The following is a 57,009-nucleotide window of genomic DNA, read 5'->3' as shown; positions in this document are numbered from 1 at the left end:
AAGCTGGGCGTGGAGGGGCTGCGCGCGCTCACGGGCGTGCAGGGCCGGCCGCTGCTGCTCAACATGATCAAGCCGTGCGCGGGCCTCACGCCCGAGGCCGCACGCGACATCTTCCGCGAGACGGCGCTCGGCGGCATCGACCTCATCAAGGACGACGAGCTCATCGCCAACCCGCCCTACTCCCCCGTCGTCGAGCGCGTGCGCCTCTTCACGGCGGCGGCGAAGGAGGCGGCCGGCGAGACCGGCATCGAGACCGTCTACGTGCCCAACGTCACCGATCGCCCCGATCGCATGCTCGACACGGCCAGGCGCGCGGTGGATGCGGGCGCCCGTGCCGTCATGGTGACGTACGCCACGGCGGGCTACGGCTCGCTCGAGGCGCTCGCCGACGCCGTCGACGTGCCCGTGCTCGGCCACTTCGCCGGCGCCGCGCCGTTCTTCGAGGGACCGGCGACCGGCATGTCCGCGCCCATCGCCATGGGGCTGCTGCCGCGCATGGCCGGCGCCGACATGGCGCTCGTGCAGACGCCCTACGGCGGCGGCTCCATCCGCAGGCTCTCGTACGTGCGCACGGCGCATCAGATGCTGCTGCCGCGCCCCGGGCTGCGACCCACGATGCCGATCATCGGCGGCGGCGTGCACCCCGGCACGGTCGACCGCTACGTCACCGACCTGGGCGTCGACACGATCCTCGGCGCCGGCGGCGCCATCCAGGGCCACCCCGGCGGCGCTGCCGCGGGCGTGCGCGCGATGCGACAGGCGATCGACGCGCGCGTCGCGGGCGTGCCGCTGGCGGATGCCGTCGCCGAGCACGAGGAGCTGCGACAGGCGATCGACGCGTGGGGTGCGCTCGACTGACCGAGGCCCTCGGGACGCGATCCCCGCCCAGCTGGCCGAGGAGCGCGTCCCGAGACGTAGCCGGGCGGTCAGCCCGCCGTCGCCTCGCGCACCTCGGCGACCGCCGCGAGGAAGCCCCGCGGGTCGACGCCCGCGCGGCCCAGGAACACGCCGTCGGGGATGCCGTCCGGGCGGCCGACCTCGCGACCGTGCGCCGCGATCGCTGCGAAGGTGCCGGGGCCGGCGCTGCCGCCGTAGAGCACGCGAGACTCCCCTGCACGCTCGGCGAGCATGCCGCGGATCCGCTCGACGACGTCGACCACGTGCGACGGCGGTGCGGGCTCCGGCGCCCCGATGGCCCACGTGGGCTCGTACGCGACCACGACGGGCGCGTCGTCGGGCACGCGCGCGAAGGCCACGTCGAGCTGCGGACGGATGATGTCCTCCGGGTCGCGCCCGCGCTCGGGCTCCCCGACGATGAGGATCGGCACGATGCCGTGCGCGGCAGCGGCCTCCGACTTCGCGGCGAAGTCCTCGGGCCCCTCGCCGACGTGGCGCACGCGCTCGGGATGCCCGACCATCGCGAGCGTCGAGCCGAGCCCGGCGAGCAGCTCGGCGCTGACCTCGCCCGTGAACGGTCCGACGGGGTGCGCGGAGACGTCCTGCGTGCCCACGAGCGCGCCGAGCGGCGCGAGCGCCTCGATCGTCTGCGCGACGAGCGGGTACGGCATGCATGCGAACGCGCCCTCGCCGCCGGTGGCCGCGAGGCCGTCGCGCACGACCGCGATCCACTCGCGTGCGGCCTCCGCCGTCAGGTACCCCTTGGGGCTGCATCCGGTCATGGTCGTCGGCAGCTGCGTCGTCACCCTGGCTCCTCATCGTCGAGGTTGTGTATGGTTGTATAGACAGCCTAGCCGCACCGCGCATGGACGCGCGATGCGCCGTCGATGGAGACAGAGCATGACCGGATTCGCCCGTGCCGACGCCGCTCGCCTGAGCGCCGGCTCCTACGACCTCCTCGTGGTCGGCGGCGGCATCAACGGCGTCGCGATCGCACGCGACGCCGCCACCCGCGGCCTCTCCGTCGCGCTCGTCGAGCGCGGCGACCTCGCCATCGGCACGTCGTCGTGGAACTCCCGCCTCATCCACGGCGGCCTGCGCTACCTCGAGCACGGCGAGGTGCCGCTCGTCTACGAGTCGCTCCACGACCGCGAGAGCCTGCTGCGCATCGCACCGCACCTCGTGCAGCCGCTCGGGTTCGTCGTGCCGCTCTACCGCCACAACCACCTGCCCGGATGGATGTTCCGCGCCGGCGTGACCCTGTACGACGTGCTGTCGGCGGGCAAGTCGATGCCCGCCACGCGCCACATGGGCCGCAAGTCGCTCGACGCCGAGCTGCCCGGCCTCGACAAGCGCCACCTCGGCGGCGCCGTGCGCTACTACGACGGCCAGGTGACCTTCCCCGAGCGCCTCGTGCTCGAGACCGCGATCTCGGCAGCCCAGGCGGGCGCCGACGTCGCCACCTACGTCGAGGCGGTCGCGCTGCGACGAGACGGCGCCCGCGTGACCGGCATCGACGCGCGCGACGTGCTCACGGGCGAGACGTTCGCGATCGACGCCGCATGCGTCGTGAACGCCGCCGGCCCCTGGGTCGACGAGCTCGGCGAGCGCGTCGGCATCGAGCGGCAGATCGGCGGCACCACCGGCACGCACCTCGTCGTCGACCCGTTCCCCGGCGCCCCCGACTCGTGCATCTACTTCGAGGCGCGACGCGACAACCGCGCGATCCTCGTCATCCCGTGGAACGGCCGCTACCTCATCGGCACGACCGACGACCGCTACGACGGCGACCCGGCGACCGTGCGCGGCACCGACGACGAGGTGGCGTACCTGCTCGAGGAGACGAACGCGCTCGTGCCCGGCGCCGGCCTCACCGTCGACGACGTGCTCTACACCTACACGGGCGTGCGGCCCCTGCCGTACCGGCCCGGCGTCAAGGCGGGCGCGATCCCTCGCAGCCACCTCATCCTGCGCCACGACGAGGTGCCGGGCCTCGTGACGATCGTCGGCGGCAAGCTCACGCCGCACATCTCGCTCGGCCGCCAGACGACCGACGTCGTCGCGAAGGTGCTCGGCCGCACGCTGCCGAAGTCGCAGACGGCGCAGCAGCCGCTGCCGGGCGCGACGACCGACCGCTGGGCGCGCGGTCGCCGCGCGGCATCGGCGCTCGCGACGAGCCTGCCGTGGCGCGGCGCGATCGCCGAGCGGCTCGTCGCCGTCTACGGCTCCGCAGCCAAGGCCATCGCGGCCCTGCACGAGGCCGAGCCCGCGCTGCAGACGACGTTCGGCGAGGGCCGCGGTGCCGTCGTCGGCGCCGAGCTCGCCCACGCCATCCGCGCCGAGGGGGCGTCCACGCTCGTCGACCTGCTGCACCGCCGCACGATGGTGGGCCTCGAGCCCGCGCTCGGCACCGACGTCGATCGCGACGTCGCCGCGTTCGTCGCACCGATGCTCGGCTGGGATGCCGCACGCGTCGAGCGCGAGGTCGCCGACCACCGCGCGTACGTCGAGCGGCTCACGGGCGGCGTCGCGAAGGCGCGCGTGCACGCCTGACGAAGACTCCCGCCCGCGCCGATCCCGGCGCAGGCGGGTCGCCTCCCCGGCCTGCGACACGGGGAGGCACGAAGGCCCCGGGCGCCTCCCACATCGGCATCCGGGGCCTTCATCCTGCGCGCGACGCGCAGGGGCGCTACGGGGCGCTGGGGCTCTCGACCGTGACCTCGCCCGAGACGATCTGCTCGCGCAGCGCGTCGAGCTCGGCCTGCAGCTCGGGGCTCACGCGGTCGGCGAGGTCGTGGTAGTCGGCGAGGCCGACGCCCTCGTTCTCGAGCGTGCCGACGAGCGGCTCGTCGGTGACCTCGCCGGAGTCGACGAGGTCGCCGATCGCCTGCACGACGAACGCCTGCGTGTTCTTCTCGACGGTCGTGAGCAGCAGCGGGTGGTACTCCTCGGGCAGCGTCTCGTAGCCGTCGGAGTCGACCCAGATCACGAGCGCCGACGAGCCGGCGTCGATCGATGCGAGGAACGCGCCCTCGCCGACCTGACCCGCGACGGGGAGGATGACGTCGGCACCCTGCGCGATGAGCGACTGCGCCGTCGCCTGACCGAGCTGCACGTTCTCGAAGTCGCCGGTGAAGATGCCGTCCTGCGCCTCGACATCCCAGCCGAGCACCTGGGTGGTGGTGCCGTGGGCTGCGTCGTACGCCTCGACGCCCTGCACGTAGCCGTCCATGAACAGCGTGACGGGCGGCTGGTTGCCGCCGCCGAACGTCGCGACGACGCGCGACTCGCTCACGCCTGCGGCGAGATAGCCGGCGAGGTACGAGGCCTGCGCGGTGTCGAACACGATGGGACGCACGTTGGGCGCCTCGACGACCTCGTCGACGATCGCGAACTGCACGTCGGGGTTGGCCTCGGCCTCCTCGCCCGTCGCGGCCGCGAGCTCGTAGCCGACGGTGAGCACGAAGTCGCAGCCGGTGCCGACGGCCGCCTCGACGTTGGGGGCCAGGTCGGACTCGCTCGTCGAGACGAGCACGTTGACGTCGACGCCGAGCTCGTCCTCGGCCTGCTCCATGCCGGCCCACGAGGCCTGGTTGAACGAGCGGTCCTCGAGGCCGCCGGAGTTCGTCACCATCTGCGCGCAGACGTCGGATGCGGCGGCGTCGCCGTCGCCGCCCTGCTCGGGCGCTGCCTGGCAGGCGGTGAGCGCGAGCGCGACGAGGGCGACGGGCGCGGCGAGACGGAGGGCGGTGCGGGACATCGGTGCTCCAGGGTGCGGCGGTGCGGGTGCTGTCACCCTAGCCCGCGCACACCGCGCATCCTCCGCATGCGCGCAGCGCCGTGGAGCGGCTCGGGGGACGCCCGCGCGGCATCGACCGGCCCGCGCTACAGCACCGTCGCGTTGCCCGAGCGGCGGATGGCGTCGACGACCTGCTTCACGCGCTGCGCGTGCTCGGTCGTCGTCACGAGCAGCGCGTCCCCCGTGTCGACCACGACGATGTCGCGCACGCCGACCATCGAGATCACGCGGTCGGTCGTCGAGACGACGATGCCGGATGCGCCGTCGGCCAGCACGGTCGCCTTGCCCGAGAGGATCGCGAGGCGGTCGGCACCGAGCGCGCCGTTGTGCAGCTTCGCGACGGCCGAGAAGTCGCCCACGTCGTCCCAGTCGAAGTCGCCGGGGACCACGACCATGCCGCCGCGCTCCGCGGCCGGCTCGGCGACGGCGTAGTCGATGGCGATCTTCTTCAGCTGCGGCCACAGCCGGTCGACCGCGGGGCCGCGCGTGGCCTGGTCGTCCCACGCGGCGGCGAGCTCGTCGATGTGGGCGCGCAGCTCGGGCTCGGTCCTGGCGAGCTCGGCGAGCAGCACGTCGGCGCGGGCGATGAACATGCCCGCGTTCCAGAGGAAGTCGCCCGAGTCCACGTAGGTGCGCGCATCCGCGGCGCTCGGCTTCTCGACGAAGCGCACGACGTCGGTGACGCGCGGCGCACCCTCGATGCCCGACGGCTCGCCCGCCTGGATGTAGCCGAAGCCGATCGCGGGCTCCGTGGGGGTGATGCCGATCGTCGCGATCTTGCCGGTGCGGGCCGCGGCGACCGCGTCGGTGACCGCACGGCGGAAGCCGCGTTCGTCGCCGATGACGTGGTCGGCGGCGAAGGAGCCCACGATGACGCCCGGCTCGCGCCGCTCGAGGATGGCGGCGGCGAGCAGCACGGCGACGGTCGACTCGCGCGGCTCGGCCTCCAGCACGATGTTCGCGTCGGAGAGGGCGGGCAGCTGCGTCTCGACCGCCGAACGGTGCGCGCGGCCGGTGACGACCATGATGCGCTGCTCGCCCGCGAGCGGCGCGAGGCGCTGGAACGTCGACTGCAGCAGCGTGCGGCCCGACCCGGTGAGGTCGTGGAGGAACTTCGGCGCGTCGGCCCGCGAGAGCGGCCACAGCCTCGAGCCGACCCCGCCGGCGGGGATGATGCCGTAGAACCCGTCGATCGTCATGGTCCGTCACGCTATCGGCCCGCGCGATGCGCCCCCTGACCGACGCGGAGCGTTCACACGCCATTCATGCCATCCACCGCCCCGCCGCCACCCTGCGTACCTACCGTCGGCAGCGTGGAGATCGAACGCGTCGCCATCGTCACCGAGAGCTTCCTGCCGACGGTCAACGGAGTCACGTCGTCCGTGACTCGCGTCCTCGAGCACCTGCAGGCCACCGGACGACAGGCGATGGTCATCGCCCCGCGCTGCGGCGCACCGACGCAGCTGCACGGTGCACCCGTGTTCGAGGTGCCGTCGATCGCGTACCGCGAGTTCCCCGTCGGCATGCCGAGCCCGCAGGTGCACGGGCTGCTGCAGCGCTTCCGTCCCGACGTCGTGCACGCCGCATCCCCGTTCCTGCTCGGCGGCCAGGCGATCGCCGAGGCGCGACGCATGGGCGTGCCGTCCGTCGCGATCTACCAGACCGACATCGCGGGCTTCGCGCGCCGCAACCGCCTGTCGGCGGGCGCGCCCGTCGCGTGGAAGGTGCTGCGGCGCATCCACAACCAGGCGGATCTGACGCTCGCGCCCTCGTCGGCGTCGATCGCCGACCTGGATGCGGCGGGCATCGATCGCGTCGCGCACTGGGCGCGCGGCGTCGACCTCGACGCCTTCCACCCCGACCACCGCGTCGGCCCCGCGGCGCAGGCGCTGCGCGCGCGGCTGGCGCCGAAGGGCGAGACGATCGTCGGCTACGTCGGTCGCGTCGCGCCCGAGAAGGGCCTCGAGCGGCTGCGAGCGCTGCAGGGCACGAAGGGCATCCAGGTCGTGGTCGTGGGCGACGGTCCGGGCATGGCCGCCGCGAAGCGGGCGCTGGCGCCGCTCGGTGCCGTGTTCCTCGGGCAGCGCACGGGCGCGGCGCTCGCCGCGGCGTACGCGGCGCTCGACGTCTTCGTGCACACGGGCGCCGAGGAGACCTTCGGCCAGACGCTGCAGGAGGCGGCCGCCGCCGGCCTGCCGGTGATCGCACCTCGTGCGGGCGGCCCGATCGATCTCGTCGACCACGGCATCACCGGGTTCCTGTTCGAGCCGGACTCGCAGCGCGCGCTGCGGGATGCCGTGCGCACGCTCGCCGAGTCGCCCGCGATGCGCGCGCGCATGGGCGAGGCGGGTCGCCGTCGCGTGCTGCAGCGCACGTGGCCGCGCGTGTGCGACGAGCTGCTCGATCACTACGCCGCGGCGCAGCGCCACGCGCTCACGGGCGTCGAGCCCATCCGCGCCCCAGCGATCGCCTGACCCGTCCCCCTCGAGCGCGGGGCGGCCGCGTCCGAGGCGAGCGCAGCGAGCCGACGGTGCAGCCGCCCCCGCCGCGCACCCGGCACGCGCACGAGCGAGACGCCGAGCACCGGGGCGGCCGCATCCGAGGCGAGCGCAGCGAGCCGACGGTGCAGCCGCCCCCGCCGTGCACCCGGCACGCGCACGAGCGAGACGCCGAGCACCGGGGCGGCCGCGTCCGAGGCGAGCGCAGCGAGCCGACGGTGCAGCCGCCCTCGCCGTGCACCCGGCACGCGCACCTGCGAGACCCCGAGCACGGGGCGGCCGCATCAAGCGGCGCGACCGCCGTTCGTGATGCCCGGTGCCGAGACGGGTGCCGATGCGCCCGCACCCATGCCGGCGAGGATCGACGCCGTCTGGCCCGTGCCGCGGGCGGCGAGGGCCTGCCGGTAGAGGGTGCCGGCCCGGTACGACGAGCGCACGAGCGGGCCGGACATGACGCCGGCGAAGCCGATCTCGGTCGCCGCCTCGGCGAGGTCGGCGAACGCCGCAGGCTCGACCCAGCGGTCGACGGGGTGGTGGCGCGGCGACGGCCGCAGGTACTGCGTGATCGTGATGAGGTCGCAGCCGGCGTCGTGCAGCTGCTGCAGCGTCTCGAGCACCTCCCCGTCCGTCTCGCCCATGCCGAGGATGAGGTTCGACTTCGTCACGAGCCCCGCCTCGCGGCTCCAGCGCAGCACGTCGAGCGAACGCTCGAAGCGGAAGCCGGGGCGGATGCGGCGGAAGATGCGCGGCACGGTCTCGACGTTGTGCGCGAAGACCTCCGGCCGGGTCGAGAACAGCTCGTCGAGCAGGTGCCGGTGACCGGTGAAGTCGGGTGCGAGCATCTCGACGCCCACGCCGGGGTTCACGGCGTGGATCTGCCGCACGGTCTCGGCGTACAGCCAGATGCCCTCGTCCTCGAGGTCGTCGCGGCACACGCCCGTCACGGTCGCGTAGCGCAGCCCCATCTGCCGCACGGATGCGGCGACGCGGCCGGGCTCGAGGCGGTCGAGCAGCGCGGGCTTGCCGGTGTCGATCTGGCAGAAGTCGCAGCGGCGCGTGCACTGGTCGCCGCCGATGAGGAACGTCGCCTCGCGGTCCTCCCAGCACTCGTAGATGTTGGGGCAGCCGGCCGACTGGCAGACGGTGTGCAGCTCCTGCTCCTCGACGAGCTCCGTGAGCGCCGTGTACTCGGGCCCCATGCGGGCACGGGTCTTGATCCACGGCGGCTTCTTCTCGATGGGCGTCTCGGCGTTGCGCACCTCGAGGCGCAGCAGCCTGCGCCCCGCCGGCGCCTGGGCGGGCGTCGTCTCCTGCACCGCACCCGCGGGTCCCGCGCAGCTCATGCGGCGACCTCCATGGATGCGGGAGCAGGCACCGGCACCGGTGCGGACGACAGCGCGGATGCGGGCGCGGGCACGGCCCCCGCCACCGCCGCCACGCCGAGGGCGAGCAGCGCCGCGGCGAACGCATCCCCGATCTCCTCGACCGATGGCGCGGATCCCCGCTCGACGGCGATCGAGGTCACGCCCGCATCCGTGATGCCGCACGGCACGATGCGCGAGAACTCGGCGAGGTCGGGCGCGACGTTGATGGCGATGCCGTGCGTCGAGACGCCGCCGGCGACGCGCACGCCGACCTGGGCGATCTTGCGATCCCTCGAGCGGTGGCCGCCGAGGATGGGCGAGCCCTCGCCGCGCAGCCATACGCCCGCCCGCCCGCGCACGCGCTCGACCTCGAGGCCGAGCGGCTGCAGCGTGTCGAGGATGGCCTGCTCGAGCCTGCGCACCCAGTCGACGACGCCGAGCTCGCCGATCGCGACGATCGGGTAGGCGACGAGCTGGCCGGGCCCGTGCCACGTGATGCGGCCGCCGCGGTCGACGTGCACGACGGGCGAGCCGTCGGTGGGCAGGTCGGAGTCCTGCGTGCTCGTGCCGGCCGTGTAGACCGACGCGTGCTCGAGCAGCAGCAGCGCATCCTCGCCGCCTGCGGCGACCTCGTCGTGCAGGCGCCGTTGCAGCGCCCACGCCTCCTGGTAGTCGACCTCGCGGCCGAGCCTCATCACTCGCATGCCGTGACGATAGCGTTTCTGCACTCGGTGCGGAAATGTCGACCGGCGTGGCGCGCGACGCGCCGGACGGGCGAAGAACCGCGGTTCTTGCCGAACGGGTGGTCAGGTCGCCGTGCACGACGGGCATAGGATCGGTGACGGCATCCGCTCGATACGAATCTCGTGAGGAGGGAACGCGTGGCAAGCTCCCGCACCCCGACCCTCGCCGATCCCAAGCCGTCGCGTCTTCGCATCGCTGGCACGCTCTACCGTGGCAACGAAGGCATGTGGTCGTGGGTCCTGCACCGAATCTCGGGCATCGGCATCTACTTCTTCCTCCTGGTGCACGTGCTCGACACGTCGCTCATCCGCGTGAGCCCGGAGGCCTACAACGCCGTCATCGCGACGTACAAGAACCCGATCATGGGGCTCGGCGAGGTCGCACTCGTGGGCGCCGTCGTGTTCCACGCGATGAACGGCCTGCGCATCATCGCCGTCGACGCCTTCCCGGCTGCGACGCGCATCCAGCGCATCCTGTTCTGGGTCGTGATCGGCCTCGTGATCGTGCTCATGGCCGGCTTCACGCCCACGCACCTCGCGAACGTCTTCGGGGAGCACTGATGACCGCCACCGTCGAGAGCCCCCGCACCCCCTACGCCTACCCCGCCCGCTCGAAGGGCCGTCGCGGCCCCAACCTCGAGAAGGCCGGCTGGATCTTCATGCGCGCCTCGGGCGTCGTGCTCGTCGTGCTGATCTTCGGCCACCTCGCGTACAACCTGCTGTTCACGCCCGGTGGCATCCAGGCCATCGACTTCGGGTTCATCGGCGGCAAGTTCGCCAACCCGCTGTGGCAGTGGTGGGACGTCGCGATGCTGTGGCTCGCGATCCTCCACGGCTCGAACGGCATGCGCACGATCGTCAACGACTACGTGCACCGCGAGCCGCTCCGCCGCATCGCGCTCGGCGCCATCGCCGCGAGCGCCTTCATCCTCATCGCGCTCGGCACGCTCATCACGTTCACGTTCGACCCCTGCCCCGCAGGCGCGAGCGCAGACCTGCTGCCGTCGTTCTGCCCGATTTCCTGATCCAGGAGCCTCACACCAGCATGACCGAGTCGACCGTGTCCGACGGCATCCACTACCACCAGTTCGACGTCGTGATCGTCGGCGCAGGCGGCGCAGGCATGCGCGCAGCCATCGAGGCGGCACCGCACGCCTCGACCGCCGTGATCACGAAGCTGTACCCGACGCGCTCCCACACGGGCGCCGCGCAGGGCGGCATGGCCGCAGCCCTCGCCAACGTCGAGGACGACAACGCCGAGTGGCACACGTACGACACCGTCAAGGGCGGCGACTACCTCGTCGACCAGGATGCCGCCGAGATCCTCACGCGCGAGGCCATCGACGCCGTGCTCGACCTCGAGAACATGGGTCTGCCGTTCAACCGCACCGAGGACGGCAAGATCGACCAGCGCCGCTTCGGCGGCCACACGCGCGACCACGGCAAGGCTCCCGTGCGCCGCGCGTGCTACGCCGCCGACCGCACCGGCCACATGATCCTGCAGACGCTGTACCAGAACTGCGTCAAGCACGGCGTGAACTTCTTCAACGAGTTCTACGCGCTCGACCTCGTGATGACCGAGGTCGACGGCGTCAAGCGCGTCGCGGGCGTCGTGGCCTACGAGCTCGCGACCGGCGAGATCCACGTGTTCCAGGGCAAGTCGGTCGTCTTCGCCACCGGCGGCTTCGGCAAGATCTTCAAGACGACGTCGAACGCGCACACCCTCACGGGCGACGGCGTCGGCATCATCTGGCGCAAGGGCCTGCCGCTGGAGGACATGGAGTTCTACCAGTTCCACCCCACGGGGCTCGCGGGCCTCGGCATCCTCCTCACCGAGGGTGCCCGCGGCGAGGGCGCGATCCTGCGCAACGCGTCGGGCGAGCGCTTCATGGAGCGCTACGCCCCCACGATCAAGGACCTCGCACCCCGCGACATCGTCGCGCGCTCGATGGTGCAGGAGGTGCTCGACGGTCGCGGTGCCGGACCGCACAAGGACTACGTCTACCTCGACTGCACCCACCTGGGCGCCGAGGTGCTCGAGACGAAGCTGCCCGACATCACCGAGTTCGCCCGCACGTACCTGGGCGTCGACCCCGTCGTCGAGCGCGTGCCCGTGTACCCGACGGCGCACTACGCCATGGGCGGCATCCCCACGAACAACGACGCCGAGGTGCTGAGCGACAACGACACCGTCGTGCCCGGCCTCTACGCCGCCGGCGAGTGCGCGTGCGTCTCGGTGCACGGCTCGAACCGCCTCGGCACGAACTCGCTGCTCGACATCAACGTCTTCGGCAAGCGCGCCGGCAACAACGCGGTGACGTACGCGAAGACGGCGGACTTCGTGCCGCTGCCCACGGACGCCGCCGACAACGTCGTGGGCTGGCTCACGCAGCTGCGCGCCTCGACGGGCACCGAGTCGGTCGCGGAGATCCGCAAGGAGCTCCAGGAGACGATGGACCGCAACGCGCAGGTCTTCCGTACCGAGGACACGCTGAACGAGGCCGCCGCCGCGGTGCGCGACCTGCGCACGCGCTACCTCGGCGTCGCGGTGCGCGACAAGGGCAAGCGGTTCAACACCGACCTCCTCGAGGCCGTCGAGCTGGGCTTCCTGCTCGACCTCGCCGAGGTGCTCGTCGTCTGCGCGCTCAACCGCAAGGAGTCGCGCGGTGGCCACATGCGCGACGACTACCCGAAGCGCGACGACGAGAACTACATGCAGCACACCATGGCGTACCTGTCGGGCGACGCCCACTCGGCCGAGTCGACCGACCACATCCGACTCGACTGGAAGCCGGTGCGCAAGACGATCTACGAGCCCACCGAGCGGAAGTACTAGCGATGGCGACGCACGAGAGCGAGAAGAACGAGCCCGGCACCCCGCGCGAGGCGCGGGTCGAGGCCGGTGACCCCCAAGCGCAGGCTGCCGAGGCAGGCGACGCGACGACGACGGACGGCCAGGCGGTCTCCGCCTCCGAGCCCGGCACCGCCATCGGCGGCGAGGTCGCAGCGGGACCCGAGACCACGGGCGGCGAGCCCGTCGCCGACCCCGCTCCCCCGGCCGAGGCCGCGGAGGAGATCGAGGAGCCGAAGTCGTTCACGGTGACCGTGAACGTGCGTCGGTACGACCCCGAGGTCGACGACGAGCCCAAGTGGGTCGACTACGACGTCGAGATGTACCCGACCGAGCGCATCCTCGACGCGCTGCACCGCATCAAGTGGGAGCAGGACTCGACCCTCGCGTTCCGCCGCTCGTGCGCCCACGGCGTGTGCGGCTCCGACGCCATGCGCATCAACGGCCGCAACCGTCTCGCGTGCAAGGCGCTCATCAAGGACTTCGACATCTCGAAGCCCATCTACGTCGAGGCGATCAAGGGCCTGCCGCTCGAGAAGGACCTCATCGTCGACATGGAGCCGTTCTTCGACTCCTTCCGCGAGATCCAGCCCTTCCTGCAGGCCACCGGCAAGCCCGAGAAGGAGCGTCACCAGACGATCGCGCAGCGCGAGCGCTTCGACGACACCACGAAGTGCATCCTGTGCGCGGCGTGCACCACGTCGTGCCCCGTGTTCTGGACCGACGGCCAGTACTTCGGCCCGGCGGCGATCGTCAACGCGCACCGCTTCATCTTCGACAGCCGCGACGAGGCATCGCAGGTGCGCCTCGACATCCTCAACGACAAGGAGGGCGTGTGGCGCTGCCGCACGACCTTCAACTGCACCGACGCGTGCCCCCGTGGCATCGAGGTGACGAAGGCGATCGCCGAGGTCAAGGCGGCGATGACGTCGGGCCGCGTGTCCTGACGCGCTGACGCACCGTTCGAGACGGCCCGGAGCCCACGGCTCCGGGCCGTCTCGCGTTCCCCGGGGACCGCCCGCGAGACGCGAGCCGGATAGGTTGGTGAGGTTCGCCTAACCCGAGGAGCTTCATGTCCACGCCCGCGCGCCGCAGCCGTCCGACGAACGTGCTGGAGGTGGTCGCGGTCGAGCAGCGCGCCCCGCACCTCGTGCGCATCTGGGCGAGCGGCGAGGGCATGGCCGCGTTCAAGGGCTCGGATGCGACCGACCGCTACGTGAAGATCTGGTTCACGCGGCCCGGGCACGACCTCGCCGCCCCGTGGGACGTCGAGGAGCTGCGCCAGACGCTCCCGCCCGAGCAGCTGCCGGTGTCGCGCACCTACTCGGTGCCGGTCGTCGAGGCCGACCGCGTCGCGATCGACTTCGTGGTGCACGGCGACGAGGGCCTCGCCGGCCCATGGGCCGCCTCGGCGCGGCCCGGCGACCGCATCGTCTTCTCGGGCCCGGGCGGCGGCTACGCGCCCGACGCCTCGGCCGACGCGCACCTGCTCGCCGGCGACGAGTCGGCCATCCCGGCCATCGGCGCCGCGCTCGCATGGATGGCCGAGCACGCGCCCGCCGCCGTGGGCACCGCGTACGTCGAGGTGCACGGCGCCGCCGACGAGCTGCCGCTGCCGAGGCCGGCCGGCGTCGACGTGGTGTGGCTGCACCGCGGCGAGGCCGTGACGGCCGGCACCTCCCGCGTGCTCGCCGACGCCGTCGCGGGCCACGCGTTCGTCGACGGCCGCACGCACGTCTTCGCGCACGGCGAGCGCGAGGCGATGAAGGCCATCCGCGACGTCGTGCGGCACCAGGGCATCGCGCGCGAGGACCTGTCGCTGTCGGGCTACTGGGCGCACGGCCGCACGGAGGACCGCTTCCAGGCGGAGAAGCGCGAGCCGATCGGCCAGATCCTGTAGCGACGTCGCGCGCCGGGAACTCATCAGCCGGCTGACTATCACCGGCGCGAGCGGACTGTCAAGCGCGAGCGGCCGTCCGGCGCCATCGCTAGCGTCGAACGCATGAGCAACGCCAGCACCGCGACGACCGTCGACCGCATCCGCGCGATCGTCGTGCTCGTCGCCCTGCCCGTGACCATCGCCGCTGCCGCGCTGGGCTCCGGCGCCTTCGGGGGCACCGAGGTGCAGGCGGGCGGCGACGGCGCGTTCGCAGCGACCGCGACGCCGCTCGCGCCGGCAGGCCCAGCGTTCTCCATCTGGTCGGTCATCTACCTCGGGCTCGCGGCGTACGCGATCTGGCAGGTGCTGCCGCGCCACCACGACGAGCCGCGTCAGCGCAGCATGGGGTGGCTCGCCCTGGCCTCGCTCGTGCTCAACGCCGCGTGGATCCTCGCGAGCACCTCCGGCCTCGTGCCGCTCACGGTCGTCATCATCGTCGCGCTGCTGCTCTCGCTCATCGTCATCTTCGTCGTGCTCGTGCGCACGCGACCCTCCACGATCATCGAGCGCGTCGTCGTCGACGGCACCTTCGGCCTCTACCTCGGCTGGGTGTGCGTCGCGACGGTCGCGAACGTCGCCGCGTGGCTCGCGGACATGGGGCTGCAGCCGAGCGCCTTCGAGCTGCCCGCGTCGATCATGCTCGTCGTCGTCGCAGCGGTCGGCATCGCGCTGGCCGTGTACGGCAAGGGTCGCATCGGCCCGATGCTCGCGATCGTCTGGGGCGTCGCCTGGCTCGCGGTCGGCCGCGCAACGTCGGAGCCCGAGAGCACCGCCGTCGCCGTGGTGGCCATCATCGTCGCGATCGTGGTCGCCGCGGCGACGATCGCGGCACGGCTCCGCTCGCGTCGCGCCCACGGCGCCATCGCCTGATCGCGCTCGCAGGCCGCTGCGGCATGCTGGTGCCGTGACCGACGCCACCATCGCCGCGCTCGAGCGCCTCGCCACCCTGCGGCGCGCGCTCGACGGCACGCGCCTGCCGCTCGCGGTCGAGGGCGTCGACGCGGCGCGGGACCTCCGCTCGCGAGCGCTCAAGCAGGTCGACGACTACGTGGAGCCGCGCCTGGCGAACCTCGACGCACCGCTGCTCGCGGTCGTGGGCGGCTCGACGGGCGCCGGCAAGTCCACCCTCGTCAACGCGCTCGTCGGCATGCCCGTGACACGTACCGGCGTCATCCGTCCCACGACCAGGCAGCCGATCCTGCTGCATTCGCCGAGCGATCGCGGCTGGTTCGCGTCGACGCGCATCCTGCCCGACCTCGCGCGCATCACGGGCGAGGTCCAAGCGACGCCACTGCCGGCGAGCGCCGCAGGCGAGGAGCCGGATGCCACGAGGATCGGCTCCGTCGTGCTCGTGGGCGACGAGCGCGTGCCCGCCGACCTCGCGATCGTCGACGCGCCCGACCTCGACTCCGTCGCCGACGAGAACCGTGCCCTCGCCGGCCAGCTGCTCGCGGCGGCCGACCTGTGGCTCTTCGTGACGACGGCGAACCGCTACGCCGACGCCGTGCCCTGGGCGGCGCTCGAGGATGCCGCGGGCCGCGACGTGACGGTTGGCGTCGTGCTGAACCGCGTCCCGACCGCCGCGGTGGCCGAGGTGGAGACCGACCTGCGCCGCATGCTCGGCGAGCGCGGCCTCGGCGCAGCCCCGATCTTCACGGTCGTCGAGTCGCCGCTCGACGCCCTCGGCATGCTGCCTGCGGACGCGGTGGCGGGCATCCGCGCGTGGCTCACGGGCATCGCGGGCGACCGCGCCGAGCGCGCCCGCATCGCGGGCCGCACGCTCGGCGGGGCCGTGACCCGCCTCGGGGCGTCGGCGCGCGAGGTCGCGGCGGCACGCGCGCTGCAGCTCGCCGCGGCCGACGACATCGCCGGCATCGTGCGATCCCGCTACGACGACGCCGCCGACCGCATCCACGCCGCCACGAGCGACGGGACGCTGCTGCGCGGCGAGGTGCTCGCGCGCTGGCAGGACTTCGTGGGCACCTCCGACGTGTTCCGCACCATCGAGGGCTGGTTCTCGCGCACGCGCGACCGCGTCGGCGCCTTCCTCCAGGGTCGCCCGACCCCTGCGGTGCAGGTGGAGACGGCCATCGAGCACGGGCTGCACGCCGTGGTCGTCGACGAGGCCGGCGGCGCCGCCGGCGACGCCTGGCAGCGCGTGCGGGCGACCCAGGCCGGCCGATGGCTCACCGCCGACGTCGACCTGTCGCGCGAGGGCGACGACGTCCCAGCACGCACCTCGCGGCTCGTGCGCGACTGGCAGTCGGCGCTCGTGCAGCGCATCTCCGACCAGGCGGGCGACAAGCGCGTGAAGGCGCGCATCCTCTCGCTGGGCCTCAACGCCGTCACCGTGACGCTCATGGTCATCGTGTTCGCCTCGACGGGCGGCCTCACGGGCGGCGAGCTCGCGATCGCCGGCGGCTCCGCGATCGTGGGCCAGAAGCTGCTCGAGACGATCTTCGGCGAGGACGCCGTGCGGCGCATGGCGAAGGATGCGCGCGACGACCTCGACGAGCGCGTGCGCGCCCTGCTCGACGAGGAGGCCGCGCGCTACGCGCCGCTGCTCGATCCCGTGCGCGAGGGCACCTCGCCGGCCGAGCTCGAGGATGCCTCGCACGAGCTCGAGCGATCGATGGCGGCCGTCGCGACGGACGCCGCCGAGGGACGCGCATGACGCTCGACGCGGCGCTCGAGGCGCTCGAGGACGCCGCCGAGCTCGGGGAGGGCCGCATCGACGACGCCGACGTCGCGGCGATCCGCGTCGTGCTCGAGCGCTCGGCGTCGCGCCGTGCGCTGTCGAGCGAGCACACCGTCGTCGGCTTCTTCGGTGCGACGGGCTCCGGCAAGTCGTCGCTGCTCAACGCCGTCGTCGGCGAGCAGCTCGCCACGGCGCACGTGCGCAGGCCCACGACCTCCGAGCCGCTCGCCGCCGTGTGGGGCGCTCGGGGGTCGGATGCGCTGCTCGACTGGCTGCAGGTCGCCGACCGCCGCCACGTCGAGACGGCGTTCGCGGGCGACGAGACGCTGTCGCTCATCCTGCTCGACCTGCCCGACTTCGACTCGGTCGAGCCGCAGCACCGTGCGATCGCCGAGCGGCTCGCGGGCCAGGTCGACGTGCTCGTGTGGGTCGTCGACCCGCAGAAGTACGCCGACGCCGTGCTCCACCGCTCGTTCGTCGCGCCGCTGGCGACCCACGGGGCCGTGACGGCGGCCGTGCTCAACCAGGTCGACCTGCTGCCCGCGGACGCCGTGCCCGACGTCGTCGCCTCGCTGCGCGGCCTGCTCGCCGCCGACGGCCTCACCGACGTGCGCGTGCTGCACGCCAGCGCCGCGACGGGCGAGGGCGTGGATGCCGTGCGCGCCACGATCGCGCGATTCGCACGCGAGCGTGCGGCGCAGTCGGCCAGGCTCGCCGCCGACGTCGCGGCGGCCGCTGGCAGGCTCGAGGCGCCGGACATCGCGCCCGAGGTGGCAGCACCCGTGCGGGCGCGGCTCACGGACGGCCTCGCGACCGCGGCGCGCGTCGACGCCGTCGCCCGCGCGGCCGGCGCCTCCTACCGCAAGCGCGCCGGCCAGACGACGGGCTGGATCCTCACGGCGTGGCTGCTGCGCCTGCGCGCCGACCCGCTGCGCCGCCTCCACCTGCTGCCGACGACGCGAGCGAGGGGCCGCGACGCCGACGTGCACCGCACGGCGCTGCCGCCGCAGTCGTCGGCGGAGCGCGCGCAGGCATCGCTCGCGGTGCGCGCCTACGGCGACGCCGCATCCGAGGGGCTCGGCGACGGCTGGCGGGCAGCGGTGCGGCAGGCGGCGAACGAGGCGCTCGCCGTCGTGCCCGACGCGCTCGACCGCGCCGTCGCCCGCACCGACCTCGGCGCGCGCGGCTCGTGGTGGTGGGTGGTGCTGGCGATCGTGCAGTGGGTCGCGCTCGGCGCAGCGCTCGTGGGCGTCGGCTGGCTGCTCGCCGCAGCGCTCCTGCCGATCTGGAGCCTGCCGGCTCCCGAGGTGCCCGTCGAGCAGGGATGGCCCGTGCCGACGCTGCTCATCGTCGCGGGCGTGCTGCTCGGCATCCTCACGGGGCTGCTCGGCGCCGCGCTCGGCGGCGCGATCGGCGCGGCGCGGCGCGCCCGTGCACGTCGACGGCTGCGTGCCGCGATCGCCGACGTCGCCCGCACGGAGGTCGTCGAGCCGATCGAGCACGAGCGCGACCGCGCCGAGGCGTTCGGCGACGCCGTGCGCCGCGCCCGGCGCTAGGCGGCTGCTGCGGCGTCGCGCGCGCCCTGCGCCGTCGTGGCCGTGAGGGAGGCGGCGGCCTTCGCCTTCGCCTGCTCGAGGGTGTGCTCGAGCAGCTCGGCACGCACGTCGGCGAACGCGGCGGGGCTCATCGAGAGCGTCGTGACGCCGAGGCCCACGAGGACGACGGCGAGCGCCGGGTCGGCCGCGGCCTCGCCGCAGACGCCCACGGGCTTGCCCGCGGCGGCACCGGCCTCGCCGAGCATCTGGATGAGGCGCAGCACCGCGGGGTGCCACGGGTCCTGGAACGACGCGACCGTGCCGAGCATGCGGTCGGCGGCGAACGTGTACTGCGTGAGGTCGTTCGTGCCGATCGACACGAAGTCGGCCGCCTCCATCACCTGATCGGCGAGCACGGCGATCGAGGGCACCTCGGCCATGGCGCCCACCGTCTTGAGGCCGTGCTCGCGGCCCAGGGCGACGAAGTACTCCGTCTCCTCCTGGTTCGCGATCATCGGCGCCATGACCCACAGGTCGGCGTTCGTGGCCGCGTCGGCCGCCGCGAGCGCCTCGAGCTGGTCGCGCAGGATCTGCTCGCTCGCGCGCAGCGCACGGATGCCGCGCAGGCCGAGCGCCGGGTTCTCCTCCTCGGCGTCGTTGAGGAAGGCGAGGGGCTTGTCGGCGCCGGCGTCGAGCACGCGCACGACGACCTTCTTGCCCTCGAAGGCCTGCAGCATGCGCGTGTAGGAGTCGGTCTGCGACGCGACCGACGGCGCCTCCTTCGCATCGAGGAAGAGGAACTCGGTGCGGAAGAGGCCCACGCCCTCGGCGCCGAGCTCGAGCGCCTTCGCGGCGTCCTCGGGGCGGCCGACGTTGGCGAGCAGCGGCACCTTCGTGCCGTCGGCGAGCGCGCCGTCGGTGATGGGGGCGTCGGCGCGCGCCGCACGCGTCTCGGCCTCGGCCGTCGCGGCCTCGACCTCGGCGTCCGTCGGGTCGAGCGCGACGAGTCCGGTCTTCGCGTCGACGATGACGCGCGTGCCGTCCTCGACGGCGGCGAGCAGCCCCTCGACGCCCACGACGGCCGTGATCGACTTCGACCGGGCGAGGATCGCGGTGTGGCTCGTCGGACCGCCGTCCTGCGTCACGAGCGCCAGCGTGCGCTCGAGGTCGAGCGTCGCCGTGTCGGCCGGTGCGAGGTCGCGCGCGAGCAGGATGAAGGGCACGTCGGACTCGGGCACGCCCGGTGCGGGCACGCCGCGCAGGCGGGCGACGACGCGCTGCGAGACGTCGTCGAGGTCGGTCGCGCGCTCGGCCATGTAGCCGCCGAGGGCGATGAGCATCGTCTTGAACTGGTCGAACGCGTCGTGCACGGCGCGCTCGCCGTTCGTGCCCTGGCCGATGCGGCCGGCGATGTCGTCGGCGAGCGCCGGGTCCTGCGCCATGAGCGATGCCGCCTCGAGCACCTCCTGCGCCTCGCCGCCTGCGGTGCGACCGCGCTCCGACAGCTCGGCGGCCACCGCGGCGAGCGCCGTCTGCACGCGCTGCGTCTCCTCGGCGGCGTCGCCGGCGAGCGGTTCCGTCGACGGCGGAGCCAGCGGCTCCGGCATCCGCAGTACCACTCCCGCCGCGATCCCGCGACCGACACCGACTCCACGCAGCTCTGCCATGCCGCCAGACTACGCTGTCCAGACACCGAGGAGACCGGGGGTGGCACGGTGGCGCAGACAGCCATGGAACGCATCATGCAGTCGCGTCCCGTGCGTGCATTCACCCACTACGGGCAGACGAAGGGACCGGTCTTCGCGCAGGGCATGACCCTGAGCGCCTTCCTCTCGCTGTTCGCCGCGCTCTTCATCGGCTTCGCCATCTTCGCGCTCGTGCTCGGTGGCGACTCGGCATTGCGCGACCGCGTCATCCAAGCCGTCGCAGGCAGCGTGCCGGGCCTGCTCAGCACTGGCGAGCCCGGGTCGACGGGCGTGCTCGACGTCGACGCGCTGCTCGAGTCGAGCGTGCTGGGCTGGGGCTCGGCGATCGCCGCGGTCGGCATCCTGTTCACCGCGATCGGATGGATCGGCACGAGTCGCGAGGGCTTCCGCGCCGTGTTCGGGCTGCCGGATGCGCGCGGCCTGCCGATCCTGCTGAAGCTCGGAGACCTCGGCGTCGCGATCGGCATCGGCGTGCTCGTGCTCGCCTCCGCCGCGATCCTCGTCGTCACGAGCGCGGTCGCCGACGCCCTCGGCATCGGCTGGGTGGGCCAGGGCGTCGGCATCCTGGCGCAGTTCGCGCTCGACGCCTCGATCGTCGCGCTGCTGTACCGCTTCGCAGGCCGGCTCCGCCTCCCCGCGAAGCAGCTGCTCGGTGCCTCGGTCGCATGCGCCGTCGCGTTCTTCGTGCTGAAGCAGTTCGCCTCGCTGCTGCTGTCGGGCGGCGCGAACCCCGTCATCGCATCGTTCGCCGCCATCATCGGCATCCTCGTCTGGCTCGGCCTCGTCAACCAAATCCTGCTGCTCGCGCTCGCGTGGATCGCGGTGGGACCGGTGGGCAAGGCGTACGCGCGCCTCGAGGACGTCGAGATCGCCCGCGACGAGGCCATCGCGAAGGCGAAGGCCGAGCGTGCAGCGCTCAAGGCCGAGATCGCCGAGCGCGAGAAGCCCGACCCCAAGCAGGGCCTGCTCATGCGGCAGACGCACAAGCGCCTCGCGAAGCAGGCGCGCAAGCGCTGACGCGGGGCCTCGCGTCGGTGGTGCACCGGTAGGCTCGAGCCCATGCGCATCGTGTCCGTCAACGTCAACGGCATCCGGGCAGCGTCGGGCAAGGGCATGCTCGAGTGGCTCGACGAGGCGAAGCCCGACATCCTCTGCCTGCAGGAGGTGCGCGCGCAGGACGAGGACGTGCTGCGCATCCTCGAGGGCTGGCACGTGCTCCACGACGCCGCGACCGCCAAGGGCCGCGCAGGCGTCGCCGTCGCGTCGCGCATGCCGTCGATCGGCCACCGCACCGACATCGGCCTGAAGACGTTCGACACGAAGGGCCGGTGGCTCGAGGCCGACTTCCAGCTGGCCGACGAGCGCATCCTCACCGTGATCTCCGCGTACGTGCACTCCGGCGAGGCGGGCACGCCGAAGCAGGAGGACAAGATGCGCTTCCTGGGCTCCATGCTCAAGCGCCTCCCGCAGGTGCGCGCGACGACCGACCTCGCCGTCGTGATGGGCGACCTCAACGTCGGCCACACCGAGCGCGACATCCGCAACTGGAAGGGCAACCGCAGGAACGCCGGCTTCCTGCCGGAGGAGCGCTCGCATCTCGACCGCATCCTCGGCCCCGAGGGAAAGATCGTGACCGGCGTCGACGGCGTGCGCGGCAAGGGCCAGGGCTGGGTCGACGTCGGCCGTGCGCAGTCCGGCGACGTCGACGGCCCCTACACGTGGTGGTCGCAGCGCGGCCGCGCGTTCGACACCGACACCGGGTGGCGCATCGACTACCAGCTCGCGACCCCGGCGCTCGCCGCCACCGTCACCCACTACGAGGTGGCGAAGGCGAGCGCATGGGACACGCGATGGTCCGACCACGCCCCCGTCGTCGTCGACTACGCGCTCTGAGCCGCTCCGGCTCGCGCCCAGCATCCAAGGAACCAGCATGACCACCAAGCCCCGCCTCTACTCCGGCATGCAGCCCTCGTCGGGCTCGCTGCACATCGGCAACCTCATCGGCGCCATCTTCCAGTGGAGGCGGATGCAGCAGGAGTACGACGCGTACTTCTCGGTCGTCGACCTGCACGCCATCACCGTGCCGCAGGACCCGAAGGTGCTGCGCGAGCAGGTGCGCACCGTGGCCGCGCAGTACATCGCCGCCGGCATCGACCCGTCGCGCTCGTGCCTCTACGTGCAGTCGGCGGTGCCGGCGCACGCGCAGCTCGCGTGGGTGCTCTCGACGATCACGGGCTTCGGCGAGGCGAGCCGCATGACGCAGTTCAAGGACAAGTCGGCTCGCCAGGGTGCCGACGCCGCGTCGGTCGGCCTCTTCACCTACCCGATCCTCATGGCCGCCGACATCCTGCTGTTCGACGCCGACGTCGTGCCGGTCGGCGACGACCAGAAGCAGCACGTCGAGCTGACCCGCGACCTCGCGACCCGCTTCAACGCGCGCTTCGGCGAGACGTTCGTCGTGCCCGAGCCCGTTATCCAGTCGGAGTCGGCGCGCATCTACGACCTGCAGGAGCCCACGGCGAAGATGTCGAAGTCGGCTGCGACCGACAAGGGCCTGCTGTCGCTGCTCGACGAGCCGACGAAGGTCGCGAAGAAGATCCGCTCGGCGGTGACCGACATGGAGGGCGTCGTGCGCGCCGACCGGGAGCAGAAGCCCGGCGTCACGAACCTGCTCACGATCCTCTCGTCGATCACGGGCACGCCGGTCGCCGACCTCGAGGTGCGCTTCGATGGCCAGCAGTACGGCGCGTTCAAGGCGGAGGTCGCGGATGCGGTCGTCGCCGAGGTCGCGCCCATCCGCGAGCGCGCGCTCGCGCTGCTCGCCGACCCTGCCGAGCTCGACCGCATCCTCGCCGGCAACGCGGCTCGCGCGTCGGAGGTCGCCGAGGCGACGCTCGACCGCGCGTACCGGGCGATCGGGCTGCGCTGACGCGGTCGCGCTGCGAGATCGCGCCACTGCGGCGTGCGAGGCCTCGCATGCCACCCGGCGCGACTGCGGCGGCTGGCTTCGCCGCCGGCACGCGAACGACGACGAGCCCGCGCCAGCTGGTCGAGGAGGCCGCAGCCGAAGGCTGCAGCCGTCACGAGACCACGCGACGTGCCCGCTCGACGCGATCATGCGCACGGCTGGGCGGGAGCGGTGGTCGCGAGGTCTCGTGACGCGTGCTCGCCCTTCGGGCTCGCGCGCTCCTCGACCAGCTGGAGGAGACGCCGCGAGACGCACGGGAATGCACCCCGACGAGCGCGAGTTGTAGGCTCTCGATACACGTCGAGTGCTCACGGGGTCAGTGCAAGTCTGAACCGGCGGTCAGAGTCCGCGAACCTCCCATCCCGGGAGGCCGAGCAGGTGGAATTCCTGCACCGACGGTGAGAGTCCGGATGGAAGTGACACTCCGAGGTGGGATGCTTTCGCGCGCCCACAGCCTCGACGCCGGAGGAATCGTGGCGACAGGACAGGTGGCGGCAGCCGCCCCGACCGGTGCCGAGCGCGCTGCGCTCGACCTGGCCGTCGCGATCGCGCCGCAGGGTCCGCGCGGCCGCAACCCGCAGGTCGGCTGCGTCATCCTCGACGCCGACGGCGCCGTGCTCGCCGAGGGCTGGCACCGCGGGGCGGGGACGCCGCACGCCGAGGTGGATGCGCTGTCGCAGCTCTCCTCCGGCGCCGCCCGCGGTGCGACGGCGGTCGTGACGCTCGAGCCGTGCAACCACACCGGCCGCACAGGACCGTGCGCCGAGGCGCTCATCGCCGCCGGCGTCGCCCGCGTCGTCTACGCCGTCGTCGACCCCGGCAAGGCATCGTCGGGCGGAGCGCAGCGCCTGCGCGACGCCGGCGTCGACGTCGTGCACGCGCCCCACGACGACGCCGAGCTGCTCATCGACGACTGGCGGTTCGCGATGGCCACCGGCCGGCCGCGCGTCACGGTGAAGTGGGCGCAGTCGCTCGACGGCCGCGCCGCAGCCGCCGACGGCACCAGTCGGTGGATCACCGGCCACGAGGCCCGCGCCCACGTGCACCGGCAGCGGTCGCTGCACGACGCCATCGCGGTCGGCACCGGCACCCTCATCGCCGACGACCCGCAGCTCACCGCGCGCGTGCCCCTCCCCGACGGCACCGACGACCCCGCGACGCCGCAGCCGCTGCCCGTCGTCGTCGGCCATCGCAGCGTGCCGTCCTTCGCGCGCCTCCGCGACCATCCGCGACCGCACGCGCACGTGCACGGCCTGCCGAACGAGTGGCTGCAGGAGCTGTGGCGGAAGCACGGCATCCAGACGGTCTACGTCGAGGGCGGGCCCACCCTCGCCTCGGCCGTCGTCGCCGCCGGGCTCGCCGACCGCATCCACTGCTACGTCGCGCCCACGCTGCTGGGCGGGCCGCGCACCGCGATGGCCGACGTCGGCGTCGCCACGATCGACGAGCAGCTGCTGCTCGACGACGTGCAGGTCGAGCCGCTCGGCCGCGACCTGCTCGTCAGCGCCACCGTACGACCTGCCACCATCCGACCGGCCGCCACCGCGGCGAAGGAGGGCTGACCCCATGTTCACCGGGCTCATCGAGGAGATCGGCGAGGTCGTCGCGCTCGACCGCGACGGCGACTCCGCCAGGCTCACCGTGCGCGGACCGCTCGCGGTCTCCGACGCCACCCACGGCGCCTCCATCGCCGTCAACGGCCTCTGCCTCACCGTCGTGGAGCAGACCGCCGACGCCTTCACCGCCGACGTCATGGAGGTGAGCCTGCGGATGTCGCAGCTCGGCGACCTCGCCGTCGGCAGCCGCGTCAACCTCGAGCGGGCCGCGCAGGTGGGCGACCGCCTCGGTGGCCACATCGTGCAGGGCCACGTCGACGGCACCGCGACGGTGCTCGAGACCGAGGACGGCGACGCGTGGCGCCGCGTGCGCCTCGCGCTCGACGACGACCTCGCGCCCTACGTGGCGCGCAAGGGATCCATCACGCTGCAGGGCGTGAGCCTGACGGTCTCGGGCCTGAGCGACGAGGCCGAGACCGCGCAGTGGCTCGAGGTCTCGCTCATCCCCGAGACGCTCGAGGCCACGACCCTCGGGGCGCTCGTGCCCGGCGATCGCGTCAACGTCGAGACCGACGTCGTCGCGCGCCACGTGGCACGGATGCTGCGCCTCGAGCAGGCGGGGCGCATCACGACGGCAGGAGCGCAGGCATGATCGGCACCATCGAGCAGGCGGTGCGCGCGCTGCGCGACGGCCGCCCCGTGATCGTCGTCGATGACGAGGGCCGCGAGAACGAGGGCGACCTCGTGCTCGCCGCCGAGCTCGCGACCCCCGACCAGATCGCCTTCCTCGTGCGCCACTCCTCGGGCTTCCTGTGCGCTCCGATCACGGGTGCCGTCGCCGATCGCCTGCAGCTGCCGCTCATGGTCGAGGCGAACGAGGACCTGCGCCAGACGGCGTACACGGTCACGGTCGACGCCGCCGATCGCACCACGACGGGCATCTCGGCCGACGACCGCGCGCACACGCTGCGCGTGCTCGCCGACCCGACCTCCGGCCCCGGCGACCTGCGCCGCCCCGGCCACGTCGTGCCGCTGCGCGCCGTCGACGGCGGGGTGCGCGTGCGCCCCGGCCACACGGAGGCGACCGTCGACCTCCTCGCGCTCGCGGGCCTGCAGCCCGTCGGCGTCATCGGCGAGCTCGTCGAGGACACCGGCGAGATGCGACGCCTGCCCTCGCTCATCGCGTTCGGCGCCGAGCACGACCTCGTCGTCGTGACGATCGCGGACCTCGTCGCGCACCTCGACGCCGGCGCCGTGGCCACGATCGCACCCGTCGACCCCGCACTCGCGCCGCGCGTGCGCTACGAGGTGTGCACGACGGTGCCGACCGTGCACGGCGACTTCCGCATGTTCGCGTACCGCGACCTCGTGACGGGCGCCGACCACGTCGCGATCGTCGCCGGCCATCCCGTCGCCGACGGCGCGCTCGTGCGCATCCACTCGGAGTGCCTCACCGGCGAGGCGTTCGGCTCGCTGAAGTGCGAGTGCGGTCCGCAGCTCGACGCAGCACTGCAGCGCATCCACGAGGCCGGCGAGGGCGTCGTCGTGTACCTGCGCGGCCAGGAGGGTCGCGGCATCGGCCTCATCAACAAGCTGAAGGCGTACCGCCTGCAGGAGGACGGCCTCGACACCCTCGACGCCAACCTCGCGCTCGGCCTGCCCGCCGACGCCCGCGAGTACGGCGCCGCCGCCGCCATCCTGCGCGAGCTCGGCCTCACGAGCATCCGTCTGCTGTCGAACAACCCCGAGAAGGCAGCGCAGCTCGAGCGGCACGGCATCGCCATCGCCGCGCGCGAGCCGCTGGTCGTCGGCGTCGGCGACTTCAACGAGGGCTACCTCGAGACCAAGCGCGACCGCATGGGGCACGTGCTGCCCGAGCAGATCGTCGCCGCGCCCATCACGACGGGAGACTGACATGGCCGGCACCGGAGCACCGCACCTCCGCCTCGACGCGAGCGGCCTGACGGTCACGATCGTCTACGGGCAGTGGCACGACGTGATCGCCGGCGGGCTGCTCGCCGGCGCGCGCCGAGCGCTCGCCGAGATGGGCGCGACGGTGCGTGAGATCCCCGTCGCCGGCGCCTTCGAGCTGCCGGTCGTCTCCCAGGCGGTGCTCGAGCGCGACAGCGACGCCGTCGTGGCGCTCGGCGTCATCCTGCGCGGCGGCACGCCCCACTTCGACTACATCGCGCACGCGGCGACGGAGGGGCTCACCCAGGTGGCGCTGCGCACGGGCAAGCCCGTCGGCTTCGGCGTGCTCACGATCGACGACGAGCAGCAGGGCCTCGACCGCGCGGGCCTGCCCGACTCGAAGGAGGACACGGGCGCGAAGGCGGCCGAGGCCGCCGTCGGCGCCGCGCTGGCGATCCACGCGCTCTGAGGCCCCGTCGCTCGCGTCGAGTCCGCACGTGCGCGAGCCCGGGGGTGCAGGAGGCACCCCGGGCGTCGCGCACGTGCGGACTCGACGCGTGACGCCTGCGCGGCGTGCGCCGTTGGGGTGCTGCGCGCGATCCGCACGGGACTCGCACGAGATGCGCATGCGGTGCCCCGATGACTCCTCGGGCGCTCCCCGACCAGCCTCGTAGCGTCGTCGCATGCCTCGCATCCGAGCCACCCTCGCCCTCGCGATCGCCGCGCTCGTCGCGCCGCTCGCGGCATGCGTCGCGGGGCCCCCAGCGTCCCCGCCGGCGCCCACGGCCGACGCGACGGCGATCGTCGCCGTGCTCGCGACGCAGTCGCCTGGGCCGCTCGGCGACGGTTCGGAGGGCATCGAGCGCACCGACGCCACCTCGATCGCGGCCCTCGCCGACGTGCTCGCCATGACGCGGACCGACCCCGAGGACGTCGAGTGCGTCTGGTCGACGCGCACGACCGTCGAGGTGACGTTCGACGACGCGTCGACGACGAGGCTGCAGGCCGACTCGTGCGGCGCGACCGGCCGCGACGAGGCGCTCGGGCTGCTCGTCGCCGAGTGGGTGCTCGAGGAGGGCTGACGGCGGTCGCCCCGCGCGTGCGCAGCACCGCACATCCGCGTGACTAGGCTCTTCCCAGCACTTCTGAAGGAGCCTCATGGCTGACGCATCCAGCACCACGACGACCGACAAGCCCGCGAACACCCGCGGACGGGTCATCTTCGCGAGCCTCATCGGCACGTCGATCGAGTTCTACGACTTCTACATCTACGCGACCGCCGCCGTGCTCGTGTTCCCGGCCCTCTTCTTCCCGGCCGAGAACGAGACGGCGCAGCTGCTCTCGTCGCTCGCGACGTTCGGCGTCGCGTTCGTCGCACGCCCCATCGGCTCGATCCTCTTCGGGCACTTCGGCGACCGCATCGGTCGCAAGACCACGCTCGTCGCGTCGCTGCTGACGATGGGCATCGCGACCGTGCTCATCGGCTGCCTGCCGACCGCGCTCACGCCCGGCTGGGAGATCGCCGCCCCCGCGCTGCTCGCGCTCATGCGCTTCTGCCAGGGCCTCGGCCTCGGCGGCGAGTGGTCGGGCGCCGCGCTGCTGGCGACCGAGAACGCACCCGCGGGCAAGCGCGCCATCTACGGCACGTTCCCGCAGCTCGGCGCGCCCATCGGCTTCATCCTCGCCAACACGATCTTCATCCTCATCACCTACACGCTCACGCCCGAGCAGTTCGCGGAGTTCGGCTGGCGCATCCCGTTCCTGCTCTCGGCGATCCTCGTCGCCGTCGGCCTGTACGTGCGCCTCAAGCTCATCGAGACGCCCGCGTTCACGAAGGTCGTCGAGCGCAACGAGGTCGTGAAGGTGCCGCTCGGCTCGGTGTTCAAGCACAACTGGGTGCAGGTGCTGCAGGGCACGCTCATCATGTTCGCCACCTACGTGCTCTTCTACCTCATGACGACGTTCACGCTCACGTACGGCACCCGTGCCGCGACCGTCGAGCAGGGCGCCGCCGCCGCCGAGGCGGCCGGACAGCCGTTCAACCCCGACACGTTCGTGCCGGGTCTCGGCTTCCAGCGCATCGACTTCCTGTGGCTGCTCATCATCGGCGTCGTGTTCTTCGGCGTCTTCACGCTCGTCGCCGGCCCGCTCGCGGAGCGCTTCGGCCGCAAGTGGATGCTCGCCGCCGTGTCGGCCGCGATCGTCGTGTTCGGCCTGCTGTGGGTGCCGCTGTTCGGCAGCGGCTTCGTCGGCATCATGCTGGCGCTCATCCTCGGCTTCACGCTCATGGGCCTCACGTTCGGCCCCATGGCGGCGTTCCTGCCCGAGCTGTTCCCCGCGAACGTGCGCTACACGGGCTCGGCGCTCGCGTACAACCTGTCGAGCGTCATCGGCGCCGCGCCCGCGTCGTTCGTCGCCGTCGCCCTCTGGGGCCTCGCGGGCGGCTCGCCGCTGCTCGTCGGCCTGTACCTGTCGGCGGCCGCGGCGGTCACGCTCGTCGTGCTGCTGCTGTCGAAGGACACGCGCGACAAGGACTACGTGAACTCGACGTCGGCCTGACGCACGAGCCTCGCCCCGGGTTGGGGCGGGAGCGACGACTCGGAGGGGATGCGGATCGCATCCCCTCCTGTCGTTCGCGGAAGACGCGGGTGGCATGCGGATGCGGGGCGTAGCGTCGCCGCCATGACCCGCAGCACCCGCCTCCTCGTCGTCGCTCCCCTCGCCGCTGCAGCGCTCGCGCTCGGCGGCTGCGTCGTGACGCCCGACGTCGTCGAGCCGCCCGCGCCGTGCAGCGCGATCGCGGTGCATCCGCTGGCGCAGTGCTCGCAGGCGTACGTGCTCGAGATCGCGTCGGTCGTCGTCTCGCAGCAGCAGGCCGTGCCCGACTTCGATGGCACGCGCTACCTCGTCGAGGATGCCGACGAGGTCGATCGGCTCGAGGCGATCCTGAACCCGACGCACCCGATCGCGACGGGCGAGGCGTGCGCCGGCGGACGCACGACGGTGCTGGAGATCACGCCCGTGGCGGGGGCGCCGTTCGTGCTCGAGACGGACACCTGCGGCGACGACGGCACGGCGACGCAGCTCGACGAGCTCGCGAGCGAGTGGCGCGAGAGCGGCGTCTTCCCCGTCGCGCCGTAGCTCAGCGCTCGACGACCTCCACCTCGACGTGCTCCGCGACGGCGCGGATCGCCTCGGCGTCGCCCGTGCCGAGCCCGTGCCGCGTCACGTTGATCGCGCCGGCCGCGGCGCCGAGTCGGATGGCCTCCTCGACGCTGCGTCCGTCGGCGAGCGCGAGCGCGAGCCCCGCCGTGTACGAGTCGCCGGCGCCCGTGTGGTCGACGACCTGCAGCCGCGGCGCCGTGACGCGCAGCAGCCCGCCCTCGTGCAGCACGAGCGAGCCGACGTCGGCGCGCGACACCGCGACCACGTCGACGCCGCGCTCGCGCAGGCCCTCCATCGCGACGACGAGCTGCGCCTCGTCGTCGCCGTCGGCGACGAGACCGTCGGCGACGAGCTCCTCGTGGCTCACCTTCACGACCGTCGCGCCGCCGTCGATGGCCGCCGTGAGCCGATCGCCCGCCAGGTCGACGAGCACGCGGCGATCGAGCGCCGCGAGGTCGCTCGCGAGCCGGCGGTAGACGTCGGCGTCGAGCGTCTCGTCGTCGACCGGACCGGACAGGATGACGAGGTCGGCGTGCGCCGCCTCGCGCAGCACCATCGAGTACAGGGCGTCGAGATCGTGCCGATCGAGCGGCGTGCCGTCGGTCTCGACGATCGAGGTGCGCTCCCCCGACCGCCGGTCGGTGATGCGCACCGGGTTCACGCCCTCGCGGTCGAGGTCGGCGACCGCGATGCCCTCGTCGCCGAGCAGCCGCTCGGCCACGCGCCCCGGCTCGCCCGCGAACGAGGCGACGAGCGCGACGTCGGCGCCGAGCGCGCGCAGCATCCGCGCCTGCCACACGCCCTGGCCGCCGACGTGGATGTGCACGTCGGGCTGGTCGCCGTGCTCCTCGATCGCGATCGACAGCAGCGGGGCAGGGGCGAAGACGACGATGCTCGGCATGCTCGCCACGCTAGGCGAACCCCCATCGCGCATGCGGAGGGTTGCGTCAGCGCAGGAAGAGCGCCTTGAGCCGCGACGTCGTGAAGACGATGCCGAGCACCGACATCACCGCGAGGTAGCCGACGTGGATCGCCAGCGACCAGTCGACGACGCCGAGCGTGAGCTGCCGCATCATGTCGACGCCGTGCCACAGCGGCATCGCCATGATGACCCACTGGATGCCCTGCGGGTAGACCTCGATGGGGAAGAACGTCGCCGACAGCAGGAACATCGGCATCATCACGAAGTACACGTAGTCGAGATGCTGGAACGTCTTCATGTAGCTCGTGATCGCCATGCCGAGGCTCGCGAACGCGAAGGCGATCAGCACGGCGGCGGGGATCGCGAGCAGCGCGGTGGGCGACAGGTTGAGGCCCATGATCGTCGTCACGGCCATGAAGCCGCACGCGTAGAGGAACCCTCGGAACAGCGCCATGAAGATCTCGCCGAGCGCGACGTCGAGCGGCCCGAGCGACGTCGAGAGCATGCCGTCGTAGAGCTTGCCGTAGTGCATCTTGAAGAAGACGTTCATGGTCGAGTCGAAGACGGCGCCGTTCATGGCCGACACCGCCATGAGCGCCGGCGCGATGTACGCGGCGTAGGGCACCTCGACGCCGCGGTACTCGAGCACGCCGATGAGCGTGCCCAGGCCGATGCCCATCGACAGCAGGTAGAAGATCGGCTCGAAGAAGCCCGAGACGACGACCGTGAGGTTGTTGCGGCGCATCACGTGCATGCCGCGGCCGATGACGGCGCGCGCGTTGCCGGCGTAGATGCCCGACAGCGGACCGCGGGGGCGCTGCGTGTGCAGCGGCTCGGAGGCGTGGACGGTCACAGGTCGAGCCTCCTTCGGAACACCCGCACCGCGAGCAGGAAGCCGACCACGGCGAAGCCCACGAGCACCGCGACGTGCACGGCGAGCAGCCAGCCCGCGACCGGCGCGCCGTACAGCGCCCATCGGCCGAGGTCGACCGCGTGCCACAGCGGCGAGATCCACCCGATCCACTGCAGGAGGATCGGCAGCGTCTCGAGCGGGAAGTAGGTGCCCGAGAAGAGCATGAGCGGCAGCGTCACGAAGCGGTCGATGAAGTTCAGCTGGCCGCGGTCCTGCTCCTGGTGCGCCGCCCACGCGGAGACGGGCAGGGCGACGGCGAGCACGAGCATCCATGCGATGGGCACGAGCCACAGCGCTCGCGGGGAGTCGGTGACGCCGAGCAGCCAGATCGCGACGACGTAGACGATCGACAGCGGGATGACGCGCACGAGGGTGCCGACCGTGTAGCCGATGACCATCTGCGCCGGGCTCACGGGGCTCGAGCGCATCGCGAGGAAGATCGGCACCCACTTGAAGCCGCCGAAGATGCCGTACGTCGACTCCTGCGCCGCCGTCTGCATCGCCGACCCGAGCACGAGCGCCGGCGCGAGGAACAGCAGGAAGTCGGCGCCGCCGACGTCCCGGCCGCCCTGCGCGTCGTTCACGACGATCGCGAGGCCGAACCCGAGTCCCGCGACGTAGAGGAACGGGGAGGCGAGGCCGAGCCCGATCCACGTGCCCACGTACGCGCGCATCGCGCGGATGCGCTGCTCCGCCACGTACCACCAGCCGAGTCGGCGGGTGCGGCGCGCGGCGGCGACGCCGACCGCGACCTGGTCGGGCTGGCGCACGGTCGAGGCGCTCATTCGATGAGCGTCCGGCCGGTGAGCCTGAGGAACACGTCCTCGAGGCTCGAGCGTCGCACGAGGCTCGTGATGGGCCGCAGCTCCTTCGCGTGGATGGCCTGCAGCGCGGCGTCGCCGTCGTGCGCGTACACGAGGATGCGGTCGGGCAGCACCTCGAGGCGGTCGCCGATGCCCTGGATCGCGGCGGCTGCCTCCTCGTTGCGGCTCGAGCCGAAGCGCACCTCGAGCACCTCGCGCGACGAGTGCTCGCGGATGAGCGACGCGGGGCTGCCCTCGGCGACGATGCGGCCGTGGTCGACGACGACGAGGCGATCGCACAGCTGCTCGGCCTCGTCCATGAAGTGCGTCGTGAGCACGAGCGTCGTGCCGCGCTCCTTGAGGCGGAAGAGGCGGTCCCACAGGATGTGGCGCGCCTGCGGGTCGAGGCCCGTCGTGGGCTCGTCGAGCAGCAGGATGCGCGGCTCGTTCATGAGGCCGCGCGCGATCGTGAGGCGTCGCTTCATGCCGCCGGAGAGGTCGTCGACGCGCGCCTTCGCCTTCTCCTCGAGCTGCGCGAACGCGAGCAGCTCGTCAGCGCGCTGCTGCACCACCGCTCGGGGCAGGCCGAAGTAGCGGCCGTAGACGACGAGGTTCTCGCGCGCCCGCAGCTCGGTGTCGAGGGTGTCGGCCTGCGGCACGACGCCCAGCTGGGCGCGGATCTCGGGCCCGTGGTCGTTCGTGTCGAGCCCGAGCACGTCGAGCGTGCCGTCGGTGCGCGTCGAGACCGCCGAGATCATGCGCATCGTCGTGGACTTGCCTGCGCCGTTGGGGCCGAGGAAGCCGAACGACTCCCCCTGCTCGATGTCGAAGTCGAGACGATCGACGGCGGTGAAGTCGCCGTAGCGCTTGACGAGTCCTCTGGCGGAGATGACGGCGGGCACGAGCACTCACTGTAGCCCCGGCCTCCGACAGCGCACGCTGCGTCGGAGGCCGTGCCCGCGGTGGGAGGATGGATGCCGATGAGCGAGCGACGAGGATTCCTGCGCCGAGCCAAGGACGACGACGGCCCGAAGGCCTCCGTCCGCGAGCTCCTCCCCTACCTCTTCCCCAAGCGGGGACTGCTGGCCGGGGCGCTCGTGCTGTCGGTGCTCGGCGCCGTCACGAGCCTCGTGCAGCCGCTGCTCGTGCAGCAGATCATCACGGCCGTGCAGGACTCCGAGCCGCTGACCTGGCTGCCGTGGGTGCTCGTGACGCTCGTGCTCGTCGACGCCGCGCTCGGCGGCTTCCAGCACTTCCTGCTGCAGATCCTCGGCGAGCACGTCGTGCTGCGCACGCGCACGCAGCTCGTCGCGCGCCTGCTGCACCTGCCCATCGCGGAGTTCGACCAGCGCCGCACGGGCGACCTCGTCTCGCGCGTCGGGTCCGACACCACGCTGCTGCGAGCCGTGCTGACGCAGGGCCTCGTGGAGTCGGTCGGCGGACTGCTGACGTTCGTCGGCGCCATCGTGGCGATGCTCGTGATCGACCCGGCGCTCTTCGGCCTCACGCTGCTCGTCGTCGTCGTGGCGTTCGCGGCGGTGCTCGTCGTCATGCCGATGCTCACGCGCGCGACGCGGCAGGCCCAGGAGCAGGTCGGCCACCTCACGAGCGCGCTCGAGCGCGCGATCTCCGCCGTCCGCACGGTGCGCGCCTCGAACGCGACCGACCGCGAGATCGCCGTCGTCGGCGAGCGCAGCGAGGCCGCGTTCGGCGCCGGCGTGCGCGTCGCGCGCATCTCGGCGCTCGTCGTGCCGATCGCCGGCGTCGCCGTGCAGGTCGCGTTCCTCGTCGTCATCGGCGTCGGCGGCCTGCGCGTGGCGACGGGCGAGCTGCCGATCGCATCGCTCGTGGGCTTCCTGATGTTCCTGTCATACATGATCTTCCCGCTGGGCCAGATGATCGGCGCCGTCACGGCCGTGTCGACGGCGCTCGGCGCCCTCGGCCGCATCCAGGAGATCGTGCGCCTCGCGCCCGAGGACGCCGGCGACATCGCCGTCGACGAGACGCCCACGGGCGACGCCGTCGCCTTCGAGGGCGTGTCGTTCCGCTATCCCGAGTCGGTCGTGCGGTCGCGCCGCGAGGTCGAGGGGACGGATGCCGACGAGGATGCGCCCCTCGAGTCGCCGATCGTGCTGCAGGACGTGTCGTTCACGGTCGCGCCCGGCACGCGCACGGCGATCGTGGGCCCGTCGGGTGCAGGCAAGTCGACGCTCTTCGCGCTCGTGGAGCGCTTCTACGACCCCACGGCCGGGCGCATCGTGATCGCCGGTCGCGATGCCCGCTCGGTCGAGCGCCGCGCGCTGCGCGCCGGCATCGGCTACGTCGAGCAGGATGCGCCCGTGCTGGCCGGCACCATCCGCGACAACCTGCTGCTCGCCTCGCCCGACGCGACCGACGAGCGCCTGCTCGACGTGCTGGGGCGCGTGAACCTGCGCGAGGTCGTCGACCGCTCGCCCGAGGGGCTGGATGCGGTCGTCGGCGAGCGCGGCGTGCGCCTGTCGGGCGGCGAGCGCCAGCGGCTCGCGATCGCCCGCGCGCTGCTGTCGGCACCCGCGCTGCTGCTGCTCGACGAGTCGACGTCGAGCCTCGACGGCCGCAACGAGGCGCAGCTGCAGGGTGCGATCGACGAGGTCGCGACCGGCCGCACGCTGCTCGTGATCGCGCATCGCCTGTCGACGGTCGTCGGGGCCGACCAGATCGTCGTGCTCGACCAGGGCCGCGTCGCCGCCACGGGCACGCACGCCGAGCTGCTCGCCTCCAGCCCGCTCTACCGCGAGCTGGCGCAGCACCAGCTGCTCGTACCTGCCGACGCAGCCTGAGCGACGCCGCCCGGCGCCCGCACGGTCACGTGTCGGAGGGCTCCGCGGAGGCGTCGAGGATCGCCGACATGAGCGCGACGGTGCGGCGGCGCCACTCGGCGCGCGGCGGCTGCTCGGGGATGGGATCGCCGCGCAGGTGCGCCAGCGCGACGTCGACGATGCCTGCGGCCTCCGCGAAGCGCGCGAGGGCCACGACGCCCGCCTGGTCCTTCGAGAGGATGCGGCTCGTGACGATCGTCGCGTCAAGCCGAGCGGGCCCCAGCGCGCACCATGCGACGGCGGACGCCGTCATGGGCGCGGCACGGCGCGCCGCCCGGTCGCGCACCGAGCGCCAGTAGCCGTCGAGGTTGGCGCGATTCCATGCGACGAGCCGGTCGGGCTCGGGGTCGAGGCCCCACGTGGCGATCGGTGCGCCGCGCACGACGACGCCGCCGCCGACGAGCTCCCGCCACATGACCGGGTTCACGTCGAACGCCTCCCCGACCGCGAACCGCTCGCCCGTGTGCGAGGCGATCGGACGGATCGCGGTGACGGGACGCGTGAGCTCGCTCACGTGCACGAACGACGCGTCGCACGTCGACGCCAGGCCCTGCCTGCGCACGACGCGGGCGGCCAGGCGCGGCAGCTGCGAGCGGTGCAGCCTGCGGAGCGCGCGCATGTCGGCCCGGCGCACCGACCCGCCGCCGAGCACGACGAGCAGGTCGACGTCGCTGCGACCGGGGCGGTAGGCGCCGAGCGCCACGGATCCCGCGATCGCGCACGCGACGACGCGACCCGGCAGCAGCCGGTCGGCAGCCCGCAGGTAGGCGGCGACGGCGTCGACGACCTCCGGATGCAGGTCGTCGACGCGCATCGGATCAGGCGTAGGGGTTGGGCATGAGCGTGTACTTCGTCTCGAGGTACTCGTAGATGCCCTCGGCCCCGCCCTCGCGCCCGAGGCCCGACTGCTTCACGCCGCCGAACGGACCGGCCGCGTTCGACACGACGCCCACGTTGAGGCCCATCATGCCCGTGTCGATCAGGTCGATCATGCGCTGACCGCGCGCCGCGTCCTGCGTGAACACGTAGCCGACGAGCCCGTACTCGGTCGCGTTCGCGAGCGACACCGCCTCGGCCTCGGTCGAGAAGCGCTGGATGCCGACGACGGGCCCGAAGATCTCCTCGACCGACACCGACATGTCCGCCGAGACGCGGTCGATGACCGTCGGCTCGAAGAACGAGCCGGCGCCCTCGATGGCCTTGCCGCCCGTCGTGACGACGGCGCCGGCCGCGACGGCCTCGTCGACGAGGCGCACGGCGTTCGCGACGGCCTTCGGCTCGACGAGCGGGCCGATCTGCACGCCGTCCTCGGTGCCGCGGCCGACCTTCATGGCCTGGACCTTCGCGGTGATGCGGGCCGAGAACTCATCGGCGATCGACTCGTGCACGATGAAGCGGTTCGCGGCGGTGCACGCCTGGCCGATGTTGCGGAACTTCGCGAGCATCGCGCCCTCGACGGCCTTGTCGAGGTCGGCATCCTCGAACACGACGAACGGGGCGTTGCCGCCGAGCTCCATGGATGCCTTGAGCACGTTGTCGGCAGCCTGCTTCAGCAGGCCGACGCCCACCGGGGTCGACCCCGTGAACGAGACCTTGCGCAGGCGGTCGTCGGCCATGATGCGGTCGGTGAGCGCGCCGGTGCTCCTCGTCGTGACGACGTTGATGACGCCCTTGGGCAGGCCGGCGTCCTCGAGCAGCTGCGCGAACGCGAGCGTCGTGAGCGGCGTGAGCGTGGCGGGCTTCACGACGGCCGTGCAGCCCGCGGCGATCGCGGGGGCGATCTTGCGCGTCGCCATCGCGAGCGGGAAGTTCCACGGGGTGATGAGGTAGCACGGGCCCACGGGGCGGTGCGTGACGATCATCTGCCCGGTGCCCTCGGGGTTCTGCGCGTAGCGACCGCCGATGCGCACCGCCTCCTCCGAGAACCAGCGCAGGAACTCGCCGCCGTAGGCGACCTCGCCGCGCGCCTCGGCGAGCGGCTTGCCCATCTCGAGCGTCATGAGCAGCGCGAAGTCCTCCTTGCGCTCCTGCAGCAGCTCCCACGCCTTCCGCAGGATCTCGCCGCGCACGCGGGCGGGCGTGCGGGCCCAGTCGTCCTGCGCGGCGACGGCGGCGTCGAGCGCGCGCACGCCGTCGGCGACCGAGCCGTTCGCGATCGTCTTGATGGTCTCGCCCGTCGACGGGTCGGTCACGTCGATCGTGCCGTCCTCGCCGGCGACCCACTCGCCGTCGATGTACAGCGCGCCGTGCACGCCCTCGAGCAGCGCGGTCTCGTCGTGGTGCGTCATGATGCTCCTTCGCAGATCTGTCTTCAGCCTATGCGGATGGATGGGTGCGGCTCAGGCGTTCGCGATGGCCGCGCACAGGATGTCGAGCGCCTCGCGCAGCAGATCGTCGCCGATGGCGAGCGGCGGCAGGAGGCGCACGACGTTGCCGTCGGTGCCGCACGTCAGCAGCACGACGCCCTGCGCGTGCACGGCGGCGGCGACGCGCCTCGTGAGGTCGGCGTCGGGGCGGCCGGTGGCGGCGTCGACGAGCTCGATGGCGAGCATGGCGCCGCGTCCGCGCACGTCGCCGATGCGAGGGTCGCCGGCCTGCGCCGCGTGCAGGCGCTCGAGGGCGATGGCCTCGATCTCGCGGGCGCGGTCGACGAGGCCGTCCTCGAAGGCGGCGATGGCCGCGAGCGCCGCGGCGCAGGCGACGGGATTGCCGCCGTACGTGCCGCCGAGCCCGCCGGCGTGCGCGGCATCCATGATCTCGGCACGCCCGGTCACGGCAGAGAGCGGCAGCCCGCCCGCGAGGCCCTTGGCGGTGACGACGAGGTCGGGCTCGAAGCCGAAGTGCTCGGAGGCGAACATCGCACCGGTGCGGGCGAAGCCCGTCTGCACCTCGTCGGCGATCACGACGATCCCGTGCGCACGCGCCCAGTCGGCGAGCGCCGGCAGGAAGCCCTCGGCGGGCACGACGAAGCCGCCCTCGCCCTGGATGGGCTCGATGATGACGGCGGCGATCTCGTCGGTCTCGACCTGGCGCTCGATCCGCTCGATCGCGATGCGGGCGGCCTCGGCGCCCGAGAGCCCGTCGCGGAACGGGTACGACATGGGCGCGCGGTGCACCTCGGCGCCGAACGGGCCGAAGCCGCGCTTGTACGGCATCGACTTGGCCGTGAGGGCCATCGTGAGGCTCGTGCGGCCGTGGTACGCGTGGTCGAAGGCGACGATCGTCGAGCGGCGCGTGGCCGAGCGGGCGATCTTCACGGCGTTCTCGACGGCCTCCGCGCCCGAGTTGAACAGTGCGGTGCGCTTGGCGAAGTCGCCGGGCGTCAGGCGGTTGAGCGCCTCGGCGACCTCGACGTAGCCCTCGTAGCCCGTGACGGTGAAGCACGTGTGCGTGAACTGCTCGAGCTGCGCGGATGCGGCCGCCACCACGCCGGGGTCGGCGTTGCCGACCGAGGTGACCGCGATGCCCGAGCCGAGGTCGATGAGCGAGTTGCCGTCGACGTCCACGAGCACGCCGCCGCCGGCGGCAGCGACGAAGACGGGCATCGTCATGCCGACGCCGCGTGCGACGGCGTCCGACTTGCGCGCCATGAGCGCCTGGGATGCGGGACCGGGGATCGCGGTGACGAGGCGACGCTCCTGCGGCAGCGACGGGCCGCCGTGCGGGGTGGTGGGGGCGGGGGCGTGCTGCAGCGTCATCGCGGGCTCCTGTCGAGGTCTGGTGCTGCTCACGGTATGCAGCGCACCCCTCTCGTACGTCTGCCTTCTCGGCAGATGCATGCCGCGTGGCTGCCTTCATGGCACGATGACGGCATGGCCACCCGCATGCCCACGCTCGCGACCGTCGAGGCGCTCGTCGCCGAGCCCTCGCTCGCGCTGCGCGAGGTCGTCGCCGGCGACGACCGGCGCGCACGGCCGATCTCGTGGATCGCGAGCTCCGACCTCGCCGACCCGACGCCGTTCCTCGCCCCCGACCACGTGCTGCTCACGACCGGCAGGCAGCTCGTCGGCGGCGACACCACGGCGGCGCGCTGGGTGCGCGCGCTCGCCGACGCAGGCGTGCTCGGCATCGGCTTCGGCACGGGCCTGCACGCGACGGAGGTGCCTCCCGCGCTCGTCGACGCGGCACTCGCCGCCGACCTGCCGCTGTTCGAGGTGCCGTACGACACGTCGTTCCTCGCGATCATCCGCTGGAACGCCGAGCGGGGCGCGGCGCGCGAGCGCTGGGCGGCGGATGCGCAGCGGGCGATCGGCGCGGCCGCGAGCCGGCCCGACGGCGCGGCTGCGGTCGTGCGCACGCTCGCGCGCGAGCTCGACGCCGACGTCGCGCTGCTCGACGACCGGGCACGGACGCGCGCTGCGTCGACGACGAGCGTCGACGACGCGCTCGTCGACCAGGTGCGCGCGGCGCTGCGCACCGGGCGTCGCACGGCGCGCACCGTCGAGCGCGACGACGGCGGGTGGATGCTCGTGCAGTCGCTCGGTGGCGCCGGTCGCGTGCACGGCGCGCTCGCGCTCGCAGGCACCGAGGCGCTCGACGCCCCGGCACGATCGGTCGTGACGACGGCGGCGGCGCTGCTCGACCTCGCGCTCGCGTCGTCGCAGGGACTGCGCGACCGCGTCGCGGCGTTCGAGGCCGCGATCGTCGAGCACGCGCTGGCCGGCGGCGCCGCGCAGTCGGCCGCGATGCTCGCGCGCGTCGGCGAGACGCTGCCCGCCGAGCCCGTCGTCGTCGCCGCCCTCGACGGGACCACGGCGATCGAGGCGGATGCGCCGATGCCCGTCCTCGCCGCCGCGCGCGACGGGCGCACGCTCGTCGTCGCCTCCGACGCCCATCGCGCGGCGGTCGTCGCCGCCCTCGGCGCCGTCACCGCCGGCTGGAGCCTGCCGACCACGTGGGAGCACGCCGCGACGGCCGTGGCCCAGGCGACGACGGCGCTCGACCGCGCGCGCCGCGCTGGAGCGGCATCCGCCACCTTCTCCCCCGGCGACGACGGCCTGCTCGGCCTGCTGGGCGACGACGCCGTGCGCGCCGCCGCCGAGGCGCACCTCGGCGGCCTGCTCGCGACCGACGAGGGCCGCGCATCCCTCGCACTCGCCGCCGAGTGGTTCGCGCACGACTGCGCGTGGGACGCCGCGGCCCGCGCCGTCGGCATGCACCGGCACTCGCTGCGCGACCGCATCCTCGCCCTCGGCCGCACCCTGGGCCTCGACCTGCAGGCGTTCGCCGACCGCGCGACGCTGTGGGCGTGGCTGCAGGCGACGGCGACGCCGTAGGTCAGTCCCCCGGCGCCGCCTTCGACAGCCGCGACGGCCACCACGTCGCGCGCCCGATCTCGAGCGAGAGCGCCGGCACGAGCAACGAGCGCACGAGCACGGTGTCGATGAGCACGCCGAGCGCCACGATGATCGCGATCTGCAGCAGGAACAGCACGGGGATCACCGCGAGCGCCGCGAACGTCGCGGCCAGCACGACGCCGGCCGACGTGATGACGCTGCCCGTCACGCGCAGCCCCGTGAGCACGCCCTCGCGATGCCCGCGCCGCAGCGCCTCCTCGCGCACGCGCGTCATGAGGAAGATGTTGTAGTCGACCCCGAGCGCGACGAGGAACACGAACGCGAACAGCGGCACCGACGGATCCATCGCCTCCCGCCCGATCGCGTGCAGGATGAGGGCGGCGACGCCCAGCGCCGTGCCGAACGACAGCACGGTCGTGAGGATGAGCAGGATCGGCGCGACGATCGCCCGCAGCAGCAGCGCGAGGATCACGAGGATCACGGCGAGCACGATCGGGATGATGAGCGCGCGATCGTGGATGGCGGTGTCGTTCGTGTCGACGGCCGTCGCCGTCGTGCCGCCCACGAGCGCGTCGGCGAGGTCGGCGTCGGCGAGCGCGACGCGCAGGTCGCGCACCGTCTGCTGCGCAGCGTCGGAGTCGGGTGCGACGTCGAGCGTGAGCTGCAGCAGCACCTGGCCGTCGACGACCTGCGGCTCCCCCGTCGGCATGCCCGGGATGGGGGCGGCGTCGTCGCCGATCGGCACGGTGCCGCCCGGCGCGTCCTCGCTCGTCGCCACGACCGCATCCACGCCGTCGACGCCCCCGGCGACGTCGGCGACGGCCTGGGCGTCGCCCTCGTCGGCGAGCACGTACGTGGGGGCGCCGGAGCCGCCCGGGAAGTGGTCGGAGAGCACCGCCTGGCCGTCGCGCGCCTGCGACTCGCCCACGACGAACTCGCTCGACGGCACGCCGTCGGGCTGCAGCTGCGTCATGCCCACGGCGCCGGCGGCCAGCACGATCGCCGTCACGATCCACACGGGACGCGGTCGGCGACCGACGAGGCCGGCCACGCGGCCCCACAACCCTGCCCTCTCGGCCTTGGCGTGGGTCGGCGCGTGCTCATGGGCACCGTGGTGCCGCGGGGCGACGGGCCAGAAGGCGACGCGGCCGACGGCGTAGAGCAGGGCGGGCAGCATCGTCAGGCCGGCGAGCAGCGCCATCGCGATGCCGATCGCGGCGACGGGGCCGAGCTGGCGGTTCGACTGCAGGTCCGACAGCAGCAGGCAGAGCAGGCCCGCGATGACCGTGCCGCCCGACGCGAGGATCGGCTCGAACGAGCCCTTCCACGCCGCGACCGTCGCATCCCACCGCCTCGCATGCTGTCCGAGCGCCTCGCGGTAGCGGGCCGTGTAGAGCAGCGCGTAGTCGGTGGCGGCGCCGACGACGAGGATGAAGAGGATGCCCTGCGTCTGCCCCGAGAGCTGCAGGATGCCCGCCTTCGCGAGCGAGAAGACGACGAGGATCGCGAGGCACAGCGCCGCGACCGACGTGAGGAGCACGAGGAGCGGCAGCAGCGGCGAGCGGTAGACGATGACGAGGATCACGAGCACGGCCGCGAGCGCGACGAGCAGCAGGATGCCGTCGATGCCGCTGAACGCCTCGGCGATGTCGGCGGCGAAGCCCGCGGGTCCGGTCACGGCGCCCGTGAGGCCGTCGGGCGCCTCGGCGAGCAGGTCTCGGATGCCCTCGACGGCCACGTCGACCGCCTCGGACTCGCTCGAGTCGACGATCGCGACGATCTGCACGGCCTCGCCGTCGTCGCTCGGGATCGCCGGGGATGCCTCGACGACGCCGTCGACCTGGGCGACCTGCTCGGCGAGGGTCTGCGCGTCGGCGAGCTGCTCGTCGGTGAGCGCCCCGTCGCCCTCGAGCACGACGATGGCGGGGATGCGGTCGTCGCCGAGGAACCCCGGCAGCGCCTCCTGCACGGCCGTCGCATCCGCCGACTGCGGCAGGAAGGCCGCCTGGTCGTTCTCGACGACCTCGTCGAGGCGTCCGAAGGTGGGCCCGCCGACGCCGAGGGCGGCGATCCAGCCCACGATGAGCACGGCGGGGATGACGGCGCGCAGCCATCTGGGCACGCGGGGCGTGGCCGAGCGCTGCTGCCCGGCCTCGGTGGGCGCGCTCATCGGACCGCGACGCCCGCGTCGGCGAGCTCGGTGAGGGCGGCGGCTCGCGTGCCGGGTGCGACGGCGGCCGTGAGGGCGTCGACGACCGTCACGGTCGGCACGACCGGCAGGCCGTCGAGGGCGGACGCCTTGACGCAGTAGTCGGTGGCGATGCCGACGACGACGAGCTCGTCGATGCCGCGCTCGTCGAGGATGCTCGCGAGCGTCGCGCCGTCCTCGGTCTCGCCCTCGAACGCCGAGTAGGCGGGCTCGCCCTGACCCTTGTAGACGTGCACGTCGACGAGCGACCGGTCGAGTGCCGGGTGGTACTCGGCGCCGGGCGTGCCTGCGACGCAGTGGACGGGCCACGTGTCGACGAAGTCGGGCTCGCCGCTGGCGAAGTGACCGCCGTTGTCGTCGTCGCCGCGGTGCCAGTCGCGGCTCGCGACCACGAGGTCGTAGTCGCTCGCGCGCACGTGGTCGCTGATGGCGGCGGCGACGGCCGCTCCGCCCTCGCACCCGAGGGCACCGCCTTCGGTGAAGTCGTTCTGGACGTCGACGATGAGGAGCGCTCGGGCCATGCGTCAGATACTACGCTGGCTGACCTTCAGATGCGAGAGCGACCCGCGCATCCCTACGACCAGCGGCGCGCGCTGAGCGCCTGCACGATCTGCAGCAGCTGCCCGCGCAGCGCATCCGGGTCGTCGACCGCCGGGATCGCGCGCGCCTCGAGCGAGCGCGCCTGCACCCACGACGCCTCCCCCGCCGCCGTGCGCGCGACGAGCCGCGCGCGCCGATCCGCGGGGTCGAGCGTGCGCTCGACGTGCCCCTCGCGCTCGAGTCGGTCGACGGTGCGCGAGATCGTCTGCACCTCGACGCGCGCCCGCCGCGCGAGCTCCGCCTGCGCGAGCGGCCCGTCGCCCAGCAGGTCGAGCACGACGAGACCCGCGTGCGTCAGCCCCGCGCCCTGCAGCACGTCGTGCCACTCGTGCTCCACGAGGCGCGCAGCCATCGCCAGCAGGCGGCCTGTAGGCCAGTCGCGCATGTCGGGAGCGGCGTCGGGCACGACACTCACCGTATCCCCGGCTCCCGGCCCTAGCATCCGAACCGCCAGCACCCACCGTCGTCAGGAGACGCATGCACCACGTCCAAGGCGCCATCCGCCGCAAGCTGCTGTCGATCATCGTGCTGTTCGCGCTCTGCGTGCTCGTGCTCGTCCTGGCGCCGAGCTCGGGCGGCCTCGCGATCACGGCCATCGTGTGCGGCGTCGTCGCGCTCGCGCTCGGTGTGCTCGCGTTCCTGCCGTTCGGCACGAAGCCGGAAGCGCAGCAGCAGCACCCCGTGCAGCCGCCGCCGCCCGGCCCCGCCGGCCAGCAGGGCCTCTCGGGTCCGATGCAGGGCGGCCCGCCGCCGGGACCGCCTGCGCCGCCCGCCGCGAGCTGACCGCATGCACGACGAAGGCCCCCGCTGCTGCGAGGGCCTTCGGTGTCGGAGCCACCCGAGGGAATCGAACCCTCGACCTATTCATTACGAGTGAATCGCTCTGCCAACTGAGCTAGGGCGGCGCGTGCCGCATGGGGCACGAGAAGCAATGCTAGCGCATGCGTCGGGGGCTCGCGAATCAGGCGTGTCCGCCCTGAGGGGCCCGTGCGGCCAAGGCTACGGTCGTGTGACGATCGGCCGGAAGCACGGATGTCGGCGCTCGGATTCGGGCAGGATGGCGGGATGACCGAGCCCGCTGCCGAGCCCGTCGACACCACCCCCGCCGACGCGTCCGCCGCTCCCGCATCCGCCTCCGAGACGACGGGCGAGCGCACCCCGCTGCTGCGCGTGCGGGATCTGCAGGTGACGTTCCGCACCATGGCCGGCACCGTCGACGCCGTGCAGCACGTGTCGTTCGACGTCGAGCACGGCGAGACCGTGGCGATCGTGGGCGAGTCGGGCTCCGGCAAGTCGACGACGGCGATGGCGATCATCCGCCTCCTCGCATCGAACGCGACGATCGCGAACGGCAGCATCCAGCTCGAGGGTCGCGAGCTCGTGGGCCTCGCGGAGTCGAAGATGCGCGACCTGCGCGGCAACGAGATCGGCATGGTGCCGCAGGACCCGATGTCGAACCTCAACCCGGTCTCGAAGATCGGCACGCAGGTCGCCGAGACGCTGCTCGTGCACAAGAAGGCCACGCGACGCGACGTCGGCGCCAAGGTCGTCGAGGCCCTGTCGGCCGCGGGCCTCCCCGACGGCGAGGCGCGCGCGAAGCAGTACCCGCACGAGTTCTCGGGCGGCATGCGCCAGCGCGCGCTCATCGCCATCGGCCTCGCGTGCGCGCCGCGCCTGCTCATCGCCGACGAGCCCACGAGCGCCCTCGACGTGACGGTGCAGCGCACGATCCTCGATCAGATCGACACGCTCACGCGCGAGCTCGGCACGTCGGTGCTGCTCATCACGCACGACCTCGGCCTCGCCGCCGAGCGCGCGTCGAAGGTCGTCGTCATGCACCGGGGTCGCGTCGTCGAGGCCGGCCCGGCCGCCGAGATCCTCTCGAACCCGCAGCACGAGTACACGAGGGCGCTGGTCGCCGCCGCGCCCTCGGTCGCTGCGGCCCGCGCCGAGGTCATCGAGCACGGGCAGGACGATGCAGCGGCGACCGCCGACAACATCGTCGAGGTGCAGGGGCTCACGAAGGTCTACCCCGTGCGCGGCGGCGACGACTTCACCGCGGCGAAGGACGTGTCGTTCGTCATCCCCCGCGGCCAGACGGTCGCGATCGTCGGCGAGTCCGGCTCGGGCAAGACGACGACGGCGCGGATGCTGCTGAAGGCGGTCGAGCCGACGTCGGGCTCGATGCTGTTCGACGGGCAGGAGATCGCCGACCTGAAGGGCGCCGAGCTGCGCTCGTTCCGCCAGCGCGTGCAGCCGGTCTTCCAGGACCCGTACTCGTCGCTCAACCCCTCGTTCACGATCGGCCGCATCGTCGGCGAGCCCCTCGAGGCGTACAAGCGCGGCTCGCGCGCCGAGCGCCGTGCGCGCGTGCACGAGCTCATGGACCAGGTGTCGCTGCCGCAGTCGATGCTGCGCCGCTACCCCGGCGAGCTCTCGGGCGGGCAGCGCCAGCGCGTCGCCATCGCCCGCGCGCTCGCCCTCAAGCCCGATCTCATCATCTGCGACGAGCCCGTGTCGGCGCTCGACGTGCTCGTGCAGTCGCAGATCCTGCACCTGCTGGGCGAGCTGCAGCGCGAGCTGGGCCTGTCGTACCTCTTCATCTCCCACGACCTCGCGGTCGTGCGCCTCATCAGCGACCACGTCGCCGTCATGCAGCGCGGCGAGATCGTCGAGCAGGCGCCGAGCGAGGAGCTCTTCCAGAATCCGCGCCACCCGTACACGCGGCAGCTGCTCGCATCCATCCCCGGTGCGGAGCTCGGCGCCGCCTGACGCTGCCGCGCGCGAGTGGTCGCTCGATGCGGCTGAGTGGTCACTCGATGCTGCTCCGGCGCCGGATCCGCAGCATCGAGTGACCACTCCCAGCGGCGCTACGCCTTCCGCTGGCGCGGGTCGAGCGCCTCGCGCAGCGACTCGCCGAACAGCGTGAAGCCGAGCGCAGTGATGGCGATGCAGATGCCGGGCAGGAACGCCAGGTGCGGCGCGATCGCCAGCTCGTTCTGCGCGTAGGTGAGCATGCGGCCCCACTCGGCCGTCTCGGGGCGTCCGCCGCCGAGACCGAGGAACGACAGCGCCGCCGCGTCGATGACCGCGGTCGCCAGCGCGAGCGTCGCCTGCACGACGACGGGACCGAGCGAGTTCGGCAGCACGTGGCTCATCGTGATCGTGCGACGCGACAGACCGAGCGTCTGCGCGGCGAGCACGTAGTCGGCCGAGCGCTGCTGCAGCATCGACGAGCGCAGCAGGCGCGCGAAGATCGGCACCTGGCTCGCACCGATGGCGATCATCACGGCGGCGGGCGTCTGCCCGAGCACCGCAGCGATCGACACCGCGAGCAGCAGGTTCGGCACCGACAGCAGGATGTCGACGACGCGCATCACGACGTTGTCGACCCAGCCGCCGAAGCCGGCAGCGATGAGGCCGAGCAGCATGCCGCCGGCGAGGCCGAGCGCGGTCGAGACCAGTCCGATGAGCAGCGACGCCTGCGCGCCCCAGATGAGCTTCGACAGCACGTCGCCGCCGAAGCGGTCGAGGCCGAGCGGGTATTGGGCGAGCTCGCCGGGCACGGGGATGCTCGTGGGCGTGATCTCGGCACGACCGGGCAGCGCCGTGCCTGCGAACGGCGCGAGGATCGGCGCGAGGATCGCGACGAGCACGAACAGCAGCACGATGGCCGCGCCGGCGATCGCCTGCGGGTTGCGGCGCATCCGCGCGAACGCGGCACCCCAGACGCTCGTGCCGGCCTCGCGGGGCGCGGGCCCCTTCGGCTCCTGGGGCTCGGGGGCGATGCTCGCATCGCTCGCGGGAGGGAGGACGGCGCTCACTGGACACGCACCCTGGGATCGATGAACGAGTAGCTGACGTCGACGACGAGGTTGATGAGCGCGTAGCCGACCGCGATGAAGAGGATGAAGCCCTGCAGCACCGGGAAGTCTCGGGCGAAGATCGCCGAGGCGAGGAACTGCCCGACCCCGGCGAACGCGAACACCGTCTCGGTCAGCACCGCTCCGGAGATGAGCAGCCCGACCTGCAGGCCGATGGTCGTCACCACCGGCAGCATCGCGTTGCGCAGCACGAACCGGTCGCGGATGGTCGACTCGAGGATGCCCTTCGAGCGGGCGGTCCGCACGTAGTCGGCACCGAGCACGTCGAGCACGCTCGCGCGGGTGATGCGCACGATGATCGCGAGCGGGATCGTGCCGAGGGCGATGCCGGGCAGCACGAGATGCAGGAAGGCGTCGCCGGCGGCGTCGAGCTCGCCGGTGAGGAACCCGTCGAGCACCCAGAAGCCGGTGGCGTGCGTCGCATCGATGCGCGGATCCTGCCTGCCGTCCGGCGGGAACCAGCCGAGCTGCACCGCGAAGACGTACTTGAGGATGAAGGCGAGGAAGAACACGGGCACGACGATGCCGAGCAGGCTCAGCACGACCGAGCCGTGGTCGATGGCGCGCCCGTAGTGCTTCGCCGCGAGGTAGCCGAGCGGGACGCCGATGAGGACGGCGAAGAGGATCGCGAACGTCGCCAGCTCGAGCGTCGCGGGGAACCTGCGCGCGAACTCCTCGAGCACGGGCCGGCCCGTCTCGATCGAGACGCCGAAGTCGCCCGTGACCAGTCGTCCCATGTAGGTGACGTACTGCTCCCACAGTGGGCGGTCGAAGCCGTAGAGCGCGTTGATGCGCTCGATGGCCTCAGGGGTCGCACGCTCGCCGAGGAGCGCGGTGGCGGGTCCGCCCGGGAGGGCGCGGACCCAGAGGAACAGCAGCAGGCTCAGTCCGACGAGGGTCGGGACGAGGAGCAGGAGCCGCTTGCCGATGACTCGGAGCACGGAGGCCTTTCGTCAGGTGCGGACGGGAGGGGCCTCTGCAGGCCCCTCCCGCCCATGGTCATGCGCTCGTCGAGGCTACGACGTGAGCACGATCTGGTTGAACACCTCGTCGTTCACCGGGCTCGTCGGGTACGACTCGACGCGCTCCGAGAACGCCAGCGACGGCGCGGGGTGCGCGAGCGGCACGCCGGGGATGAAGGTCGCGACCTCCTCGTTGATCGCCTCGTAGAGCGGGATCTGCGCGTCGAGGTCCGGCTCTGCACGCGCGGCCTCGAGGTCGCTGAACAGCTGCTCGTTGTCGAAGCCCCACTCGTTGGACTGGCTGCCGAAGAAGACGCCGAGGAAGTTGTCGGTGTCGTTGTAGTCACCCGTCCAGCCGAGCAGGTGGATGCCGTGGTCGGCACCGCCCTGGATCCGGTCGAGGTAGTCGGGCGACCAGGCGTTCGGCTGCGGGTCGACCGTGATGCCGACCTCCTCGAGCTGCGCGGAGAGGTTCGTGAAGATCTCCTCCGGGTTCGGCATGTACGGACGCGAGACGTTCGTCGGGTAGTTGAACTGCAGCGTGAAGCCGTCGGGGTAGCCGGCCTCGGCGAGCAGCTGGCGCGCCGCCTCCGGGTCGTACTCGTACTCGGTGACCTCGTCGTTGTAGCCCGCGACCGACGGCGGGATGAACTGGTTGGCGACCTCGGTGCCCTCGGGCAGCGTCTGCGACACGAGCTGGTCGCGGTCGATCGCCATCGTGATGGCCTGGCGCACGCGCACGTCCTGCAGCTCGGGCACCGCCTGGTTCATGCCGAGGTAGAGGATCGTGAACGGGTCGCGCGACTCGATGAGGTAGCCGTCGTCCTCGAGCGCTGCCGCGTCGGCGGGGCTCACGAGGTCGTAGCCGTCGATGTCGCCGGCCTCGAGCGCCTGGCGGCGTGCGGTCGGGTCGTCGATGACGCGGAAGATGATCTCCTGCACGTCGCCCTGCTCGCCCCAGTAGTCGTCGTAGGCGCTCAGCTGCAGCTGCGAGCCGACCTCCCACGAGTCGAAGGAGAAGGGACCGGTGCCCACGGGGTGGCCGGTGGCGTACTCGGAGAGCGTCGGGGCCTCCTCGGTGCCGCCGACGTCGTCGGCGCCGAACTCCTCGAGCGCCGCGGGGCTCTGCATCGCGAACGCGGGCAGCGAGAGGGCGGCGATGAAGCCGGCGAACGGCTTCGCGAGCGTGACGGTGGCGACGAGGTCCTCGTCGGCGGTGCACGACGCGTAGACGGCGTCGGCGGGGCTGTCGGCGTAGCCCTTGAAGAGGCTCGTGTAGTAGTAGGCCATGCTCTCGGCCTGCGCGACGCCCGTGAAGTTGTACCAGCGGTCGAAGTTCGCGCACACCGCGGTGGCGTCGAAGTCGGTGCCGTCGTGGAAGGTCACGCCGTCCTGCAGCTGGAACGTGTACGAGAGGCCGTCGTCCGACTGCTCCCAGCTCTCGGCGAGCAGCGGCGCGGGGTCGGCCGTGCCGGCCTCGACGCCGACGAGGCCCTCGAAGATCTGGCGCGAGACGCGGAACGACTCGCCGTCGCTCGCGAACGCGGGGTCGAGGCTCGCGGGGTCGCTCGAGGCGGCGAAGACGAACGTCGAGTCGACGTCGCTGGCCTCGCCGGGCTCGTCGCGGTCGCTCTGCACGCAGCCGACGAGCGCGACGACTGCTGCGGTGCCACCGGCGAGCGCCGCGAGTGCGCGGCGCCGGGATGCGGGTCGGGACACGGTGACCTCCTGGGTCTGGTGCTGTGACGGGCGTACGGCCGACGCCGACCGGGTCGGCGGCGTCGCACGCGTTCCCCGTACGCTACCGGCGCGCCGTGGTCCAGACCGCCGAGACGGCGAGGTCGTGACCGGACCGTGACCAGCAGCGGCGCGGCAGGCGTCTCAGGATGCGCGGTCGAGCGGATCGGGGTGCAGCACGACGCCCGATCCGGCGCCCTCGGCGTCAGACGATGGCAGCGGTGCGCACCATGCTGCGCACTTCGTCGAACGTCGCGCGCACGGCCGCCTCGAGCGTCTCGCCTCCCGCGCGGTCGACCCAGCGCATCCATCCCGCGCGCAGCGCACCCATGGCGACGAGCGCGGCGATGCGGCCGCGCTCGTGCGGACGATCGGAGCCGTCGAGCGTCGCCCGGCGCTCGGCGAGGCGGATGAGCTGCTGCTCGATCTCGTGGCTCTGCACGACGCGGCGGGCGAAGAGCTCGGGGTGCTGCCGCATGACGTCGCGGCGCAGCAGGATGAGGTCGCGGTCGAGCTCGCGGTCGCCGAGCACGAGCAGCGCGATGGTCTCGAGCATGTCGAGCAGATCGTCGCCGACGGTGGGGTCGGCGTCGTCGGGGAACTGCATCGGCTCCCCCACGAGCGCCTCGTCGCGCGTCGCGAAGTAGTTGAAGAACGTGCGCGGGCTCACGTCGGCACGCGACGCGATCGCGTCGACCGGCGGATGCAGGTCGCCGCGCTCGAGGGCGAGCTCGAGGGCGGCACGCTGGATGGCAGCGCTGGTGCGGCGGCGCTTGCGCGCGCGCAGTCCTTCGTCCGTCATGGCACCATTGTTGCAGTCACTGCAACCTTGCACCGAATCGACGCGACGTTCAGCAGCCGTCGATGTCCCCCGACGGCGCCGTGCCGGTGAGGAAGTACTCGTTCACCGGGTCGTCGACGCACGCGTTGCCCTGGTTGTACTGCGAGTGGCCCTCGGCATCCACCGAGATGAGCACGCCGCTGGAGAGCTGCTCCGCGAGCGACACCGACTGCTCGTACGGCGTCGCCGGGTCGTTGAGCCCGCCGATGACGATGATCGGCTCGGCGCCCGGCGCCGTGATGACGTGCGGCTCGCGCGTCGCCGCGAACGGCCAGGCCGCGCACGTCGACATGCCCGAGAACTGCTGCCACAGCGTCGGCGCCACCGCACGGATCGCCTCGGCGTTCGCGCGCACCTCGGCGAAGTCGGTCACGGCGGGTGCGTCGAGGCAGTTGACCCCGATGAGGGCCTCGAACGAGTTGTCGGCGAACGTGCCGTCGGGGTTCACGCCGTAGTAGCGGTCGGCCTCGACGAACGCCGAGTCGGCGGAGCCGTTCAGCACGTCGGCGAACACCGAGCGCAGCGTGCTCCACTGCTGCGGCGAGTACAGGTTCGCCGCGACCGCCGTGAACATCGAGCTGGATCCCAGCCGGCGGCCGTCGGTCGCCTCGAGCGGCGATGCCTCGAGGTCGCTGAGCAGCGTGCCGACCTGCTGCATGCCGCCGTCGACGTCGCCCGCCGTGAACGGGCACGTGCCCACGCTCAGGCAGTCGGCCATCCAGTTGCGCAGCGCGAGCTCGAAGCCGCCCGCCTGGAAGAGCGTGCCCTCGGCGTCGGTCGCGTCGGGCGCGACCGCGGCGTCGAGCACGAAGCGGCCCACGTGGTCGGGGAAGAGGTCGGCGTACGTCGCGCCCAGCAGCGTGCCGTACGAGACGCCCAGGTACTGCAGGTGGTCCTCGCCGAGCAGCGCGCGGATGAGGTCCATGTCGCTCGCGGCCTGCTCGGTGCCCATGAACTCCAGCGCCTCGCCCGTGTACTGCAGGCATGCGTCGCCGAACTCGGCGGCGTCGTCGAGCTGCTGCTGCAGCGCCTCGTCCGACAGCGGCTCGGGCGCCGGGCCCTCCGGGATCTCCCAGAGGTAGTCGTAGAGGGTCGACGGGTCGTCGTAGCAGGTGATGGGCGTCGACTGGCCGACGCCGCGGGGGTCGAAGCCGACGAGGTTGTAGTGCTCGAGCACCTCGGGCGCGACGAGGTAGTCGGCGTACTGCTGCACGTAGTCGAGGCCAGAGCCGCCGGGACCGCCGGGGTTGTAGAGCATCGAGCCCCACACCTCGCCGTCGGCGGGGCGCACGATCATGCTCACCTCGATCGATCGGCCGTCCTCGGGGGTGAACCAGTCCATGGGCGCGTCGATCGTGCCGCACGTGTAGCCGCCGGCGCAGAGGGTCCAGTCGACGTCCTGCGCGTAGTACGGCTCGAGGCCGGCATCGACGTCCTCGCCCGTCGGCGTGAAGTCGAGGGGCTGGCCGCTCGCGGGCGTCGTCGGCGTCGTGCCGCCCGGGCCCGGGACGAGGCTCGGCGGCAGCACGATGCAGCCCGAGAGCGCGACCGCGATGGATGCTGCGAGCGCGACGGCGATGCCGCTGCGGCGGAGCCTCGATGCCATGGAGGGGTCCCTTCGTCCGCGCTCATGCTACGGGCGCACGGCCGGACGCGGGCTGGTCAGCGCTCGTCGGGCGCGGCGACGACGACGAGCAGCGCCTCGAGCGCCAGCAGCGCCGGCACGTTCGCCTCGATCCGCTCGCGCGCCACCTGGATGGCGTCGAGCACCGCGAGCGAGTCCTCGGGGCGACGACCCCGGGCCGCCTCCTCGATGCGCGGCTGCTGCGCCGCGTTCACGAGCTCGTGCGCGACGCCGAGCTGCGTCAGGAGGATGTCGCGGAAGAGCGAGAGCAGGTCGACGAGGATGCGGTCGACGCCGTCGCGCAGGCCGCGCTTGGCGCGCTCCTTCTGCAGCGACTCCAGCTCGCGCAGCTGCTTGCGCAGCTGCGGCGGCACCGTGCCGCCGGGCGCGATGCCCATCTGGCGCAGCGCCTGGTCGCGCTCGGCCGCGTCCTGGTCGGCGCCGAGCGCCTCGGCGTCGGCGCCGGCGATCTCGACGAACCGCGCGGCGGCGAGCACCGCGTGCCCCGCGGTCTGCACGCGCAGCGCCAGGTCGAGCGTCTCCGCCCTCCGCGCCCGCGCCTCGTCGTTCGTCGCGAGCCTGCGCGCCATGCCGATGTGGCTCTGCGCCTCGCGTGCGACCTGCGCTGCGAGCGCGGGGTCGACGCCGTCGCGCTCCACGAGCAGCCGCGCCACGGCCTCAGGGTCGGGCACGCCGAGCGAGACGGTGCGCACGCGCGAGCGGATCGTCGGCAGCAGGTCGGACTCGCCGGGGGCGCACAGGATCCACACCGTGTCCTCCGGCGGCTCCTCGAGCGCCTTCAGCAGCGTGTTCGACGTGCGCTCGACCATGCGGTCCGCATCCTCGACCACGACGACGCGGTGCCGCGACGACGCGGGCGACATCGACGCCCGCTGCACGGCGTCGCGCGCGGCGTCGATCTTGATCGTCACGCCCTCGGTCGCGAGCACGACGAGGTCGGGATGCGTGCGCGCCGCGACCTGGATGGCGACGCGCTCGTCGATCGTGCCCGCGGGCGACAGCAGCGCCGTCGCGAACGCGAACGCGAGGTTCGAGCGCCCCGACCCCGGCGGCCCCGTGATGAGCCACGCGTGCGTCATCGCCGACGTGCCGGGCGATGCGGCCGCGCGGCGCAAGGTGGCGACGGCGTCGTCCTGGCCGATGATCTCGCCCCAGGGATCCGTCGTCATCTCAGCCCTCCAGCACCGCGGCGACGCGTGCGCGCACGGCGGCGTGGATCTCGTCGGGGCTGCCGGCGGCGTCGACGACGAGGAAGCGCTCGGGCTCGGCGGCGGCGAGGGCGAGGTACTGGGCGCGCACGCGCGCGTGGAGGTCGTCGGGCGCCTCCTCGAGCCGGTCGTACGGCGCGTCGACCCGCTCGGCCATGCGGCGCCGCCCTTCCGCGGGATCGAGGTCGAGCAGGATCGTGAGGTCGGGCAGCAGCCCGTCGACGGCCCACAGCGACAGGTCGCGCACCTCGTCGGTGCCGAGCACGCGGCCCGCGCCCTGGTACGCCACCGAGGAGTCGAGGTAGCGGTCCTGCAGCACGACGTCGCCGCGCTCGAGCGCGGGGCGCACGAGCGTCGCGACGTGGTGCGCGCGATCCGCGGCGTACAGCAGCGCCTCGGCGCGCGGTGCGACGTGGCCGCGGCGGTGCTGCACGAGGTGACGGATCTCGACGCCGAGGTCGGTGCCCCCGGGCTCGCGCGTCGTCACGACCGTGCGCCCCTCGCCGCGCAGCCACTCGGCGAGCATCGCCGACTGCGTCGACTTGCCTGCGCCGTCGCCGCCCTCGAGCGTGACGAAGAGCCCTGCCACGGCGCCTACTTCTTGGCGGGCGTGCGTCGCTTGGCGGGTGCCTTGCGCGCCGCGGGCTTCTTCGCAGGGCCCTTGTCGCGCTTGATCTGCAGCAGCTCGACGGCGCGCTCGAACGTGACGGCCGAGACCTCCTCGCCGCGCGGGATCGTCGCGTTCGTCTCGCCATCGGTCACGTACGGGCCGAAGCGGCCGTCCTTGACCTTGATCGGCTTGCCGCTCACGGGATCCGCGTCGAACTCGGCGAGGGCCGACGACTGGCGGCGAGCGCCGTACTTCGGCTGCGCGAGCTTCTCGATCGCCTGCTCGAGCGTGATCGTGAAGATCTCGTCCTCGCTGTCGAGCGAGCGCGTCTCGTCGCCCTTCGTGATGAACGGGCCGTAGCGGCCGTTGCGCACCGTGATGGGCGTCGCGGACTCGTCGGCCGGGTCGACGCCGATCGTGCGCGGCAGCGACAGCAGCGCGACGGCAGCGTCGAGGTCGATCGACTCGGGCGTCATGGTCTTGAAGAGCGAGGCCGTGCGGGGCTTCGGCGGCTTCGGCACGCGCTTGGGCTTGCCCGTCTTCGTGAGCTGCGGCTCGGCCGGGGTCTCGGGCTCGGGCTCGACCTCCTGCACGTACGGGCCGAAGCGGCCGTCCTTCACGATGATCGACTTGCCGGTCTCGGGGTGCTCGCCCAGCACGCGCTCCTCGACGGGCGGCGCATCCAGCAGCTCCTGGGCGCGCACGAGCGTGAGCTCGTCGGGCGTGAGCTCCTCCGGCACGTTCGCGCGCTGGATCGTGCCCTGCTCGTCGGTGCGCTCGAGGTAGGGGCCGTACTGGCCGACGCGCAGCGTGACGCCCTCGCCGAGGTCGATGGAGTTCACGGCACGCGCGTCGATCTCGCCGAGGTTGCCCACGACGTCGCGCAGTCCCGGCTTGCCGTCGTGGCCGCGATAGAAGCGCGTGAGCCACTCGACGCGATCGGCGTCGCCGTCGGCGATGCGGTCGAGGTCGGCGAGCATCTCGGCGGTGAAGTCGTAGTCGACGTACTGGCCGAGGTGCTCCTCGAGCAGGTTCATCGTCGCGAACGCGATCCACTCGGGCACGAGCGCGCCGCCGCGCACGGTGACGAAGCCGCGGCGCACGATCGTGTCGATGATCGACGCGTAGGTCGAGGGTCGACCGATCTCGAGCTCCTCGAGCGCCTTGACGAGGCTCGCCTCGGTGTAGCGCGGCGGGGGCGTCGTGACGTGATCCTTGCGGTCGAGGCTCTTCAGCCCGAGGGCGTCCTTCGCCTTGACGTCGGGCAGCGTCGCATCCTGCTCGGCGTCGTCGGCGTAGCGATCGACGTCCTTGCCCTCCTCGTACGCCTGCAGGAAGCCGGGCTCGGTGATGACGGTGCCGGATGCGGTGAGCTCGGCGACGCCGCGGCTCGTCTTCGCCGACGCGATCGTGATCGTGGCCGTCTGGCCGGTCGCGTCGATCATCTGGCTCGCGACCGTGCGCTTCCAGATGAGGTCGTAGAGGCGCTGCTCGTTGTCGGTCAGCTTCCCCGCGAGCGACTTCGGCGTCGAGAAGGCGTCGCCGGCCGGGCGGATGGCCTCGTGCGCCTCCTGCGCCGACTTCGACTTGCCCGAGTAGAGGCGCGGCGCCTGCGGCACGGCACCGTCGCCGTAGAGGGCGACGGCCTGCGTGCGCGCGGCCGAGATCGCCTGCGCCGACAGCGACGGCGAGTCGGTGCGCATGTAGGTGATGTAGCCGTTCTCGTAGAGCGACTGCGCGACCGACATCGTCTGCTTCGCCGAGAAGCGCAGCTTGCGGCCGGCCTCCTGCTGCAGCGTCGACGTCGTGAAGGGCGCCGAGGGGCGGCGACGGTAGGGCTTCGACTCGACGCTCGCGACCTCGAAGGCCGATGCCTCGAGCTCCTCGGCGAGCGAGGCGGCGGCCTCGGCGTCGAGGATCGTGCGCACGCCCTTGACCTGGCCGCGGTCGTCGAAGTCGGAGCCGGTCGCGACGCGCGCGCCGTCGAGGCGCACGAGGCGGGCGAGGAACTCCTTGCCCTCCGCGTCGAACGTCGCGGCGAGGCTCCAGTAGGCGGCCGGCACGAAGGCCATGCGCTCGCGCTCGCGGTCGACGATGAGGCGCGCCGTGGGCGACTGCACGCGACCGGCCGACAGGCCCTGCCGCACCTTGCGCCACAGCACGGGGCTCACCTCGTAGCCGTAGAGACGGTCGAGGATGCGTCGGGTCTCCTGCGCGTCGACGAGGTCCATGTCGAGCTGGCGCGTGTTGTCGCGTGCGTGCTCGATGGCCTCCTTCGTGATCTCGTGGAAGACCATGCGCTGCACGGGGACCTTGGGCTTCAGCACCTCGAGCAGGTGCCACGCGATGGCCTCTCCCTCGCGGTCCTCATCCGTCGCGAGGATGAGCTCGTCGGCGTCCTTGAGCGCCTTCTTGAGCTCGGTGACCGTCTTGCGCTTGTCGTCGTTGACGACGTAGTACGGCTCGAAGGCGGAGTCGACGTCGACGGCGAACTTGCCGAACGGACCCTTCTTCATGTCCGCAGGGAGGTCGCGGGGGCTCACGAGGTCGCGGATGTGCCCGACCGATGCCAGGACCTTGTAGCCCTCGCCGAGGTAGCGCTCGATCGTCTTGCCCTTCGCAGGGCTCTCGACGATGACGAGCTTCGTGCCGTCTGCCAACGCTCTTGTCCTTCCCGCTGACGCGCCCTCACCATACATGCGCCGTACGACGCCACCGCGCACACGGCGGGCGGCGTTCGCCGCTGGCGTGCGGATGGGGTGCGCGCGTCACGCGTCGTCGGCCCGCGCATCGGGAGGACCGGCGACGGCGGTGCCCCGCACGGGCAGACCGCCCGCGTCGGCCACGACGATCGTCGCCGTGAGCCCCTCGAGCGAGCAGGCGACGACCG

50 protein-coding genes, 1 tRNA gene and 1 riboswitch (2 of these 52 running past the window's edge) are annotated in these 57,009 nt (G+C 72.8%); of the genes, 25 read left to right on the top strand and 26 right to left on the bottom strand.

Annotation, left to right across the window (positions count from 1 at the left end; translation table 11 throughout):
* A protein-coding gene (locus tag FS793_RS12335) for a RuBisCO large subunit C-terminal-like domain-containing protein (RefSeq protein ID WP_144720792.1) crosses the window boundary here: on the top strand, positions 1 to 858 show its 3' portion. It extends 417 nt beyond the left edge of the window; 858 of the gene's 1,275 nt are visible here — the last part of the coding sequence; the start codon falls outside the window, past its left edge; it ends in the stop codon at positions 856 to 858.
* 68 nt (positions 859 to 926) lie between these two features.
* Here the strand turns inward: FS793_RS12335 and FS793_RS12330 are convergent, their stop codons facing one another.
* The gene (locus FS793_RS12330; protein ID WP_144720791.1) at positions 927 to 1,703 is read right to left on the bottom strand and encodes a triose-phosphate isomerase family protein; all 777 of its coding nucleotides are present in this window, start codon (positions 1,701 to 1,703) and stop codon (positions 927 to 929) included.
* A 94-nt stretch (positions 1,704 to 1,797) separates the two neighbouring features.
* Between FS793_RS12330 and FS793_RS12325 the strand changes: the two genes are divergently transcribed.
* Positions 1,798 to 3,450 (top strand): glycerol-3-phosphate dehydrogenase/oxidase, encoded by a 1,653-nt coding sequence (locus FS793_RS12325; RefSeq protein WP_144720790.1) that lies wholly within the window; start codon positions 1,798 to 1,800, stop codon positions 3,448 to 3,450.
* A 136-nt stretch (positions 3,451 to 3,586) separates the two neighbouring features.
* On the opposite strand, the gene FS793_RS12320 is transcribed toward FS793_RS12325, so the two are convergent.
* Positions 3,587 to 4,657 carry a BMP family lipoprotein gene (locus FS793_RS12320; protein WP_144720789.1) on the bottom strand — a complete coding sequence of 357 codons (1,071 nt, stop codon included), beginning with the start codon at positions 4,655 to 4,657 and terminating at the stop codon, positions 3,587 to 3,589.
* Between the two features lie 125 nt (positions 4,658 to 4,782).
* A complete protein-coding gene (locus FS793_RS12315) occupies positions 4,783 to 5,895 on the bottom strand; it encodes a mannose-1-phosphate guanylyltransferase (RefSeq protein ID WP_144720788.1) in 1,113 nt (370 codons plus the stop codon).
* Positions 5,896 to 6,009: 114 nt separating this feature from the next.
* Between FS793_RS12315 and FS793_RS12310 the strand changes: the two genes are divergently transcribed.
* On the top strand, positions 6,010 to 7,170 hold the full coding sequence (locus tag FS793_RS12310) for a glycosyltransferase family 4 protein (RefSeq protein WP_186329490.1): 1,161 nt from the start codon (positions 6,010 to 6,012) through the stop codon (positions 7,168 to 7,170).
* Between the two features lie 308 nt (positions 7,171 to 7,478).
* On the opposite strand, the gene FS793_RS12305 is transcribed toward FS793_RS12310, so the two are convergent.
* Both FS793_RS12305 and lipB read right to left on the bottom strand, forming a co-directional pair.
* On the bottom strand, positions 7,479 to 8,537 hold the full coding sequence (locus FS793_RS12305) for a lipoyl synthase (protein WP_144720786.1): 1,059 nt from the start codon (positions 8,535 to 8,537) through the stop codon (positions 7,479 to 7,481).
* Positions 8,534 to 9,262, bottom strand: coding sequence for a lipoyl(octanoyl) transferase LipB (lipB, locus tag FS793_RS12300; protein ID WP_144720785.1), 729 nt, complete (start codon positions 9,260 to 9,262; stop codon positions 8,534 to 8,536). The genes FS793_RS12305 and lipB overlap by 4 nt, the downstream gene beginning before the upstream one ends.
* Positions 9,263 to 9,439: 177 nt before the next feature.
* Between lipB and sdhC the strand changes: the two genes are divergently transcribed.
* From sdhC to FS793_RS12260, 8 genes are all read left to right on the top strand, one after another.
* Positions 9,440 to 9,862, top strand: coding sequence for a succinate dehydrogenase, cytochrome b556 subunit (gene sdhC / locus FS793_RS12295; RefSeq protein ID WP_260980145.1), 423 nt, complete (start codon positions 9,440 to 9,442; stop codon positions 9,860 to 9,862).
* Positions 9,862 to 10,326 carry a succinate dehydrogenase hydrophobic membrane anchor subunit gene (locus FS793_RS12290; RefSeq protein ID WP_144720784.1) on the top strand — a complete coding sequence of 155 codons (465 nt, stop codon included), beginning with the start codon at positions 9,862 to 9,864 and terminating at the stop codon, positions 10,324 to 10,326. The genes sdhC and FS793_RS12290 overlap by 1 nt, the downstream gene beginning before the upstream one ends.
* Positions 10,327 to 10,346: 20 nt before the next feature.
* Entirely contained in the window at positions 10,347 to 12,137 is a 1,791-nt protein-coding gene (sdhA, locus tag FS793_RS12285; RefSeq protein WP_144720783.1) for a succinate dehydrogenase flavoprotein subunit, read from the top strand.
* 2 nt (positions 12,138 to 12,139) lie between these two features.
* Positions 12,140 to 13,099, top strand: coding sequence for a succinate dehydrogenase iron-sulfur subunit (locus tag FS793_RS12280; RefSeq protein WP_440130465.1), 960 nt, complete (start codon positions 12,140 to 12,142; stop codon positions 13,097 to 13,099).
* 125 nt (positions 13,100 to 13,224) lie between these two features.
* Positions 13,225 to 14,052 (top strand): siderophore-interacting protein, encoded by an 828-nt coding sequence (locus tag FS793_RS12275; protein WP_144720782.1) that lies wholly within the window; start codon positions 13,225 to 13,227, stop codon positions 14,050 to 14,052.
* Between the two features lie 102 nt (positions 14,053 to 14,154).
* Positions 14,155 to 14,961, top strand: a complete 807-nt coding sequence (locus FS793_RS12270) for a TspO/MBR family protein (protein WP_144720781.1) — start codon at positions 14,155 to 14,157, stop codon at positions 14,959 to 14,961.
* 34 nt (positions 14,962 to 14,995) lie between these two features.
* Entirely contained in the window at positions 14,996 to 16,765 is a 1,770-nt protein-coding gene (locus FS793_RS12265) for a dynamin family protein (RefSeq protein WP_260980144.1), read from the top strand.
* A complete protein-coding gene (locus FS793_RS12260) occupies positions 16,762 to 18,345 on the top strand; it encodes a GTPase (protein WP_144720780.1) in 1,584 nt (527 codons plus the stop codon). The genes FS793_RS12265 and FS793_RS12260 overlap by 4 nt, the downstream gene beginning before the upstream one ends.
* Here FS793_RS12260 and ptsP read toward each other — a convergent pair.
* Positions 18,342 to 19,991 carry a phosphoenolpyruvate--protein phosphotransferase gene (ptsP, locus tag FS793_RS12255; RefSeq protein WP_144720779.1) on the bottom strand — a complete coding sequence of 550 codons (1,650 nt, stop codon included), beginning with the start codon at positions 19,989 to 19,991 and terminating at the stop codon, positions 18,342 to 18,344. The two genes, FS793_RS12260 and ptsP, sit on opposite strands and share 4 nt — an antisense overlap.
* 63 nt (positions 19,992 to 20,054) lie before the next feature.
* On the opposite strand from ptsP, the gene FS793_RS12250 reads away from it, so the two are divergent.
* The 10 genes from FS793_RS12250 to FS793_RS12205 all read left to right on the top strand — a co-directional run bounded on the left by FS793_RS12250 (position 20,055) and on the right by FS793_RS12205 (position 29,606).
* Positions 20,055 to 21,047: a YihY/virulence factor BrkB family protein gene (locus FS793_RS12250; RefSeq protein WP_144720778.1), complete on the top strand. Its 993-nt coding sequence runs from the start codon at positions 20,055 to 20,057 to the stop codon at positions 21,045 to 21,047.
* 42 nt (positions 21,048 to 21,089) lie between these two features.
* Positions 21,090 to 21,923: an exodeoxyribonuclease III gene (locus tag FS793_RS12245; protein ID WP_144720777.1), complete on the top strand. Its 834-nt coding sequence runs from the start codon at positions 21,090 to 21,092 to the stop codon at positions 21,921 to 21,923.
* A gap of 37 nt (positions 21,924 to 21,960) precedes the next feature.
* Complete coding sequence (gene trpS, locus FS793_RS12240) at positions 21,961 to 22,959, top strand: tryptophan--tRNA ligase (RefSeq protein WP_144720776.1); 999 nt, start codon at positions 21,961 to 21,963, stop codon at positions 22,957 to 22,959.
* 341 nt (positions 22,960 to 23,300) lie between these two features.
* A riboswitch (FMN riboswitch) is annotated at positions 23,301 to 23,423 on the top strand.
* Between the two features lie 48 nt (positions 23,424 to 23,471).
* The gene (ribD, locus tag FS793_RS12235; RefSeq protein WP_440130464.1) at positions 23,472 to 24,560 is read left to right on the top strand and encodes a bifunctional diaminohydroxyphosphoribosylaminopyrimidine deaminase/5-amino-6-(5-phosphoribosylamino)uracil reductase RibD; all 1,089 of its coding nucleotides are present in this window, start codon (positions 23,472 to 23,474) and stop codon (positions 24,558 to 24,560) included.
* Between the two features lie 4 nt (positions 24,561 to 24,564).
* Complete coding sequence (locus FS793_RS12230; protein ID WP_144720774.1) at positions 24,565 to 25,206, top strand: riboflavin synthase; 642 nt, start codon at positions 24,565 to 24,567, stop codon at positions 25,204 to 25,206.
* Entirely contained in the window at positions 25,203 to 26,468 is a 1,266-nt protein-coding gene (gene ribB / locus FS793_RS12225; protein WP_144720773.1) for a 3,4-dihydroxy-2-butanone-4-phosphate synthase, read from the top strand. Before FS793_RS12230 ends, ribB begins: the two co-directional genes overlap by 4 nt.
* Before the next feature lies 1 nt (position 26,469).
* Positions 26,470 to 26,934 (top strand): 6,7-dimethyl-8-ribityllumazine synthase, encoded by a 465-nt coding sequence (ribH, locus tag FS793_RS12220; RefSeq protein ID WP_144720772.1) that lies wholly within the window; start codon positions 26,470 to 26,472, stop codon positions 26,932 to 26,934.
* Positions 26,935 to 27,148: 214 nt separating this feature from the next.
* Positions 27,149 to 27,547 carry a hypothetical protein gene (locus tag FS793_RS12215; protein WP_144720771.1) on the top strand — a complete coding sequence of 133 codons (399 nt, stop codon included), beginning with the start codon at positions 27,149 to 27,151 and terminating at the stop codon, positions 27,545 to 27,547.
* 76 nt (positions 27,548 to 27,623) lie between these two features.
* A complete protein-coding gene (locus FS793_RS12210) occupies positions 27,624 to 29,024 on the top strand; it encodes an MFS transporter (RefSeq protein WP_144720770.1) in 1,401 nt (466 codons plus the stop codon).
* A 123-nt stretch (positions 29,025 to 29,147) separates the two neighbouring features.
* Positions 29,148 to 29,606 (top strand): hypothetical protein, encoded by a 459-nt coding sequence (locus tag FS793_RS12205; RefSeq protein ID WP_144720769.1) that lies wholly within the window; start codon positions 29,148 to 29,150, stop codon positions 29,604 to 29,606.
* Position 29,607: 1 nt separating this feature from the next.
* Here FS793_RS12205 and FS793_RS12200 read toward each other — a convergent pair whose 3' ends face one another.
* The 4 genes from FS793_RS12200 to FS793_RS12185 are packed head-to-tail and all read right to left on the bottom strand — an operon-like array spanning position 29,608 to position 33,170.
* Entirely contained in the window at positions 29,608 to 30,531 is a 924-nt protein-coding gene (locus tag FS793_RS12200; RefSeq protein ID WP_144720768.1) for a 1-phosphofructokinase family hexose kinase, read from the bottom strand.
* 46 nt (positions 30,532 to 30,577) lie between these two features.
* Positions 30,578 to 31,405: an ABC transporter permease gene (locus FS793_RS12195; protein WP_260980143.1), complete on the bottom strand. Its 828-nt coding sequence runs from the start codon at positions 31,403 to 31,405 to the stop codon at positions 30,578 to 30,580.
* On the bottom strand, positions 31,402 to 32,250 hold the full coding sequence (locus FS793_RS16635; protein ID WP_144720766.1) for an ABC transporter permease: 849 nt from the start codon (positions 32,248 to 32,250) through the stop codon (positions 31,402 to 31,404). The genes FS793_RS12195 and FS793_RS16635 overlap by 4 nt, the downstream gene beginning before the upstream one ends.
* Entirely contained in the window at positions 32,247 to 33,170 is a 924-nt protein-coding gene (locus tag FS793_RS12185; protein ID WP_440130463.1) for an ABC transporter ATP-binding protein, read from the bottom strand. Before FS793_RS12185 ends, FS793_RS16635 begins: the two co-directional genes overlap by 4 nt.
* A gap of 72 nt (positions 33,171 to 33,242) precedes the next feature.
* On the opposite strand from FS793_RS12185, the gene FS793_RS12180 reads away from it, so the two are divergent.
* Positions 33,243 to 35,087 (top strand): ABC transporter ATP-binding protein, encoded by a 1,845-nt coding sequence (locus tag FS793_RS12180; RefSeq protein ID WP_144720764.1) that lies wholly within the window; start codon positions 33,243 to 33,245, stop codon positions 35,085 to 35,087.
* Positions 35,088 to 35,112: 25 nt separating this feature from the next.
* Here the strand turns inward: FS793_RS12180 and FS793_RS12175 are convergent, their stop codons facing one another.
* Genes FS793_RS12175 through gabT form a run of 3 tightly spaced genes read right to left on the bottom strand, consistent with a single transcriptional unit; the run spans position 35,113 to position 38,824 of the window.
* A complete protein-coding gene (locus tag FS793_RS12175) occupies positions 35,113 to 35,940 on the bottom strand; it encodes a nucleotidyltransferase domain-containing protein (protein WP_144720763.1) in 828 nt (275 codons plus the stop codon).
* 4 nt (positions 35,941 to 35,944) lie between these two features.
* Entirely contained in the window at positions 35,945 to 37,414 is a 1,470-nt protein-coding gene (locus tag FS793_RS12170) for an NAD-dependent succinate-semialdehyde dehydrogenase (protein WP_144720762.1), read from the bottom strand.
* Positions 37,415 to 37,465: 51 nt separating this feature from the next.
* A complete protein-coding gene (gene gabT, locus FS793_RS12165; RefSeq protein ID WP_144720761.1) occupies positions 37,466 to 38,824 on the bottom strand; it encodes a 4-aminobutyrate--2-oxoglutarate transaminase in 1,359 nt (452 codons plus the stop codon).
* Positions 38,825 to 38,938: 114 nt separating this feature from the next.
* On the opposite strand from gabT, the gene FS793_RS12160 reads away from it, so the two are divergent.
* Positions 38,939 to 40,402 (top strand): PucR family transcriptional regulator, encoded by a 1,464-nt coding sequence (locus FS793_RS12160; RefSeq protein WP_186329489.1) that lies wholly within the window; start codon positions 38,939 to 38,941, stop codon positions 40,400 to 40,402.
* A gap of 1 nt (position 40,403) precedes the next feature.
* On the opposite strand, the gene FS793_RS12155 is transcribed toward FS793_RS12160, so the two are convergent.
* From FS793_RS12155 to FS793_RS12145, 3 genes are read right to left on the bottom strand one after another with little or no spacing between them, the layout of a single operon-like run.
* Entirely contained in the window at positions 40,404 to 42,593 is a 2,190-nt protein-coding gene (locus FS793_RS12155; protein ID WP_144720759.1) for an MMPL family transporter, read from the bottom strand.
* Positions 42,590 to 43,153 (bottom strand): isochorismatase family protein, encoded by a 564-nt coding sequence (locus FS793_RS12150; protein ID WP_144720758.1) that lies wholly within the window; start codon positions 43,151 to 43,153, stop codon positions 42,590 to 42,592. Before FS793_RS12150 ends, FS793_RS12155 begins: the two co-directional genes overlap by 4 nt.
* A gap of 53 nt (positions 43,154 to 43,206) precedes the next feature.
* Positions 43,207 to 43,638: a MarR family winged helix-turn-helix transcriptional regulator gene (locus FS793_RS12145; protein WP_260980141.1), complete on the bottom strand. Its 432-nt coding sequence runs from the start codon at positions 43,636 to 43,638 to the stop codon at positions 43,207 to 43,209.
* A 71-nt stretch (positions 43,639 to 43,709) separates the two neighbouring features.
* Here FS793_RS12145 and FS793_RS12140 point away from each other — a divergent pair, with 71 nt between their 5' ends.
* On the top strand, positions 43,710 to 44,015 hold the full coding sequence (locus FS793_RS12140) for a hypothetical protein (RefSeq protein ID WP_144720757.1): 306 nt from the start codon (positions 43,710 to 43,712) through the stop codon (positions 44,013 to 44,015).
* A gap of 49 nt (positions 44,016 to 44,064) precedes the next feature.
* Here FS793_RS12140 and FS793_RS12135 read toward each other — a convergent pair.
* A tRNA-Thr gene (locus tag FS793_RS12135) sits at positions 44,065 to 44,137 on the bottom strand.
* 160 nt (positions 44,138 to 44,297) lie between these two features.
* On the opposite strand from FS793_RS12135, the gene FS793_RS12130 reads away from it, so the two are divergent.
* Positions 44,298 to 46,004, top strand: a complete 1,707-nt coding sequence (locus tag FS793_RS12130; RefSeq protein WP_144720756.1) for an ABC transporter ATP-binding protein — start codon at positions 44,298 to 44,300, stop codon at positions 46,002 to 46,004.
* A gap of 98 nt (positions 46,005 to 46,102) precedes the next feature.
* On the opposite strand, the gene FS793_RS12125 is transcribed toward FS793_RS12130, so the two are convergent.
* The 9 genes from FS793_RS12125 to FS793_RS12085 all read right to left on the bottom strand — a co-directional run.
* Positions 46,103 to 47,056: an ABC transporter permease gene (locus FS793_RS12125; protein ID WP_144720755.1), complete on the bottom strand. Its 954-nt coding sequence runs from the start codon at positions 47,054 to 47,056 to the stop codon at positions 46,103 to 46,105.
* Complete coding sequence (locus tag FS793_RS12120) at positions 47,053 to 48,057, bottom strand: ABC transporter permease (RefSeq protein ID WP_144720754.1); 1,005 nt, start codon at positions 48,055 to 48,057, stop codon at positions 47,053 to 47,055. Before FS793_RS12120 ends, FS793_RS12125 begins: the two co-directional genes overlap by 4 nt.
* A 75-nt stretch (positions 48,058 to 48,132) precedes the next feature.
* Complete coding sequence (locus tag FS793_RS12115) at positions 48,133 to 49,797, bottom strand: ABC transporter substrate-binding protein (RefSeq protein WP_144720753.1); 1,665 nt, start codon at positions 49,795 to 49,797, stop codon at positions 48,133 to 48,135.
* Positions 49,798 to 50,020: 223 nt separating this feature from the next.
* On the bottom strand, positions 50,021 to 50,617 hold the full coding sequence (locus tag FS793_RS12110; protein ID WP_144720752.1) for a TetR/AcrR family transcriptional regulator: 597 nt from the start codon (positions 50,615 to 50,617) through the stop codon (positions 50,021 to 50,023).
* A 49-nt stretch (positions 50,618 to 50,666) separates the two neighbouring features.
* Positions 50,667 to 52,262 (bottom strand): alpha/beta hydrolase, encoded by a 1,596-nt coding sequence (locus FS793_RS12105; protein ID WP_144720751.1) that lies wholly within the window; start codon positions 52,260 to 52,262, stop codon positions 50,667 to 50,669.
* A 56-nt stretch (positions 52,263 to 52,318) separates the two neighbouring features.
* Entirely contained in the window at positions 52,319 to 53,470 is a 1,152-nt protein-coding gene (locus FS793_RS12100) for a DNA polymerase III subunit delta' (RefSeq protein WP_144720750.1), read from the bottom strand.
* A gap of 1 nt (position 53,471) precedes the next feature.
* The gene (gene tmk, locus FS793_RS12095; RefSeq protein WP_144720749.1) at positions 53,472 to 54,098 is read right to left on the bottom strand and encodes a dTMP kinase; all 627 of its coding nucleotides are present in this window, start codon (positions 54,096 to 54,098) and stop codon (positions 53,472 to 53,474) included.
* 5 nt (positions 54,099 to 54,103) lie between these two features.
* Positions 54,104 to 56,779 (bottom strand): type I DNA topoisomerase, encoded by a 2,676-nt coding sequence (gene topA, locus FS793_RS12090; RefSeq protein ID WP_144720748.1) that lies wholly within the window; start codon positions 56,777 to 56,779, stop codon positions 54,104 to 54,106.
* Between the two features lie 108 nt (positions 56,780 to 56,887).
* Positions 56,888 to 57,009, bottom strand: partial view of an Rv3654c family TadE-like protein gene (locus FS793_RS12085; RefSeq protein WP_186329487.1) — the end only. It continues 241 nt past the right edge of the window; the window shows 122 of its 363 coding nt (coding positions 242–363); its start codon lies off the right edge, out of view; it ends in the stop codon at positions 56,888 to 56,890.

Source organism: Agrococcus jejuensis (assembly GCF_007679035.1).
GTDB classification, from domain to species: Bacteria; Actinomycetota; Actinomycetes; order Actinomycetales; family Microbacteriaceae; genus Agrococcus; species Agrococcus jejuensis_A.
The sequence above is the reverse complement of the archived record's forward strand: the minus strand, read 5'-3'. Positions and strand labels throughout refer to the sequence as shown.

Bases quoted from the DNA above. Each gene is read 5' to 3' on its own strand.
- FS793_RS12325 (WP_144720790.1), top strand. From the start codon at position 1,798: ATGACCGGATTCGCCCGTGCCGACGCCGCTCGCCTGAGCGCCGGCTCC.
- FS793_RS12320 (WP_144720789.1), bottom strand. From the start codon at position 4,657: ATGTCCCGCACCGCCCTCCGTCTCGCCGCGCCCGTCGCCCTCGTCGCG.
- FS793_RS12315 (WP_144720788.1), bottom strand. From the start codon at position 5,895: ATGACGATCGACGGGTTCTACGGCATCATCCCCGCCGGCGGGGTCGGC.
- FS793_RS12305 (WP_144720786.1), bottom strand. From the start codon at position 8,537: ATGAGCTGCGCGGGACCCGCGGGTGCGGTGCAGGAGACGACGCCCGCC.
- lipB (WP_144720785.1), bottom strand. From the start codon at position 9,262: ATGCGAGTGATGAGGCTCGGCCGCGAGGTCGACTACCAGGAGGCGTGG.
- FS793_RS12290 (WP_144720784.1), top strand. From the start codon at position 9,862: ATGACCGCCACCGTCGAGAGCCCCCGCACCCCCTACGCCTACCCCGCC.
- sdhA (WP_144720783.1), top strand. From the start codon at position 10,347: ATGACCGAGTCGACCGTGTCCGACGGCATCCACTACCACCAGTTCGAC.
- FS793_RS12280 (WP_440130465.1), top strand. From the start codon at position 12,140: ATGGCGACGCACGAGAGCGAGAAGAACGAGCCCGGCACCCCGCGCGAG.
- FS793_RS12275 (WP_144720782.1), top strand. From the start codon at position 13,225: ATGTCCACGCCCGCGCGCCGCAGCCGTCCGACGAACGTGCTGGAGGTG.
- FS793_RS12270 (WP_144720781.1), top strand. From the start codon at position 14,155: ATGAGCAACGCCAGCACCGCGACGACCGTCGACCGCATCCGCGCGATC.
- FS793_RS12260 (WP_144720780.1), top strand. From the start codon at position 16,762: ATGACGCTCGACGCGGCGCTCGAGGCGCTCGAGGACGCCGCCGAGCTC.
- ptsP (WP_144720779.1), bottom strand. From the start codon at position 19,991: ATGGCAGAGCTGCGTGGAGTCGGTGTCGGTCGCGGGATCGCGGCGGGA.
- FS793_RS12250 (WP_144720778.1), top strand. From the start codon at position 20,055: ATGGAACGCATCATGCAGTCGCGTCCCGTGCGTGCATTCACCCACTAC.
- FS793_RS12245 (WP_144720777.1), top strand. From the start codon at position 21,090: ATGCGCATCGTGTCCGTCAACGTCAACGGCATCCGGGCAGCGTCGGGC.
- trpS (WP_144720776.1), top strand. From the start codon at position 21,961: ATGACCACCAAGCCCCGCCTCTACTCCGGCATGCAGCCCTCGTCGGGC.
- FS793_RS12230 (WP_144720774.1), top strand. From the start codon at position 24,565: ATGTTCACCGGGCTCATCGAGGAGATCGGCGAGGTCGTCGCGCTCGAC.
- ribB (WP_144720773.1), top strand. From the start codon at position 25,203: ATGATCGGCACCATCGAGCAGGCGGTGCGCGCGCTGCGCGACGGCCGC.
- ribH (WP_144720772.1), top strand. From the start codon at position 26,470: ATGGCCGGCACCGGAGCACCGCACCTCCGCCTCGACGCGAGCGGCCTG.
- FS793_RS12215 (WP_144720771.1), top strand. From the start codon at position 27,149: ATGCCTCGCATCCGAGCCACCCTCGCCCTCGCGATCGCCGCGCTCGTC.
- FS793_RS12210 (WP_144720770.1), top strand. From the start codon at position 27,624: ATGGCTGACGCATCCAGCACCACGACGACCGACAAGCCCGCGAACACC.
- FS793_RS12205 (WP_144720769.1), top strand. From the start codon at position 29,148: ATGACCCGCAGCACCCGCCTCCTCGTCGTCGCTCCCCTCGCCGCTGCA.
- FS793_RS12200 (WP_144720768.1), bottom strand. From the start codon at position 30,531: ATGCCGAGCATCGTCGTCTTCGCCCCTGCCCCGCTGCTGTCGATCGCG.
- FS793_RS16635 (WP_144720766.1), bottom strand. From the start codon at position 32,250: ATGAGCGCCTCGACCGTGCGCCAGCCCGACCAGGTCGCGGTCGGCGTC.
- FS793_RS12180 (WP_144720764.1), top strand. From the start codon at position 33,243: ATGCCGATGAGCGAGCGACGAGGATTCCTGCGCCGAGCCAAGGACGAC.
- FS793_RS12175 (WP_144720763.1), bottom strand. From the start codon at position 35,940: ATGCGCGTCGACGACCTGCATCCGGAGGTCGTCGACGCCGTCGCCGCC.
- FS793_RS12170 (WP_144720762.1), bottom strand. From the start codon at position 37,414: ATGACGCACCACGACGAGACCGCGCTGCTCGAGGGCGTGCACGGCGCG.
- gabT (WP_144720761.1), bottom strand. From the start codon at position 38,824: ATGACGCTGCAGCACGCCCCCGCCCCCACCACCCCGCACGGCGGCCCG.
- FS793_RS12160 (WP_186329489.1), top strand. From the start codon at position 38,939: ATGGCCACCCGCATGCCCACGCTCGCGACCGTCGAGGCGCTCGTCGCC.
- FS793_RS12155 (WP_144720759.1), bottom strand. From the start codon at position 42,593: ATGAGCGCGCCCACCGAGGCCGGGCAGCAGCGCTCGGCCACGCCCCGC.
- FS793_RS12150 (WP_144720758.1), bottom strand. From the start codon at position 43,153: ATGGCCCGAGCGCTCCTCATCGTCGACGTCCAGAACGACTTCACCGAA.
- FS793_RS12140 (WP_144720757.1), top strand. From the start codon at position 43,710: ATGCACCACGTCCAAGGCGCCATCCGCCGCAAGCTGCTGTCGATCATC.
- FS793_RS12130 (WP_144720756.1), top strand. From the start codon at position 44,298: ATGACCGAGCCCGCTGCCGAGCCCGTCGACACCACCCCCGCCGACGCG.
- FS793_RS12110 (WP_144720752.1), bottom strand. From the start codon at position 50,617: ATGACGGACGAAGGACTGCGCGCGCGCAAGCGCCGCCGCACCAGCGCT.
- FS793_RS12105 (WP_144720751.1), bottom strand. From the start codon at position 52,262: ATGGCATCGAGGCTCCGCCGCAGCGGCATCGCCGTCGCGCTCGCAGCA.
- FS793_RS12100 (WP_144720750.1), bottom strand. From the start codon at position 53,470: ATGACGACGGATCCCTGGGGCGAGATCATCGGCCAGGACGACGCCGTC.